This window comes from Leifsonia sp. SIMBA_070 (genome assembly GCF_046534635.1).
Lineage (GTDB): Bacteria > Actinomycetota > Actinomycetes > Actinomycetales > Microbacteriaceae > Leifsonia.
Window position 1 is genome coordinate 560,543 of the sequence record NZ_JAWRYK010000002.1, and the last position, 54,458, is coordinate 615,000.

Genomic DNA, 54,458 nt, shown 5'->3' on the forward strand with positions numbered 1-54,458 from the left:
GTCGGAGCGGAGCAGCCAGGCCTCGCTGGTGATGTTGGAGCCGGCCTCGATCACCAGGAACCGGCGGCTGCGAGTCAGGCCCACGCCGATCCAGAAGCGCTCGTCCGGCTCGTGGAAGACCTCGACGTCGTCGGTTCCCGGCGCATCCCCGACGCGGTGACGCCAGACGGTGTCCGGCCGCCACGACTCGTCCACGGTCGTGTAGAAGATGTACGCGCCTGTCTGGTCGAACAGCGCACCGCCCGCCGTGCCCGGGATCTCGTCCGGGAAGGAGGCGCCGTCGTCGACCAGCGAGCGGACCCGGATGGTGTAGCGCTCGTCGCCCTCGGTGTCGACCGCCCACAGCAGGCGGGTGCCGTCGGCGCTGACGTCGAAGCTGCCGAGCGCGTAGAAGTCGTGGCCCTCGGCCTCCGCGTTGTCGTCGAGCAGGATCTGCTCGCCCGGGAGGCCGCTGCGCTGGGCCTCCTCGTCGAGCGTCGGAGGGACCCAGTCGTCGGCGGAGGCGATCGGCGCACGGCAGTGGATGCCGTACTGCTTCCCCTCCACCGTGCGGGTGTAGTACCACCAGTCGCCCTCGCGCATCGGGACGCTCAGGTCGGTCTCGCGTGTGCGCGCCTTGATCTCGTCGAAGAGCTGCTCCCGCAGCACGGCCAGGTGCTCGGTGCGCGCGTTGGTGTAGGCGTTCTCCTCGTGGAGGTGGGCGACCACCGCCGGGTCGTCCTTCTCGCGCAGCCACTCGTAGTCGTCGACGTAGACGTCGCCGTGGTGGGTGCGTTCGACGGGCTTCTTCGCGGTGACCGGCGGGGTGAGCATGAGTTCAGGCTATCTGGCTCTGCTCACCCCGTCGTGGTCCGCACCAGGCGCTCAGGGGCGCAGCAGCACCTTGCCGACGCGGCCCGGCCGATCGCTCGCGGAGACGGCTGCCGCGATGTCGTCGAGCCCGTGGATGCCCGCGACCGGGAGTGTGAGGGTGCCCTCCTGGATGCGGGCGAACAGCTCCTGGAACAAGCGGTTGCGCTCGTCTGCGGGCATCTCGCGGCTGACCACGCTGCCCCAGAAGCCCTTCACCGTCGCCTGCTTGAAGATGATGTCGCCGGAGGCCAGCTCCAGCGTCGGCGACGCCATCGCGCCGAAGACGACGAGCGTCCCATTCACGGCCAGCGTCGAGAGGACGTCGCCGGCGGCGCTGCCACCGACGGAGTCGACGCCGACACGGATCGGCGCGCCGTCCGTGATGGCGGCCAGCTGCTCCCTCCAGTCGTCGCCGTCGGTGGCGATCACCCGCTCGATGCCCTGGGCGCGGAGCTCCTCGACGCCCGCGGCTCGACGGACCAGGCCGACGACGTTGACGCCGCGCGCCGCGCCGAGCTGGGCGACCATGCGGCCGACCGCGCCGTTGGCGGCGTTCTGGATGAGCCACTCGCCCTCGGCCAGATCGAGGGACTCGAGGAGGCTGATCGCGCTGAACGGCATCGCGACCAGCTGGGCGGCTGCCTCGTCGGGCAGCGCATCCGGGACCGGGATGAGACCGCCGGCGCGGGCGACGAAGTACTCGGCCCACACGCCGAACGTGCCGCCGGTGACGACCCGCTGACCGACCGTGAGCGTGTCGACGCCCTCGCCGAGGGCATCCACGACACCGAGCGCCTCGGTGCCGGCCTGCGCGGGCAGTTCCGGCTTGAAACCGTACGTGCCGCGTACGGTCCACAGGTCGTGGTTGTGGATGGGTGACAGCAGCAGCCGGAGGCGCACCTCGCCAGGCCCGGGCTCGGGGAGCGGACGCTCTTCGACGGCGAGGACCTCGGCCGGGTCGCCGAAGTCGCGATGGATCAGAGCTTTCATGGGTCAGTCCTCCGAGACCGTGATGGTGACGTCGATGTTCCCACGCGTCGCGTTGGAGTAGGGGCACACCTGGTGGGCGGCGTCGGCGAGGGCCTGCGCCTGCTCCGCCTCGACACCCGGAAGGACCACCTCCAGGAGCACCGCGAGCTGGTAGCCGCCGTCGCCGTTCGGACCGATCTCGACCCGGCCGCCCACCGACGAGCCGTCGAGCTTCACCTTCTGGCCGCGGGCGACCGCCTGCAGCGCCGAATGGAAGCACGCCGCGAATCCCGCGGCGAACAGCTGCTCCGGGTTCGTGCCGGCGCCCGACCCTCCCATCTCCTTCGGGATGGCGAGATCGAGGGCGAAGGAGCCGTCGCTGGTGGCGACGCGGCCGTCACGGCCCGCTCCGGTCGACAGGGCTTCAGCGGTGTAGAGCGTGTTCATCAGTGCCTTTCGGTGTTCAGTTCTTCGCGGGGACGGTCTGCTGCGCTGCGGTCTGCTGCGCTGCGGTCTGCTGCGCCGCGGCGCGCATGGTCTCCGTGATGTTGTGCAGTGTGTCGATGAGCGCCATGGCGGCCTGCTGGTCGGGCAGGCCGGTGCCCGCCGCGATCCGGGCCGGGATGTGCGCGAGCTGCGGACGCAGCTCCCGCCCGCGCTCGCCGATCGTGACGGTCACGACCCTCTCGTCGCTCTCGCGGCGCTCGCGCCGGACCAGCCCGGACTGCTCCATGCGGCGCAGGAGCGGGGACAGCGTCCCGGAGTCGAGCTGCAGGTGCTCGCCGAGCGAGCCGACGCTCTGGTCGCCCTCCACCCACAGGGTGATGAGCACCAAATACTGCGGATACGTCAACCCCCACGGCTCGAGCAGGGCGCGGTACGCCTGCGTCGTGGCGCGCGTGGCGGCGTAGAGCGAGAAGCACACCATCTCATCGGTCACGGGCATACTCCGATGGTTGCACACAACTAAATTGTGCGCAACCTACTGTCTGTATCCGATCTCGTCGAGGTGCACCTTGTTGCGCACTCCGACGGCGTGTCGACCGCAACGAGGTGCCCCTCGACGAGAGGGGGGACCGGGGAGGAGGTGGGGACCCGCGGCGGGGACGGGTCAGGAGGAGGAGGGGGAGGCGAGGGTGCGGGCGACCGTGTGGAGGGCGGCACCGATGCGGTCGAGGTCGACCGGCTCTGCGAGGCTTCCGCGAGCCCGGCGGATGGTGGTGCGGAGGTGGTCGTCATGGGGGCGGTTGTCGCCGGCGGCGGAGGTGGAGCAGGACTGGGCGAGGTGGGTGTCGAGGGCGGCGGGAAGGGCGCCGGCCGCCTCGATGCAGTCGATGGGGAGGGTCGCGCGGCCGGTGGGCACGGGACGTGCGCGATGCAGCAGGCGGGTCGCCCGGTGGGCCGGAGCCAGCTCCTCCAGGCGTACGGCGGAAGTGCGGAATGCCGCGAGGGCGGCGGTCCGTCGCTCAGCGTCGTCCGGCTCGGAATCGACGACCGCCGCGAGCGCGACGAGCAGCTCCGACAGTCTCCGCCGGAGCACGTCGATGCTCCGGACGGGCAGGATGAACCAGCTGGCCGCGATGCTGAGCGCGGCTCCCACGACGATCGCCAGCATCCGCTCGGCGAGCATCCCCACCTCCCCGGTCAGCGCCGCCGTCCCCGTGAGCTGCTGCAGCAGGGAGAGCACCAGCGTCACCGTGAGCGCCCAGAACGCGTAGCTGTAGGTGCGGAGCCAGGTCCCGGCGAAGAGGGCGACGAAGATCACCGCGACTCCGGCGAACCCGGAGGCGTGCGGAGCCGCCGCCGTCAGCGCGACCGCACCGAGCGTCCCGGCCAGGGCGCCCAGGATGCGCAGCGCGCTCCTGTGCAGAACGTCGGCGCGCCCCCGGTTCCCCGAACAGACGAGGAACGCCGTCAGCACCACCCACATGGCGTGCTCGGGAAAGACGATCCAGCCGACCACGAAGGCCGCTGCGAGGGCGGAGGCCATCTGCAGCGCCATCCGCGTGCTCGCGGGGAGCCGGCGGCGCGCCGCGGCCCCACCGGCGCCCGCAGGGCGCGTCGGAGGCGACCCGTCGGCGTTCGCCGGGAGCGGGCGGCGTGGGGCCGCAGCCGGTGCGATCGCGTCCGTCGTGGCCGGCGTCCGGTCCGGAAGGAGCAGCAGCACCTCGCGGCCGACGGCGACCCAGGCCGTCGCCACTACACCGGACAGCAGGACGAGCGCGGCCGTCACCCACGGCTGCACGCCGGATTGTGGCTGGATGGGCGCGATCAGCATCGCCGTGAACGGCAGCGCGACGAGGCGGCCCAGCCGCGACAGTCGCGGACCGAACCGCCGCAGCCAGATCGGGATGCTCATCCCGGCGACGAAGAGAGCCGCCCCGACCGGCGGCGCCGTGACCAGCAGCAAGCCGACCACCCCGGCGAGGAGGCCGACGACAGGAAGCGCGACGGCCGACCGCGCGAACTCCGCCCGCGAGGCGAACGTGCGCCGTCCGAGGCTGAGCGCCACGACCGTCGCCAGAACGGCGGCGCTGCTGGTTCCGCTTCCCGCGCCGCCCTCCAGGACCGACCCGAGCCACCACACCGTCGCGCAGGCCCCCGCCGCCGCGGCCGTGACCACGAGCGCCGTCGCGCCGTCCGCCAGGTACGCGCCGGCCCGCCGTGTGCTCACCGCCACATCCTCCCACCGCCGCCGGCCCGCCGCCGCCGGCTCGCCGCCGCCACGCGCCGGCCACCGGGCGCCGCCCCACGCACGAACGAGTGGTCCCGACACGCCGTTACCCGTGGTGCCGTAATGGCATGTCGCGACCACCAGTTGCCGATACGACGATCCATGGGATGCGTCAGGGCGCGGCAGTGCACGCAAGCGGGCACGCGCGGGTCAGCGCGCGGCGTCGAACGCGAGCAGGGCGGCGCCGGTGCGGCCCGCGTCGCCGCCGAGCGCGCTGCGCACGACGGCCGGCCGCTCGCGCCACGCGAGGCCGGCGGACATGCGGTCACCCAGCGGTCCGAACAGCGCATCGCCGGCGTGCGACACCCCGCCGCCGAGCACGATCAGCCCGGGGTCGAGCAGCAGGGTCAGGATGTTGAGGCCTTGGGCGAGGACGTCCAGCGCCTCCGACCAGATGCGGTCGGCGAGCGGGTCCGTCCCGAGCCGGTCGACGATGCGCCGGGTGCTGAGCGCCTCGCCGCCCGCCGCACGGTAGCGCCGGGCCACGCCGGCGCCCGACATGTACACCTCGAGGCACCCGCGCTGACCGCAGGTGCACGGCTCGCCTCCGGGGACGACCGGAATGTGCCCGAACTCGCCGGCGGCGCCGGTCGCGCCGGTCACAGCGCCGCCGGACGAGACCAGCGCGGCTGCGACGCCGGTTCCGATGGGCACCAGGGCGAAGTCGCCGAAGCCGCGAGCCGCGCCGCTGTTCCGCTCAGCGAGACCGGCGGCGCGCACATCGTGCCCGACGGCGACCGGGAGGCGGAGCTCCGAACGCAGGATGTCGAGCAGCGGCACATCCCGCCAGCCCAGGTTGGAGGCGTAGTGCACGATCCCGCGCTGCTCGTCGAGCATGCCCGGTGTCGCAACACCCGCACCGACCACGTCGTGGCCGTCGTCGGCCGCCGTGCGCCGCAGGTCGGCGAGCATCGCGACGAGAGCAGTGAGGATGCCGTCGGCCGGGGTCGCCAGCGTCGACTCGGACACCGTCGCGCCGTCCTCGGTGACGACGGCGCCTTTCATCGCGGTCCCGCCGAGGTCGACGGCGAGGACCACCGGGAGTGCGCTCATGCGCCGCGCTCCGTGTCGGCCGCATCGACGGCAACCTCACCGCCACCCGCAGCAGCAGCAGCAATCGCAGCAGCCCCAGCACCTGCCGCACCCGCAGCACCCGCACCGCCACCCGCAGCCTCCACCACCGCCCGCACGACCCGGCCCGACGTGACCTCCCGTTGGCCCCGGTCGTACGCCGTCGGCGCCGCGGCACCGACCGTCGCGACCGGTTCCTGCGCGCGCAGGTGCACCTCCCGAACGCCCGTCCGCGACACGACCTCGCCGACGTTCGCCGGGCGGACCCCGCCACCGGCGAGCACCGTGATCCGCCCGCCCGCCTGCTGCACCAATCGGGCCAGCTCGTCCGCGCCCTCCAGGGCCGTCGGCGCCCCCGCGGAGGTGAGCACCCGAGCAACTCCCAGGGCCACCAGCTGCTCGAGCCCCTCGGACCGGTCCGCGAGCTGGTCGAACGCCTTGTGGAACGTCACTGGAGCATCGCCGCAGGCCGCGACCAGTCGCCGGGTGGCATTCACGTTGATCCGTCCGTCCGCGCGCAGCGCCCCGATGACGAACCCGAGGACGACCCCCGACGGGTTCGGGAGGGAGCGCAGCGAGTGGATGTCGTCCACCATCACCTGCAGTTCCTCCTCGTCGTACACGAAGTCGCCCGGCCGCTGCCGGATGAGGACCTGGATGCCGATCCGCGTCGCCGCTCGCAGCGCCCCCGCGACTGTGCCGACCGACGGAGTGATCCCTCCTTCGCCGAGCGCAGCGCACAGCTCGACCCGATCCGCCCCGGCCTCCTCCGCGGTGCGAACGCCGGAGAGGTCATCCAGGCAGATCTCGACGACGGTCACGCGAGGCGCTCCAGCCCGAGGTTCAGGTCCGTGCCGAGCTCGATCGCCCCGACGGGCACGCCGCCGCCGAGCACCGGAAGGTCGATGAGGCTGCGGGCGTCCCCGATCGGCGTGCCGAGCGCTTCGAGGACCCGCAGCGCGATCAGGGTCGTCGCCCGCGGACTCCCGTCGACGATCTTCATGGCCACAGCCGTCCCATCCGCGGCGGCAACGCCGATCACGCCCTCGGCGCCGCCCTTCGCGAGCGCTCCGGGGACGGTCTCCATCAGGGTCGTGTTCTGGTGGCCCGAGCCGCCGACGTAGTAGGGATGCGAGCGCATCGCATCCGCCACCGCGCGCTCCGGCGTGCCCTGCGCAGCCTGCACCAGACGGCCGAAGGCGCGGGCGATCCCGCGCACGCTCGTGCCGAACAGCGGAGCGCCGCAGCCGTCGATCGCGTCGTGCCCGACCGGGACGCCGGTCAGCTCGGCCATGGTGGCGCGGATGTGCCGCTGCAGCGGGTGCGCCGGGTCGAGGTAACCCGCCGTCGGCCAGCCGTTCGTCGCGGCGGCGAGAAGCATCGCGGCGTGCTTGCCCGAGCAGTTCATGCGGACGCGCGAGCGCCCTTCGCCGTCGCGCAGCATCCGCTCGAACGTCGCCTCGTCCTCCGGCCGGTCGACCGGGCAGCCGAGTGCCTCGTCGTCGACTCCTGCGCGGGTCAGCAGCTCGCGGACCAGGCGCACGTGCTCGTCCTCTCCGGTGTGGCTTCCGGCGGCGATCGCCAGCGACGGGCCGGCCAGCGGCGCCCCGGCAGTGAGGCAGCCGAGAGCCTGCAACGGCTTGACGGTGCTGCGGGGCAGCACGATGGCATCCGGGTCGCCGAGCTCGATCAGCGGCTCGCCTGCGGGGTCGAGTGCGACCAGGCTCCCGAAGTGCCGACTCTCGATCAGGCCGGATCGGCGCACCGCCGCGAGCTCGGCGAGCGCGGGCGCGGCCGCGCGGCCGGTCGACGACGGGAGGGAGGCGGTGGGCGCGGCGCTAGACATGGTCGCCTTTCGGGGTGTGTGCGGTCGAGGAGTCTGCGCCCGTCCCGTCTTCGTGCTCGACGGCGGCGACCACCGGGAGGGAGGGCAGCACCGGCTGGAGAGTCGGCCGTCGGCGGGAGCCCCGCTGCAGCCGCGAGGCGAAGGCGGACAGGCTCCCGTTCACGATCAGGTAGATCACCGTGACGGCGACGTAGGTCGGGATGAGCAGGTGCAGGTACGAGGCCAGCACCTGTCCGCGGTAGAGCAGCTCGGTGAAGGCGACGATGTAGCCGAGGGACGTGTCCTTCAGGAGGCTGACGAACTGGGTGACCAGCGACGGCGTCACGTTCCGGAAGGCCTGCGGGAGGACGACGTACGTCATCGCCTGCACGGGCCGCATCCCGAGGCTGAGGGCAGCCTCCTTCTGGCCGCGCGGGAGGCTGAGGATGCCCGCGCGGATGATCTCGGCGAAGACGGCCGCGTTGGCGATGGTCAGCGGGACGACCAGCTTCCACAGGGTCGGCAGGTTGATCCCGATCTGCGGCAGGCCGAACAACATGAGGTAGATGACGAGCAGCACCGGGACGGTCCGGGCGATCTCGATGTAAAGCCCGCACAGGAACCGCACCCATTTCACCTGGCTCACCCGGCCGAGGGCGAGCAGCACGCCGAGCACGGCGCCCAGGACCGCGACGATGGCGGCGGCCTCCAGCGTGCCGAGCAGTCCGACGAGCAGGTACTGCCAGATCGGCCATTCGGTGAAGGGGGCCCAGCGCTCGGGCGCCAGCTGGCCGTGCGAGGCGAATTGCCAGAGACCGAGGCCGACGATCACGGCGAACACGAGCACGCTGGCGATCGAGCCGATCAGGATGTTCCTACGCCCGCGCGGGCCGGGCACGTCGTAGATGAAGGCGGCGTCATAGCCGCGGGAGGAACGCCGCGAGGAGCGTCGGCTGCGCACCGGAGCCGGCCGGTCGGGGATGAGCTGCGCGGTCATCGGGCGATCGCCACCTTCCGCTCGACCCAGCCCGCGGCGAGGCCGATGGCGAGGGCGATGGCCATGTAGAGGAGTCCGGCGCTGGAGAAGATCAGGATGGGCTGCGCCGCGACGAGGTTGACCTTGTTGACGGCCGCGGTGAGCTCGACCACTCCGACCGCGGCGGCGAGCGCGGTGTTCATCGCCAGCGCGATCATCACGTTGCCGATCGGTTGGACGACCGCCCGCAGCGCCTGCGGGATGACGACGTACCGCAGCGACTGCCACAGGGTGAGCCCGAGGGCGCGCGACGCCTCGACCTGTCCGACAGGGACGGTGTTGACGCCCGAGCGGACCGCCTCGGCGACGTAGGCCGCCTCGTAGACCGTGAGCACGATGATCGCGGTCGGCGTGAGGGGGAGCAGGATGCCCGCGTCCGGCAGCGCGAACACCGCGAGCAGGAGGAGCGCCAGCAGCGGCACATTGATGAAGAACTGGACGTAGAGGAAGGCCGCGGCCCGCAGCACCGGAATCGGGCTGACGCGGGCGATCGTCACCAGCACGCCGAGCACGATGGACCCGACGCCGGCCACGACGGCCATCAGCAGGGTCGTGCCGAGCGCCTGGACCAACGGTCCCAGGTTGTCGATCAGGGGGTTCATCGTTCTCTCGTCCGACAGTCCGGATGGTGGGGGTGGAAAGGCCGGATGCGCGCGGGCGTGGGGGCCGCCTCCACGCGCATCCGGCCGGTCTGGTTCAGGAGCCGGGGACGGACCCGATCTCCGGAGGCGTGGGAACGGACGAGTCGGTCACGGTGCCGAGCGTGGTCTTCCACGCCTTGCCCCACTGGCCGCCCTTCTGGATGGTCTTCAGCCAGTCGTTGACGAACTTCTTGAAGTCGTCGTCGCCGTGCTTGAGGCCGATGCCGTAGGGCTCCTTCGTGAAGGGCTGGCCGACGACCTTGATCTGCTTCTCGCTGGCGGCGTCGCTGGCGAGCAGGGTGTAGTCCTGCACGTAGGCGTCGCCGCGGCCCTGGATGAGCGCCTGCACGGCGGCCGGGTCCGTCCCGAACGCGGTGATGGTCGCCTTCGGGGCGATCTTCGGGACCTCGGTGACGGCCGGCGTGTTGGCGCCGACGATCACGGTCTTGCCGTCGAGGTCCTTGTAGCTCTTGATGTCCTTGTTGTCGCTCTTCACGGCGACGGACAGGCCGGACTCGAAGTAGGGACCGGCGAAGTCGACCTGCTTGGCGCGCTCCTCGGTGATCGTGTACGTGTTGAAGACCACGTCGACCGTGTCGTTCTGCAGCATGGCCTCGCGGGTCTCGGAGGCCGGCGGCACGATCTCCACGTTCGGCTTGCCGATGATGTAGGTGGCGAGCAGCTTGGCGAGCTCGGCGTCGAAGCCGTTCACCTGAGAGGGGTCGGTCGGGTCCTGCTGCGACAGCAGCGGGGCGTCGAGCGCCTCGGCGACGATGAGCTTGCCGCGCTTCTTGATCTTCTCCATGGTCGAGCCGGAGAGGATGAGGTCGGACTTCGCCACCGGGGCGCCGGCGAGGACGGAGTCTCCGGACGCGGTGGAGCTGGCGTCGCTGCCGGGCAGTGCCGTGTTTCCGGAGCAGGCGGTGACGGCGAGCGTCACGGCCGCGAGCAGGACGCCGGCGACGGCGCTCTTCCTGCGGAGGCTGCGGGTCATGGGATGCATCCTTTTCTGATCTGGACGGGGTGTGATGTGTGGAGCAGGTGGTGCGCGGCCTTGTGCGGTCGGGTTGTCAGTGCGACAGCACGGAGGCCAGGAACGACTGCGCTCGCGCGGTGGCGGGCGAGTCGAAGAACTGTGCGGGCGGGGCCTGCTCGACGATCTGGCCGCGGTCCATGAAGACGACGCGGTCGGCGGCCCGTCGGGCGAATCCCATCTCGTGGGTGACGACGATCATGGTCATGCCCTCCTTGGCGAGCGAGGTCATCACGTCGAGCACCTCTCCCACCATTTCGGGGTCGAGCGCGCTGGTGGGCTCGTCGAAGAGCATGACCTTGGGCTGCATCGCCAGGGCGCGGGCGATCGCGGCGCGCTGCTGCTGCCCGCCGGAGAGCTGGGCCGGGTGGCTGTCGGCCTTCTCGGCGATGCCGACGCGGTCGAGGAGCTGCATCGCCTGCTCGCGGGCCGCATCCTTGCTCAGCTTGCGGACCTTGAGCGGGGCGAGCGTGACGTTCTCGAGGATCGTCCGGTGCGCGAACAGGTTGAAGGACTGGAACACCATCCCGACCTCGGCGCGGAGCTTCGCGAGCGGGGCACCCTCCTCGGGGAGGAGCTCGCCGTCGACCCGGATCTCGCCGGAGTCGATGGTCTCCAGTCGATTGATGGAGCGGCAGAGCGTCGACTTGCCGGATCCGGACGGGCCGACCACCACGACGACCTCGCGCTCGGCGACGTCGAGGTCGATGTTCTGCAGCACGTGGAGGTCACCGAAGTGCTTGTCGACGGCGCGCAGACTCACCATCGGCCGTGCGTCCGTTGCTGTCATCGCTTTCCTTGCATCGTCGTCGGGCAGGTTTCGACGAGCGTACTAAGTACCGGGCGATAACCGCAATATCGAATTTAGTTAATGCGAAATCGAACGAAGTCGGTACAGTATTCTCAACGCAGTGCGGAGTCCACGGGGGCGCCGCCCGAGGGGACGCGACGATGACGAGCACGATCGAGGGCACACCGGTCCAGGCCGGACCCGGTACGCCGGGCGGCATCCTCGACCTCGTGCGGTCCGGCCGCTCGCGCTCGCGAGCGGAGCTCGCCCGCAGCACCGGCCTCTCGCCCTCGACGGTGTCGCAGCGCGTCGACGCGCTGATCTCCGCCGGGTACCTCCGCGAGGCGGGCGCGGGCATCTCTCACGGCGGGCGCCGGCCGCGCGCCCTCGAAGTGGATGCGTCGACCGGCGTCGTCTGCGCCGCCGATCTCGGCTCCCACCACGCCACCTTCGGGCTGATCGACCTCAGCGGACGGGTGCTCGTCTCACACACCGAGCGCATGGACATCTCCGCGGGGCCCGCGTCGGTCCTGGGCTGGATCGCCGAGGTCGGGCGCGAGCTGACCGCTGCGCACGCCGCCCCCGGTCAGGAGCTGCGCGGCTTCGGCATCGGGCTCCCCGGTCCGGTCGACTCCACCACGGGTCGCATGGTGTCGCCGTCCCGCATGCCGGGCTGGAACGGCATCGACGTCGCCGCCGAGCTGACCGCGATCAGCGGCCTCCCCGCCGCCGCCGACAACGACGCCAACCTGATGGCGCTCGGCGAGTACGACACGCTCGGCGGGGACGTCCGCGAGCTCGTCTTCGTCAAGGCGGGATCGAGCATCGGCTGCGGGATCGTCGCCTTCGGCGGCGTCTACCACGGCCACCACGGCATGGCGGGGGACATCAGCCACGTCACCGTCCCCGGCGCTCGTGATGTGCTCTGCTCCTGCGGCCGCATCGGCTGCCTGGATGCGGTGGCGGGGGGAGCGGCGATCGTGCAGGCCCTGCGCGCCTCCGGGGTCGACATCGGAGACACACGCGAGGTGCTCGCCCTGGCGCGCGACGCGCACCCCCGTGCCACGCAGGAGTTGCGGGAGGCGGGCCTCCGCACCGGAGGCGTCCTCGCCACGATCATGAACTTCTTCAACCCGCAGCGGCTGGTGCTGGGCGGCATCCTGGGGGAGGCGGAGGCGTTCGTGGCGGGGGTGCGGTCCGCCATCTACTCGGACTGCCTCCCGATGATCACGGACCAGCTCGACATCGCGGTCAGCGTCGCGAAAGAGAACGCCGGCATCCGCGGCGCCGGCCGGCTCATCCTGGACACCCTGTTCGACCCCGCGCGGGTCGACCTCGTCGTGCGATGACCGGCGCGAGTGGGCCGCCGGCGGCCGCGCCGCACACCGTCGGAACGCACTCGGTCGGGCCGCACGGCGCCGCGATCGTCGGCGCCGGCCGGATGGGCCGCGCCCACGCGGCCGCCTGGGCGCGCATCGGCGTTCCGGTCCGCTGGGCCGTCTCGCCGCGTCGCCGGCCGGAGCTGCCCGACGCGCCGGACGCCCGCTGGGCCACCAGCCTGGAGGAGGCGCTCGCCGACCCGGCGGTGACGATCGTGTCGATCTGCACGCCGACCCCCTCGCACGCCGACCTCGCCAGGCAGGCCCTCGCAGCCGGCCGCAACGTACTGCTCGAGAAGCCGATCGCGTTGACGATGGAGGACGCCGCCCGCGTGGCCGAGGCGGCCTCCCGTGCGCCCGGCGTGCTCATGGTCGCCCACGTCGTGCGGTTCTTCCCCGGCTACGCGGCGCTCGCCTCCCGCGTCGCGGCCGGTTCGGTCGGCCGCCCGCGCGTCGTCCGCGCGTCGCGCATCTCGGACGCACCGGTCGGTTACGACTGGCTCGCCGACGAGGAGCGGTCCGGCGGCATGCTCGTCGACTTCGCCATCCACGACATCGACCAGGCCGTCGCGTACCTCGGACGCCCGGTGGCCGTGACGAGCGTGCCCCTGCCGGGCGACGCGTTCGGCACGCCGGTCGCGACCACGATCGAGTTCGCCGATGGTGGCGTCGCCCAGCTGCTCAGCGCCTCCGACCTGCCGGCCGATCAGCCGTTCCGGACCGCCCTGGAGGTGCTCGGCGACACCGGCTTCGATGCGGCAGAGCCAGACGCGGGGGACGCATTCGCCGAGCAGGCGCGGTACTTCCTCCAGTGCGTCGAGGAGGGCGTGCCGCCGGACCGCGCACCCGTCGCCTCAGCGGTGGAGGCCCTGCGGGTCGCGCTCGCCGCCCGGCAGTCGGCGCGGACGGGACGCCGGGTCGAGCTGTCGGACTGACCGACCAGCCGGGCCCAGGTAGGGTGGGCGCGTGAGCGACAAGTGGTGGCAGTCGGCGGTCGTCTATCAGGTCTACCCGCGGAGCTTCGCGGACAGCGACGGCGACGGCATCGGCGACCTGCGGGGCGTCATCGAGCACCTCGACTACCTGAAGACGCTCGGCGTCGACGTGGTCTGGCTCTCGCCGATCTACGCGTCCCCGCACGACGACAACGGCTACGACATCAGCGACTACCGCGCCATCGACCCGCTGTTCGGCACCTTCGAGGACTTCGACGAGCTGCTGGAGGGACTGCACGCCCGCGGCATGAAGCTCGTGATGGACCTCGTCGTCAACCACACCTCCGACGAGCACCCGTGGTTCATCGAGTCGGCCTCCTCGACCGACAACCCGAAACGGGACTGGTACTGGTGGCGGCCCGCTCGCGACGGCAGGCAGCCGGGCGAGCAGGGAGCCGAGCCGAACAACTGGGGCTCGTTCTTCTCCGGCCCTGCCTGGCAGCTCGACCCGCAGACCGGCGAGTACTACCTGCACCTGTTCTCGCGGAAGCAGCCCGACCTCAACTGGGAGAACCCGGAGGTGCGGGAGGCCGTCTACGACATGATGAACTGGTGGCTGGACCGCGGGGTCGACGGCTTCCGGATGGACGTCATCAACTTCATCTCCAAGGTCACCGACCTGCCCGACGGCGAGGTTCCGCCGGGGGCCCTCTTCGGCGACGCGTACCCGTACTACGGGCAGGGGCCGCGCATCCACGAGTTCCTGCACGAGATGCACCAGCGGGTGTTCGCCGGTCGCGGCGACCGGTACCTCACTGTCGGCGAGATGCCCGGCGTCGACATCGAGCAGGCGCAGCGGTTCACCGACCCCCGGAGCCGCGAGCTCGACATGGTCTTCCAGTTCGAGCACGTCGACCTGGATCACGGACCGGGCGGGAAGTGGGACCACCGGCCCGCCACCGTTCTCGACCTCAAGCGGAACCTGAGCAGGTGGCAGGAGGGGCTGGCCGACGTCGGCTGGAACAGCCTGTACTGGAACAACCACGACCAGCCGCGCGTGGTCAGCCGCTTCGGCGACGACGGCGAGCACCGGGTCGCGTCCGCCAAAGCGCTGGGCACCGTCCTCCACCTGATGCGCGGCACGCCCTACGTCTACCAGGGCGAGGAGCTCGGGATGACGAACGTGCCGTTCGCCTCGATCGACGACTTCCGTGACATCGAGACGCTGAACCACTACGCCGAGGCGGTGGACATCCTGGGGGAGCCCTCCGACGAGGTCCTGGTCGCGCTGCGCCGGACCAGCCGCGATAACGCGCGGACGCCGATGCAGTGGACCGCAGGTCCCAATGCCGGCTTCACCGCCGGGACGCCGTGGATCACGGTCAACCCGAATGCCGCCGAGATCAATGCGGAGGCGGAGGTCGCCGACCCCGGCTCGGTGTTCGCCCACTACCGCGCGCTGATCGACCTGCGCCACCGGTCGCGGGTCGTGGCTACGGGGGACTACGAGCTCGTGCTGGCCGAGCATCCGCAGATCTTCGCGTACACGCGGTCGTTGGACGGGGAGGCTCTGCTGGTGCTGGCGAACCTGAGCGGGTCGGACGCGACGTACGATCCGGCCGACCTGCCGGCGTGGGCCGGTGGCGACGCCGACGTGGTGCTCACTAACCTCGGTGGCGGCAGCGCTGACCCCGTTTCCGGGGTGCTGCGGCCGTGGGAGGCCGTGGTGCTGGCGCGCCGCTGAGGTCCGTCTCTCCCGATCCCCGAGTGTTCCGTGGTTGCGCGAGCCGTCTCACGGGTGTGGGATGGGCGGCAGCGGACGGGAGGCCTCATGGGCGAGTATGTGGCGCGGGCGGAGATCGACGTGCGGGCTCCCCGGCGCGCCGTGTGGCGGGTGCTCACCTCCAACGGAGCGCGGCCGGAGATCATGTTCGGTGCCGAGGTCGTGTCCGACTGGCGGCTCGGCTCACAGATCGTCTGGCGCGGCGAATGGCAGGGCACGAGCTTCGAGGACCACGGCCGGGTGATCGAGCTGGAAGACCGCCAGGAGCCCTGGCGGATCGTCCTCACGCACTTCAGCCCGCTGAGTGGGCTCGCCGACGAGCCGGAGAACTACCACACGCTCCGGTTCGAGCTGGATGAGCTGCCCGACGGGACGCGCGTCACGCTCGACCAGGACAACAACCCGACGCGCGAGGCGGCGGAGCATTCCCGCGAGAACTGGCTGCGGATGCTCGAGGGCGTGAAGACCGTGGCCGAGCGGGAGGCCCGGTAGCTCAGTCCTGCGAGTCGGGGAACGCCTCGCGCAGGAACGCCCCGAGGAACAGGTCGAAGGCCTGCACGGTACCGGTCCGGTCGCCGCTGATGAGGAAACCGAAGTGGAGGCCGGCGGCCGAGTCGACGAGCCAGTGCGCGAGGACGCCTGCTCGGCGCGTCTCGATGCCCTGCTTCTTGAGCCAGGTCTTGACCGTGCCGCGCCACTCGGTGAACGAGGTGGTGACGCGTTTGCCGATGTCCGGGTCGATGGGCTCGAGGGCTCCGGCTTCGAACTGGAGGCGGAGAGCGGTCCGGTTGTTCTCGCGGAGGGAGTGGCGGAAGGCCTCCTTGTACCAGTCGCGGAACTGGTCTCGGTCGAAGGCGGTGACGTCGACGCCGGTCAGGGACTCGGACTGCTGGCGCACACCCTCTTCGAGGATGGCGTCGATCATCTCCTGCCGGGACCCGAAGTGGTAGACGAACGAGTACGTGCTGACGCCCAGAGCGCTCGCCAGACTGCGGAAGGTCATGCGTGAGAGCGGCTCGGTCGCAACGTGGTCCATGATGCGGCCGAGGAGCTCCGGCTTGCGATTCGGATCTGGAGTGCGTCCCACGCGATAACACTAGTCCGAATATCACACCGGATGGCTAGGCACCTCGGCCGCAAATGGCCCGAAATGTTGCCTCCCGATCGCGCTACGGCTTGCCGGGCGGGTTGGGCCCTGTTCCCTTGCCGTTGCCCGGGGCCGCGGGCGCTGCCGGCGCGGCGGGCGCAGCCGGTGCCGCGGGCGGCTTCGGCGCGACGGGCGCTGTCGTGTACTTGCCGTTCGGCGCGGGGAAGGCCGCGCCACCGTAGGCCCCGTTCAGAGCCGTGATGATGCGCTTCGCGATCGAGAACTTGACGTTGCCGCCGCCGACGCCCTGGAAATTGACGCTGCGGAGCGCGACGCCTCCCACGACATTGCCGACCCACGTCGCCTGGGCGACCTTGGTGGTGGAGGTCACCAGCCAGTTCTCGACGGAGTTGTCGGTGGTCCCCGTCTTGCCGAAGATCGGGATGCCGTCACCCGGGTTCGCGGACGCCGCGGTGCCGCCTCCGCGGAGCACGCCCTGCAGCGCGTAGATGGCTGCGGCGGCGACCTGCGGGTCGATCGGATGCGTCGAGCACTGCGACTTCGGAACCGCGTGCTCGGTGCCGTCGGCGTTCACGATCTTGTCGATCGCCACCGGGCTGCAGGCGACGCCGTTGTTGGCGAGGCCCGCGTAAGCGGTCGCCATCGTGATCGGCGCGATGTAGTTCGTGCCGAGAACGGAGGACGGGTTCGCCATGTACGGGTTCGCCTGCTCATCGGCGCCGTGTACGAGCAGGTCCTGGGCCCGCTCCTTGATGCCGCAGAGGTCGAGCTGGGTGGCCATCTTGGCGAAGATGGTGTTGATCGACTGGGCCGTTGCGTTCATCACCGTCGTGGCGGTCACCGACTCGCCTTCGTCGTTGGAGACCGGCCAGGGCGCGCCGCCGATGTCGTTGCAGGGATCGCTCTCGTGGAACGCGGTCTGCGGGAACAGGTGCTGGGTCCCGTTGACCGACTGGTACAGCGAGTGGCCCTCCTGCAGCCACTCGAGGAGGTCGAAGACCTTGTACGCCGAACCGGTCTGGAAGCCCTCAGAACCGCCGTAGTCGTAATCGGTGTTGTAGTTCACCGCCGTCGTCCCGGGAGCGGGTGACGCCGTATTGTCGTACGACTTGTTCTGCACCATGGTGACCACGCGTCCCGTTCCGACCTCGACGGAGACGTTCGACGACCCGACGTCGAGCCGCGGGTCGGTCGGCGGGATGTACGCGCTCACCGCTGCCTGCGCCTGGTTCTGGAGGTCGAGGTTGAGGGTCGTGTAGATCTTCAAGCCGCCGCGGGTGAGGAAGTTGGAGCGGTCGTCCTCGGTCTTGCCGAAGATCGGGTCCTGCTCGATCACCCGCTCGACGTAGTCGCAGAAGTAGGCGGCGTTGTACTGCTGCGCGGTCATGCAGCCGTTCTGCGTGGGGGTGATCTTCGGCTCCACCTTGGTGGCACGCGCGGCGTCGTGCTCCTCGGCGGTGATCTTGCCGTTGGCGAGCATCCGGTCGAGCACGTAGTTGCGCCGGTCGAGGGTCTCTTTGTACCCGTTCGCCGCGCCGTTCTCTTTGCTGTCCGGCTGATCGATCCGGAGGTTGTCCGGGTTGTTCAGGATGGCGATGAGCGTCGCCGCCTGCTGCACGTTGACATCCTTCGCCGAGACGCCGAAGTAGTACTCCGCCGCCGACTGCACGCCGTAGACGCGGCCGCCGAAGAGCGCGATGTTCAGGTAGCTCTGCAGGATGTCGTTCTTCGAGTACTCCTTCTCGAGGCCGATCGCGTAACGCATCTCCTTGAGCTTGCGCGACGGGTCGACCTTGGTGGCGTCGTCGTAGCAGGCCTCGTAGGCCGTCAGCTGCTTCTTCTGAACTGCGGCCGTGGCCGTCGGGTCGGGCTGCTTGTTCTCGCAGCGCTGCACGAGGATGTTCTTGACGTACTGCTGGGTGATCGACGAGCCGCCCTGCACCGACTTGTGCAGAGCCGTGAGCACCGCGCCGCGGAGCGTGCCGGTGACATCGACGCCGCCGTGCTCGTAGAAGCGGGGGTCCTCCGTGGCGATCGCCGCGTCCTTCAGGTTCTGCGAGATGCCGTCCCAGCCGACCTCGATGCGGTTCTGGGAGTAGAAGGTCGCGATCGGGACCTGCTGACCGTTGCTGAGGGCGTACATCGTCGACGCCTGCGCGAGCGGCTCGACCTTGATGTACTCGGGGAGGCCGTCGAAGACGCTGATCGTGGAGTCGGCCGCCGAGCCTGTGAGGGCCACCGCCGGTGTGACCGCCGCCGCAGCGAGCACGCCCGCCAGACCGCTCAGCGCGACGAAGCCGACCAGGGCAGGCGCCCATCCCCATCTCATGCGTCTTCTCCCTCGTAGAGACCGTTCGTCCGTGGCGGCAATCCTACGCGTCGCTTCTGGCAGCTACGGGACGCCGGCGCTCAGGTTGGGGAGAGAACGAACGTGGCTCCAGCTGGGAGCGGATTCGTCACGCCCCGCCGCGGAGCTTGTCGCAGAGCTGGGCGAGGGTTTCGAGCTCCTCAGCGCTCAACCGGCCCCCGACGCGTTCTGTGATGGTCCTCATGTGATCGACGGCGACCCGGCGGAACATGTCGAATCCGGTCTCGGTCAGGCGGATCACCGTGCCACGCGCATCCGACGGCTCCGGCTCTTTCGCGACGAACCCACGCGCGACCAGCCGGTCGACCAGGCGGCTCACACTGGGCTGGGTCAGCAGGACGTGCTTATTGAGGTCGCGCAGCCGCAGCTCGCGATTCGGCTGCCGGGAGAGGTTGAAAAGCACGTCGTACTCATTGAACGAGATGTCCCGCGTCGGGAACTCCGCCGCCAGTGTGCGCATGACGGCTACCTGTGCCCGGAACAGCGATTCCCACGCACCCACGGCGCTGACGCGGGCGCGGTTCGTCGAACCCTGCGTCGCGGTCTCGGCCATGACTCATCCTCCTGATCGACCTGCATGCATTCGCATCTTCTCATCATGAGCGATGGTCAGCATCCGTGCCACCACGGGCCGAAGGGGAGGGAGGGGGCGGCGGACAAAGATCGAGGGCCGACCGCAGAGGCTAGCGGCCGGCCCTCTCCCTTGCACCAAGAGTGTCCTGCAATCACATTCCGCGATGGCTGCCACAGCAAACAACCATTGCTCTAGAACTATATAACGAAGAGGTAACGGCATCTAGTTATCAAGTCGTTATTTTTTCTGCGAGTTCGCTATGCGCAGGTTTTCGGTTCACTGAGCCACACGCGTCGGCGTGGGCGCCCAGGGCTCAGTTCGCGTCGAAGGCCTTCTGCAGCAGCGCGTCGTAGTCGTTCTTCGCGGCCGCGTGGACTGCGGCGCCCTCATCCGTGATGCCGACGAAGAGCGCCCGCCGGTCGTAGTCGCAGGTGTTGCGCTTAACCAAGCCGGCCTTGACCAGCCGGTCGACGATGCGCGAGAGAGCGCTCTGGGTCATCGGGGTCACGTCGACCAGGTTGCGCATGGTGCAGCCCTCCGACACGTAGCCGGCCACCGAATCCAGGACCTCGAACTCGCTGAGACCCAACTGGTGCTTCTGCTGCAGAGTGCGCTCCAGCTCCGCGGCGGTGTTCAGGTACGTCACCTGCAGGTCCCGCCACCGAGCCGAGACATCGACCGTGGTGTTCACGCTGCTCATGCTACGCGCGTTTTCATGAGAGATAGATGAATGTGCATAGTTTGTCGACACAATTTATGCTGTGTCATATAGTTGGCGAGTGCTGAACTCCGACACCGCATCCCGTCCCGCCGTCACCGGCTCCACCGGACGTGTCCGCTGGTCGCGGGCCCGCTGGCTCCTCCTGCTCGCCACCTGCATCGTCATCGCCCTCGACGGGCTGGACGTCTCGATGGTGGGCGTCGCCCTCCCCTCCATCGGCAAGGAACTCGGTCTCGAGACCGGCTCCCTCCAGTGGATCGTCTCCGGCTACGTGCTCGGTTACGGCAGCCTCCTGCTGCTGGGCGGACGTCTGGCCGATCTGCTCGGTCGCCGCAACGTCCTCCTCGTCGCCCTCGTCGTCTTCACCATCGCGTCGCTCGCCGGCGGGCTCTCCGCCGATGCGGGGCTGCTCATCGCCAGCCGGTTCGTGAAGGGGGTCGCCGCAGCCTTCACCGCGCCCGCGGCGTTCTCGCTGATCACGACCAACTTCGAGGAGGGACCCGAGCGTAACCGGGCCATCTCCATCTTCACGACGTTCGCCGCCAGTGGGTTCTCGCTCGGCCTCATCATGAGCGGCCTGATGACGTCGCTGAGCTGGCGCTGGACGTTCCTCTTCTCCGTACCGCTCGCTGTGCTGGCGCTCGTGCTCGGCTTCTTCTTCATCCCGAAGGACGCGCGTGAGCGTGGCGCCGGCCACGACATCCCCGGTGCGATCACCCTGGCGCTCGGGATGCTGGCGCTCGTCTACACCGTCGTCTCGGCGCCCGGTGCGGGATGGGGGTCGGTGCAGACCATCGGGGGATTCGTGGCCGCCGCACTGCTGCTCGGGGCGTTCGTGGTCATCGAGCTGCGTGTGCACAGCCCGCTCATCCGGTTCGGCATCTTCCGTATCGCCTCCGTGCTGCGGGCGAACCTCGCGGCGATCACCCTGTTCGGGTCGTACGTCTCGTTCCAGTTCGTCCTCACGCTGTACCTCCAGGACGTGCTCGGCTGGAGCCCGCTCAGCATGGCGCTCGCGCTGCTCCCGACCGGGCTCGTGGTCGCCTTCAGCGCTCCGTTCACCGATCGGCTCATCGACCGGTTCGGGCCGACGCCGCTGATCATCCTGGGGCTCGGCTCCCTCTCGGCCGGCTACCTGCTGTTCCTGCGACTGGGGACGACCCCGGTGTACTGGACGGACATCCTGCCGTCGGTGATCCTGCTGGGCGTGGGCTTCGGGATCGGGTTCCCCTCCATCCAGGTGCAGGCGACGACCGGCGTCGCCGATGAGGAGCAGGGCCTCGCGGCCGGGCTCGTCCAGACCAGCTCGCAGGTGGGCGGCGCGCTGGCGCTCGCCGTGACGACGGCGCTGATCTCGGGAGGCTCCGCTGCGACGAGCGCGGCGGCGCAGCTCGACCACTTCCGCCCGGGGCTGTACCTGAGCGCGGCCCTCGCGGTCGTCGGCCTCATCGTCGCCGCCGCCCCGCGGCGCAGGCAGTCCGTCCCCGTCCCGGCCGCCTGACGCCCGGGCGCCTGGCCGCCGCCCGCCGCCCGCCGCCCGCCGCCCGCCGATCTACTGGTCCCGACATGCCGTTACGCCTCCGGTCCTAACGGCATGTCGGGACCACTCGTTGCACCGGGCGCGACGCGCGTCCTGAATTCAGGAGGCCGCGGTGCCGCTCGACCGGTCAGGCGGCGGCGAGGCCGCTGACGAAGGACTGCGCTTCGGCGCTCGACCCGAGGGAGATCGTGCGGCTGGGGAGGTCCGTCGCCAGCGACGCGGCGACGGAAGCCGCTCCGACCTCGTCCGTCGACACCCACTCCGGAGCGCCCTCCACGAAGCGGGTCCGCACCGGCCCCAGCATCATGGCGTGGATGCGCGCTGCGGGCTCCTCCGCGGCAAGGACGCGCTGCATCATGAGGACTGCGGCCTGCTCCATGCTGACGAGGCCGCTACCCGGCACGGGGAACTCGGCCGACTGACCGACGATGACGACGTAGGCGCCGGCCCCGCTCAGCCGGGGCACGATCGCCCGGGCGAGAGCCATGTGCGTCGTGGCCAGAGAGGCGAAGGCGGTCGACCAGTCGCCGTCGGTGATCCCGGTGAGCGGTCCCCCCTGCCACCAGCCTCCGACCGGAACCACCACGTCATCGATGCCGCCGAGACGCGTCGTCATCTCGCCGCCGAGCGCCTCCGCTCCGGCGAAGGAGGTGTAGTCGTGCGTCGGCAGGTGCAGGCGGCTGGAGACGCCGAGTGCGCCGAGCGCGGTGCGGAATTCGGCGCCGCGGTCATCGGAGCGCGTGGGCACGACGACGTCGGCGCCGGACTGCAGGTAGGCGCGGACGACGCCTTCTCCGACGCCACCGGTCCCTCCGGGGACGAGGACGCGGCGTCCGGCGAGGGGCTGGGCAGGGGTGGGGATGGACATAAAACTCCTTGGTCGAACCAATGTTGGTTTAACCAACGATATACCATTTCGTTGGTGAGGCCAACTGTTACGCTGGAGCCATGGTTGAAGACACGCGACCGCCCGCAGCGCTGCGCCGGCTGGTCAGTTGGCAGGCGGGACGGGTCGCGACGATCGGCGCGCGCCTGACGGCGCAGCACATGCCGCTCGAGGGGAGGTCGGACTTCGCCGTGCTCGCGAGCCTCGCGGAGAACGGGCCGCTCAGCCAGGCGGAGCTGGGCCGGCTGCTCGGGCTGGACCGCAACAACGTCAACGGAATCGTCGTCCGGCTGGATGCCGACGCTCTGGTCGCACGCGAACCGGACCCTGCTGATCGGCGGCGGAACGTGGTCACCATCACCCAACCGGGTCGCGCCAGGCTCGCTGCCCTCCAGCGGCACGCGGACGCGGTCCAGGGCGAACTCCTCGCGGGTCTCGGCCACGCCGAGCGTGAGGAGCTCGTCCGACTGCTCGACAAAGTCCTCGCGCACCACCCCGCGTTGCCCGCCTGACCCCGCACTGAACCGGCGCGCCAACCCGGCCTGGACATGGGCACTCTGAATAGAGTACTTTACTTAGAGTATTCGGTTCAGAGGAAGGAGTGGCCATGGCCAAGCGCGCGGTTTCCAACCCGCTGGCGCTCGCGGTGCTCGCCTGCCTCTGGGAGCGCCCGATGTACCCGTACGAGATGACGACGACGATGCGGGAGCGGGGCAAGGAGGACAGCATCCGCCTGAACTTCGGCTCCCTGTATGCGGTGATCAAGTCCCTCCAGAAGCACGGCTTCATCGAGGTCGCGCAGACTGAGCGCGAAGGCAATCGTCCGGAACGCGTCGTGTACACGATCACCGATGCCGGGCGGCAGGAGGCCGAGGAGTGGCTTCGTGAGCTGATCGAGATGCCGGTCAAGGAGTATCCGGCGATCGAGACGGGCCTCTCCCTGCTCCCCATGCTGCCGCCCGACGTCGCCGCAGAACTCCTCGAGAGCAGGCGCGAACGGATCGACGAAGACCTCGCTGGCCGCCGGCGCGAGTTGGCGCAGGTGACGGGACTGCCGGAGTTGTTCATGGTCGAGACCCACTACCGCATGGCCGTGCTGGAGGCGGAGCGAGCCTTCGTCGCCGACCTGGCCTCCCGCATCCGGGACCGCTCGATCGGCGGGTACGACTCGTGGGAGCAGCTGCATCGGCTGCTCGCCGACGGAATCGGTATGGAGGAGCTGAGCGCGCGCATCGCGGCCGGCGCCTTCGGGGAGGAGGCGGCCGACCCCGGACCGATCATGTGACACAGGCGATCATAACGATGGCCGGAGAGCGGCAACTCTCCGGCCATCCACACCTTCAGTCGTTCCTTACGGAACCTGCGTCAACAGTCACCGAGGGCTATCCACAAGGATATCCCGTGCCGGTGGCTGCCATCCAAGAATGAGAGGAAAGCCACCATGGCATCCGCAACCGGTTCGGCGCTCGTCGCCGACCATCTGGTGAAGACCTACAGCGGCGGGAGGGGCAAACCCCCCGTCCGCGCGCTCGACGACCTCGGTTTCGAGGCCCAGGCAGGGACCGTCTTCGGTCTGCTCGGGCCGAACGGCGCCGGCAAGTCGACAACCATGAAGATCCTGTCCACCCTCGCCCGAGCAGACTCCGGATCCGCATATGTCGCCGGGATCGACGTCGTCCGGAATCCCGCACGCGTCCGTCGGGCGATCGGATTCGTCGCCCAGAAGCCGGTCTCCGATCCGTCGGACACCGGCTCGGAGAACCTCGTACTGGCCGGTCGCCTGCAGGGAATGCCGGCGCGTGAGGCGAAAGCCCGGGCACGGGAGCTGCTCGATCGCTTCGGCCTCACCGAGCACGCCGGGCGGCAGGTGAAGACCTATTCCGGCGGTATGGCGCGCAAGCTCGACGTCGCCATCGGTCTGATGCACAGGCCGCAAGTGCTCTTCCTCGACGAGCCGACCACCGGCCTCGACCCGGAGGCACGCACGGAGCTCTGGCTGGAACTGGAGCGCATGGCGACGGCCGAGAACCTGACCGTCCTGCTCACCACGCACTACCTGGACGAGGCTGACCGCCTGGCCGACCGGCTCGCGATCGTGGACCACGGCCGCGTCGTCGCCGGCGGAACCCCGGAGGAGCTCAAGAACGGGCTCCGCGGAGACGCCGTCGTCGTCGAGCTCGCCGGGGATGCGGATCCGTTCGCCGGTCTCGCCGCCCTCCAGCGAGTGGATGCGCTCCGCGAGATCGCGGCGGACGGACGGACCCTGCGCGCCCGCGCGGACAGTGGGGCCGCCACCCTCCCGAATGCCCTCGCCGCTCTCGAGGCCGCCGGTATCCCGGTCGCGTCCGCCACCGTCGCCCGGCCCAGCCTCGACGACGTCTACCTGCGGCACACCGGCCGCACCTTCACGCGGGCGCAGGAGTCCGCCGAGTTCGTCCTGGAGAACGCATCATGAGCACCATCGCCCTCAGCCCCTCCCGCGCATCGCGTCGCGGCGGGCCGACTTTCGTCACGCACACGCTCCTCCTGACCGGGCGCCAGCTGCGCGCAGCCTGGCGGATGCCGGCCTTCCTGGTGATGAACCTGGTCCAGCCGATCATCTGGCTGCTGCTGTTCGGGCAGCTCTTCAAGTCCGTGATCGACATCCCGGGCTTCGGCGTCGCCGGGAGCTACCTGGAGTACCTGACGCCGGGCGTCGTGATGATGCTGGCACTGTTCGGCAGCGCCTGGTCGGGAACGGTGTACATCCAGGACATGGACCGCGGGGTGATGAACCGCTTCCTGACGTCGCCGACCAACCGCGCGGCGATGATCGTGTCGACGCTCGTCTACCAGTCGCTCCTCGCGATCGCGCAGTCGCTCGTCGTGCTCGGCATCGCCTTCTGGGCGGGCGCCCGGTTCGACGGGGGAGTCACGGGCATCCTGCTGCTTCTGCTCGGCGTGGTGCTGCTCACGGCGGTGTTCTGCTCGCTGTCGAATGCGGTCGCTCTGCTGGCGCGGGACCAGACGGCGCTGATCGGGATCTCGCAGCTCATCACGCTGCCGCTGATGTTCCTCAGCTCGGCGATCATGAACACGAAGCTGTCGCCCGAGTGGGCGCAGAACGTGGCGGCGTACAACCCGTTCGAGTGGGCAGTCATCGTCGGCCGGCAGGCATTGAGCGCGCACCCGGACTGGGCGACGCTGTGGGGCCACGCCGGGCTGCTGCTCGGGCTCGCGGTCGTCATGGCCGCCTGGGCGACCAGCGCCTTCCGCGTCTACCAGCGCTCCGCCTAGTCTCCCCGCCGCCTCCGTCCCTCCGTCGGTGTCTCCCCACCGCCTCCGTCCCTCCGTCGGTGTCTCCCCACCGTCGAGTACACGATTACTGCACGTTTTCGTCGCGAAAGTGTGCAGAAATCGTGTACTCGGTGGTGGGCGGAGGAGCGGGACGGGAGGCGGGAGCGGGAGGCGGAGGCGCGGGAGCGGGAGGCTCGGGAGCGGGAGGGCGCAGGCGCGGAGCGCTCAGAAGAGGTCGGGGGAGGGGGCGCTCGCGTAGCGGATGGAGACGTCGGCGTGACGGTCGAACCGGTAGCCGGCGCCGCGCACGGTCCGGACGATGTCCTCGTAGCGGCCCAGCTTCGAGCGGAGGCGGCGCACGTGCACGTCGATGGTGCGCTCGTTCGGGACCTCGTCCTCGTCGGCGTCGCTCCACAGCGAGCTGATCAGCTCGGAGCGCTCGATCGTGCGGCCCTCGCGCAGCACCAGGTACTGGAGCAGCTCGAACTCCTTGTAGGTGAGTGCGACCGTCTGGTTGTCGAGCACGAGGCGCTTGCGGGAGATGTCGACGACGACGCCGGAGGCGGCGCGGTCCTCGTCCTCGTCCACGACGGCGGCCTGGCGGTGCTTGGCGATCGCCGACGGGTCCTGCAGGGCGAGGCGGACGACGTCCACGTCCCGGCCGCCGGCCCCTGCAGGCGCGAGAGCGACGGCTGCGTACGTCTCGGCGGAGGGGGCGATGTCGGCGGTCAGGCGCTTCAGTGCCTCCACGATGCGGCCGAGGTCGGTGCCGTCGGCGAGGGCCTTCGCCTCGTCGATGCCGACGTAGAGGACGAAACCGCGGGCCTCGGTGCCCTCCGGCACGGCGCGGATGCGGGGCGACGGCTCGCCGGGAGCGGCGGCGGCAGCGGCGTCGGTCGCTGCGGAAGCGGGACGGACCGGGCTGATCGGGGAGACGGCGGCGGTGCGGGAGTAGGCGGTGTCGATGGTGGCCAGAGACATGGGAATCGAGTCCTTAGTGATGATGATGTTCCGCATCCCGGTGCGATGAGACTCCGCGGGTGGGCGGAGGTGCGGGGATTCGCGGGGTGTGTCGTGTTGTGGCCCTACAGAGAGGGGCCGATGCGCGGGAGCGTGAGTGTGGCGCTCCCGGGGAGCGTTCGCCCGATCACGACGGGGTGGCGTCGGAGGGCGGCTGCTCGGCGAAGGGTCGTCAGATCAGCGGCACATTCGGCAACACATGACGGAGTCGCGGCCGGCCATCATCATGCCGGCATTCCCAAGGGCCTCGAAGGAGGTCAGGGTACGCGCGTTGTCAGTCATGCTCGACAGTAAAACCGATCGTGACGCGCGGTGTCAAATGGTTACGCAATGTTGCGGGCGACTACACAGTCCCGTAGAGACGGTCTCCGGCGTCGCCGAGGCCCGGAACGATGTAGCCGTTCTCGTTCAGCCGCTCGTCGAGCGAGCCGAGGACGATGGTGACCTCGCGGCCCTCCGTCGCCTTCTCGAGGGCGGCCAGACCCTCCGGTGCGGCCAGCAGGCAGATGGCGGTCACATCCACCGCGTTCCGCTGGAACAGGAAGTCGATGGCCGCGCCGAGCGAGCCTCCGGTGGCCAGCATGGGGTCGAGGACGAAGCACTGGCGGTCGGACAGGTCCATCGGCAGCCGCTCGGCATACGTCGTCGGCTCGAGCGTCTCCTCGTTGCGGACCATCCCGAGGAACCCGACCTCTGCGGTCGGCATGAGGCGCACCATGCCCTCCAGCATCCCGAGCCCGGCGCGCAGGATGGGGACGACCAGCGGACGCGGCTCGCTCAGGGCGACCCCGGTGGTCGTGGTGACCGGCGTCTGGATCTCCACCGGCTCGACGCGCACTCCGCGCGTGGCCTCGTAGGCGAGCAGGGTGACCAGCTCTTCTGTGAGCTGGCGGAACACCGGCGACGGGGTGTTCTTGTCGCGGAGCACCGTGAGCTTGTGGGTGATGAGTGGATGGTCCGCAACGTGCACTCGCATAGGCTCAAGGCTATCCGAACTCGTCCGCATCCAGCCCCGGGAGGACCGCCGTGACCCTGACCGTCCCCGCCGCCTACGAGGAGTGGATGCGCCGGGCGCTGGCCGACGCCCGGCTGGCGTTCGAGACGGGTGACGTCCCGGTCGCCGCGCTGGTGCTCGACGGGGAAGGCCGCGTCATCGGGACGGGCCGCAACGAGCGCGAGCTGCGTCACGACCCGACGGCGCACGCCGAAGTGCTGGCGCTTCGGGAGGCCGCGGCCGCCCGCGACGACTGGCACCTGGAGGGGTGCACGCTCGTCGTCACGCTGGAACCGTGCGTCATGTGCGCCGGCGCAGTGCTCGCGGCGCGCGTCCCGACCGTCGTCTTCGGCGCGTGGGACGAGAAGGCGGGTGCAGCGGGGTCCGTATACGACGTGCTCCGCGACCGGAGGCTGAACCACCGCGTCGACGTGTTCGCGGGGGTGCTCGCCGAGGAGTGCGGCGAGGTGCTGCTCGACTTCTTCCGTGCGAAGAGGTGAGGCGCTGAGCCGTGAGCCGCTGAGCGGTGAAGCGCTGAGCCGAGAGCCGGGTCAGGCCGGGAGGCCGTCCAGCCACTCGGAGAACGCCGCGCGGGAGGCCTCCTGCATCCGCGCCGAGTAGGCCTCGCGAGCGCGCCGGAGCGCTTCGGGGTCGATCGCCAGCTCATCCAACTCGCCAGTCCCGAATGAATTTGTCCCGTCCGCGACCCACGTCTCGTGCATCTCGTCGGTGACCTCGGGGTGGAACTGCACCGCCAGCGCGTAGTCGCCGATGGCGAACGCCTCGTTGGAGTAGTCGCTCGACGACGCGAGCAGTGTCGCCTGCTCCGGAAGCTCGAACGTGTCGCCGTGCCACTGCACCACGGGCACGCCGTCGAAGTGGCGGATGGGGGAGCTCTCGCCGGCCTCCGTCGGCTCCACGCGCCGGTAACCGATCTGCATGGTGTCGCCGCGGTAGACCGGGCGGCCCAGCGCGCTGGCCATCAGCTGCGCCCCGAGGCAGACCCCGAGCGTGGGGCGTTCGGCGTCGAGCCGGGCGCGCAAGAGCTGCTTCTCGGCCTCCAAGAACGGGAACTCGTCTGTCTGGTACGCGCCCATCTCACCGCCGAGCACGACCACCAGGTCCGCCTCCGCCGGGTCGATCGCCGAGACGTCCTCGGTGCTCGCATCCACGATCCTGAGGCGGTAGCCGTGCTCCTCGAGCACCGGGCGGATGTTGCCGAGGTGGATGCTGGGGTCGTGCTGCAGGATGACGGCGGTGCGGGTCACTCGAGTCCTTTGATGACGATGGTGTCGGTGGCGGGCGCCTGATCGTTCGGGTCGATCCACACGTCCGGTTCGATGTAGATGACGCGGGCCGCCGGGACGGCCTCGCGGATGCGGCGCTCCACCGTGTCGATGGCCGCGGCGACGTCCGCCAGGCGGTGCTCGCCCGAGAACGCGAGCTTGGCGGCGACCATCAGCTCCTCCGGCCCCAGGTACAGCGTCTTCATGTGGATGATGCGCTCCACCTCGGCGCCACCGGTGATCGCGGTCTCGATCGCGGCGACGTCGGCGTCGCTCGCGCCCTCGCCGACCAGGAGGCTCTTCGTCTCGATGCCGAGCACGACGGCGACAGCGACCAGCAGGGCGCCGATCAGCAGCGTCCCGATGCCGTCCCAGACGCTGTTGCCGGTGATGATGGTCAGGCCGACGCCGAGCAGGGCGAAGACCAGTCCGGTCAGGGCGGCCACATCCTCCAGGAGGACGACGGGCAGCTCGGGGGCCTTCGCGCGGCGGATGAACTGCGCCCACGACATCCCCTTCTTCTGCGGGCGGGACTCGCGCATCGCCGTGCGGAGCGAGAACGCCTCCAGGCAGATCGCGATGACGAGCACGAGGATGGGCAGCCAGGCGTTCTCGAGCGGGTGCGGATGCGTGACCTTCTCGATGCCCTCGTAGATCGAGAAGACGCCGCCGACCGAGAACAGGATGATCGACACGACGAAGGCGTACACGTAGCGCTCGCGGCCGTAGCCGAACGGATGCTCGCGGTCGGCCTTGCGCCGGGATTGCCGGCCTCCCAGCAGGAGCAGCAGCTGGTTGCCGGAGTCGGCGAGCGAGTGCACACCCTCCGCCAGCATCGAGGAGGAGCCGGAGAACGCCCACGCGATGAACTTCGTCAGCGCGATCCCCAGGTTCGCCGCGAGGGCGGCGACGATGGCCTTGGTTCCACCTGATGCGCTCATGTCCCAATCCTAGGATGGAGCCATGGATGACGCGCAGAAGCTGAGCCTCCCGACCATCGCCATGCTGGGAGCGGGGTCGATGGGCCGTGCGATCCTCAGCGGCCTCCTCGCGCCGGGGGTGCAGGTCGCCGGGATCCGGGTGACGAACCGGTCGGAGGCGCGCGCCGCGGAGCTCGCCGGCACGCCGGGAGTTACGGTCTACGCGACCGAGACGCGGGCGGACGCCAACCGGCTCGCCGTCGATGGCGCGGGTGTCGTGGTGGTGGCGGTGAAGCCCGTGATGGTCCGTGACCTGCTCGCCGAGATCCGCGACTCGCTCGCGCCGGGGACCGTCGTCGTCAGCGTCGCGGCCGGTGTGACCGCGGAGACGATGGAGTCGCTGCTTCCGGACTCCGTGTCGGTCGTCCGCGCGATGCCGAACACGCCCGCGGTCGTGGGCAAGGCGGTGACCGGGGTCAGCGCTGGGACGCGCACGGACCCGGACGACCTCGCGCTCGTCCACGCGCTGTTCTCGACCGTCGGCGAGGTCGTGGAAGTGCCGGAGTCGCAGCTGGATGCGCTGAGCACGATCTCCGGGTCGGGTCCCGCGTACGTGTTCCTCCTCATCGAGGCGCTGACGGAGGCGGCCGTGCAGAAGGGGTTCACGCCCGAGCAGGCGGCAGCCCTGGTCAACGGGACGTTCCTCGGCGCCGCCGAGCTCCTCGTCTCCTCCGGCGAGGACCCTGCAGAGCTGCGCCGTCGCGTCACCAGCCCCAAGGGCACGACGGAGCGCGCGATCGCCGTCCTCGAGTCTGCCGACCTCCCGGCCCTCTTCGCCCGCGCGACCGACGCCGCCCTGGCTCGCGCCCGCGAGCTAGCCGCCGGCTGACCCGCACCTCCGCGCCCGCCCCGCTCCTCCGCGCCCCCCGCTTCTCCGCGCCCGCCCCCCACCGTCGAGTCCACAAAAATTGCACGTTTCGGAGCCGAAAACGTGCACTTATCGCGTACTCGACTGGCGGAGGGCCCGGCGGACGCGGAGGGCGACAGCCTCGAAGGGGTCGGCTGCGGTGACGAAGACGACATTCCAGCCGAGGTCCACCAGGCGTTCGCGGCGCCGGATGTCGTTGCGGTAGGCGGTTGGATCGGTGCGGTGGTGGTCACCGAGGTACTCGATCGCGACCCGGGCATCCGGGTAGGCCAGGTCGATCATCGCCTCGCGGCGATCCCCATCCGGAGCGAAGATGACATGGTTGAGCTCAGGCGCCGGAAGGCCCGCATCCTCGAGTGCGATCCTCAATCGTGACTCCTGCGGCGACAGCGATCCGTAGCGGACCCGTTCGAGCGCCTGCCTGAGGGCGGTGACACCGCGGCGTCGTCCGTGGCGGCGCATGGCAGCCTCCAGATCGTCCCGCGTCGATGGCGGCTTCACGCCTGAGTACGGCTCGTCTCCCGTGATGAGGTAGTCGCCGATCACGACGAGGTCCGTCATCGGAAGCAGCGAACTGAGTTGCGCCCAGGTGTCGTGGGGGCTGACCACGCGGAGGCCGTCGACGAGCACCCAGCGGTGCTCGTCCGCGGTGAGCTGGTGACCGATCACGCCGCGCAGCCGTGGCGGTCGGTTCGGTTCGAAGACGGCGACCTCCACTCGCTCAGGGCGCGCCCAATGAGGAAGGGGAAGGTCGTGGATCACCGCGGCGGATCGGTGACTGAACAGGGCCTCCGTCGGCAGCACGACAGTCGCCGCGCGGCAGAGCGCGAGGTGACCGTCCGGCGGAGTGTCCGTCCGCATGCCGTGGAAGGGACGGTGCAGCCCCGCCCCATAGACGGTTCGGTGCGGCACGCCGCTCGCTCGAAGGTGGCTGGCCCGCGCGCCTGTCTCGCCTGTCTCATCCATCCGTCCACTCAAGCGCCCCGAGATGCCCCCATCTCAGTTATCCACATCCCCCATCCGCAAGTACACAAAAACTGCACGCCCCGGCGGCGCGTCGCGTGCAGAAAGTGTGGACTCGACGGTGGGGGCGCGGCGCGCGGGAGGCGGCGGGGTCAGGCGTCGAGGGCGGCGAAGCGCTCGATGTCGGCGGAAGCGCCCGAGACGATGACGAGGTCGTGGTCGGAGACCATGGTGTCGGCGGTCGCGTAGGTGAAGGGGCGGCCGGGGCTCTTGACGCCGACGACGGTGATGTTGAACTGGGACCGGACCCCCGAGTCGCCCAGTCGCCGGCCGCGGATGGGCTTCGGCGGGTACATCTTGACCAGCGCGAAGTCGTCGTCGAACTCGATGAAGTCGAGCATCCGCCCCGACACGAGGTGCGCGGCGCGCTCACCGGCCTCGGCCTCCGGGTAGATGACGTGGTTCGCGCCGATCCGCTCCAGGATCTTGCCGTGCGACTTCGAGATCGCCTTGGCCCAGATTTGCGGCACCTTCAGGTCGACGAGGTTGGCCGTGATCAGCACACTCGCCTCGATGGACGAGCCCACTGCGACGACGCCGATGGAGAAATCCTCCGCGCCGATCTGCCGGAGCGTGTCCATCGAGCGGGCGTCCGCCTGCACGGCGTGCGTGACCCGGTCGGCCCACTTCTGCACGAGCCCGGCGTCGGTGTCGATCGCCAGGACCTCCCGGCCGAGGCGGTCCAGCTGGCCGGCGGTCGCGGCGCCGAACCGGCCCAGCCCGATGACGAGGACGGGCGCGTTGTGCTTGATCCGGTCAACCAACGAGCGGCCTCTCCTCCGGGTTCTGGTACAGCTGCCGCCGCTGGCTCTGGGCCAGGGCCGCAGCGAGAGTCACTGTACCAACGCGGCCACAGAACATGGTGGCCGCCATGATGTAGATCCCGGCGTCCGGGAGCCTCTCCGTGAGCCCGGTGGAGAGCCCGCAGGTCGCGAACGCCGAGATGACATCGAACAGCACGTGATCGAGCGGCGCCTTGGTGATCTGCGCGATCAGGATGGTCGAGACGGCGACGATCGTGGCGCCCCACAGAGCGATCGCGACGGACACGCGCAGGACGTCGATCGGGATGCGTCGGCGGAACGCATCCATCGGCTCCACCCCCCGCGCCTCCGCGAAAGCGGCCAGGAAGAGGACGGCGAGGGTGGTCACCTTGATGCCCCCGGCGGTCGACGCGGAGCCGCCGCCGATGAACATCAGCATGTCGGTCACGAGCAGGCTCGACCCGTGGAGGTCGTCGATCGGGATGGTCGAGAAGCCTCCCGACCGGGCCATCGTCGACAGGAACAGCGACTGGAAGATGGTGTGTCCCGCATCCAGCCGGCCGAAGGTCTTCGGGTTGTCGAACTCGAGGACGATGTAGAGCACCGCACCCGCGACGAGCAGGATCAGCGACGTCAGCAGCGTCAGCTTCACGTGGATGGACCACCGCCTGCGCTTCCTGCGGAGGTTGGAGGCGATGGCCAGGATGACGGGGAAGCCGATGGCGCCGAGGAAGACGCCGATCATCAGCGCCCCCAGGAACCAGTAGTCGGTCGCGAACGCCTGGATGCCCTCGGTGTTGGGCGTGAATCCGGTGTTCGTGAACGCCATGGCCGAGTAGTAGAGCGACTCCCAGGCGGCGGTCCCGACCTCCACGCCGGCGATCAGCATGCGCGGGAAGAGCAGAAGGGCGACGGCTCCCTCGATGACGACCATGCTGATCGCCACGGTGGTGAGAAGCTTTCCGACGTCGCCCAGCCGCACCGCCTGCCCTTCGGCCACCGGGCCGCCGTGCACGCGCAGCGGGTTGCTGTCGCTCGCCGCCATCAGCTTGGCGCGCAGTCCCAGCTTTCGGGAGACGACGAGGCCCAGGATGGACGCCATGGTCAGCACGCCGACCGCACCGATCTGAACGCCGATGTACACGAGGAAGTGGCCGAAGTAGGACCAGTGCGTCGCCATGTCGACGGTGGAAAGCCCGGTCACGCAGATGACGGACATCGCCGTGAAGAGGGAGTCCGCCAGTCCCGTCCAGCGCCCGGTGGAGGAGGAGATGGGCAGTGAGAACAGCAGGGTGAAGACGAGGATGAGCAGCGCGAAGACCATGATCGCGAACCGCGACGGGCTCCGGGCGGCGAAGCCGTTGAGCGCCTCGCGCACGCGCTGCACGGGCGTCGCGGGCCGGCCGTGAAGCATCCGGGGGGCGCTCATTTCGGGACCTTCCGGTCGACTTCGCTACGGGGTGCGGGCTCCCGACATGGTACTGCGACGGGGGAATGGCTAGCCTGGGGACATGGCCGACATCTTCGACGTGATCGCCGATCCGACGCGGCGCGAGATCCTGCGCGTGCTGCTCGACCGCAGCGGGGATGCGACGCATTCTGCGCGGGACATATCCGTATCGGAGATCGTGGCGACGCTCGAGCTGAGCCAGCCGACCGTCTCGAAGCACCTGAAAGTGCTGCGGGAGGCTGGGCTCGTCGCCGTGCGCGAGGTGGGGCAGCACCGCTACTACCGCCTCGACGCCGGCCCGCTGGAGGCAGTGGAGGACTGGGTCATTCCGTTCACGGCATCCGATGAGGACGTGGCGCTGAGCGTTCGCCTGGCGGAGGAGACGCGGGAGTTCGCGAGCACCGTCGGCAAGGTGCTGGCCGACACCCGGCACCGGGTGTCGTCGGCGACAGAGCGAGTGACGCCGAAGAAGTGGCGCAAGGACTGACCGTCGCGAGTAGCATGACGGGCAGAAGAGGGGCGGGACGATGGCACACGACCTGAGGGATGTGCGCTTCCTGACGGTCGCCGAGGTGGCCGACATGATGCGCGTCTCCCGCATGACCGTGTACCGGATGGTCCACGCCGGTGAACTGCCGGCGATCCGCTTCGGTCGCTCCTTCCGGGTCCCCGAGTCGGCCGTCGAGCAGCTCCTGCGCACGGTCACCTCCCGCGAGGGCGGCGTCGCGGACTCGGCGTGACGTCGGGTAGACTGTCACTTCGTGTCGCCGCGCGCCCCGCGGCTTACCCCTGATTCTTTGTGAGGTCCACGTGGGTTCCGTTATCAAGAAGCGTCGCAAGCGTATGGCGAAGAAGAAGCACCGCAAGCTTCTTCGCAAGACGCGCCACCAGCGTCGCAACAAGAAGTAGACCTCGAGTCTGCGGCTCAAGCGTCGGTCCGTCCGGTCCGGCGCTTTTTGCTGTCCCGTCTAGAGTGGAGAGGTGTCCACCGTCTCCCTCACCCTCATCGGCAAGCCGGGCTGCCACCTGTGCGATGACGCCAGGGAGGTCATCCGCTCGGTGATCGACGACCTGCCCGCCGACGGGCCCGAGGTCGCGGTCGACGAGCAGGACATCCTGCAGGATGCCGAGCTCCACGAGAAGTACGTGGAGGAGATCCCGGTCGTCCTGGTGGAGGGACGCGTCCACACCTACTGGCGGGTCGATCCGGTCCGCCTGCGCACCGCTCTGCTGGAGGCCCGATGACCATCCGCCACGTCGTCTCGTGGAAGCTCGCCACCTCCGATGACGCGGAGCGCGCCGAGCAGACCGCCCGCATCACGACCGGTCTGGAGTCGCTGCCCGCCGTGATCCCCGAGCTGCGTTCGCTCCAGGTGGGAGTGAACGTCATCCCCGGCGACAACTTCGATGTGGTCCTGATCAGCGACTTCGACAGCGTGGAGGACATCCGCACCTACCAGGAGCATCCCGCTCACCTGGAGGTGTCGGCCTACATCCGCTCGGTCGTCGCGACGCGGTCGGCCGTCGACTTCGAGGTCTGAGGACGCACGCACCTCAGAACGCGAAGCGGCGCAGCACCAGAACGCGCTATCTCAGAAGATCGGTGTCCGCGTGATGTCCGCTTCACTGCGGCGGTAGTCCTGCAGGAACTGCTTGAGGGTGCCCGCGTACAGCGCCTTCACCAGGTCGCCCGCGGCCGCTCCGTCGCGCTCCTTGGCAGCTGCCGCGATCCCGGCCACTGCCGCCGGGAGGTCGTCGACGCCGAACGGCGTCTCCCAGACCGAGATGTAGCGGAGCAGCTGCGGGCTGAGGCCCTCGCCGACCGCCACCAGGACGTCGTTGCCGCCTGCGCGCTCCAGCTCGAGGAAGAAGTCGTTGAACGCGTGCCCGAGCGCGGGCAGGTCGCGGGCCTTCGCGGCCTTGCGGACCTCCTTCTGGGCCTTCTCGAGACGGCCGACGGTTGCAGTGTCCAAGGTCGGGACGATGGTGCGCGCGGCGTGCTCGTGGAGCAGGCCGGTGACGTAGATGGCCTCGTCGATCGCCTTGAGGTCGATCGGCGCCACGCGGGTGTAGCGGTTCGGCGCCATCTCGACCAGACCGATGTCGGCGAGCTTCATCAGGGCCTCGCGGATGGGGGTGCGCGACACCCCGAGCCAGGCCGTCAGCTTCTCATCGAGCAGTGTCTCTCCTGGCTCGAGCGTGCCGTCGAGGATGCCGTCGTAGAGGCGCGTGTAGACGACGTCTCGCAGCAGCCGGCGTTCGACGGGGGCGGTGTCGTTCACGGGCAGCGGCATCAGCGGAGCTCCTTCTTCGGGAGGGCGGCGAAGGCGTCGGCGACCGCGACGAGCGCCGGATCGAACAGCTGGGTGGCGGCGCGGCCGGCCTTCTCGGCCTTGCCGGCGACCGCCGCATCGATCAGCGCCGTGACCGACGGTCGTGCCTTGTCGAAGGCGGCCGTGGGCGGGGACGCGTTCAGCGCGCGCTGCACCTCGGGGAGGTGGCGCTTGAGCAGGCGGGCGACCGTTCCGTTGTCGAGGCGGCGGACGAACACGCCGAGGAAGCCCTCTGCGGTGAGTCCGCTGCGAACGACCGAGGCCGCGTCCGTGTCGTCGCCGGCCGTGCGCAGCAGCTCCTTGTCGGAGTCGGTAAGCAAGGGGGTTGCGTCGCGCACCACGCCGGCGACGAGCACTCCGACGGTCGCGATGAGCTGGCGGAGCCGCTCGGGCTCGATCGGTGTCACCCGGGTGCGGCGCTGCGGGAGGATCTCGACGAGCCCCATCGCGGCGAGCTGGTTGAGCGCTTCGCGGACGGGCGTGCGGGAGACGCCGACCCAGCGTTCGATCTCGGCGTCGTACAGCTGCTCACCGGGAAGGAGGTCGCCGCCGACGATCGCGTCGAGCAACCGAAGGAAGACTTCGTCGCGGATGAGCCGGCGGGGACTGGCGGCTCCGGTCACGGGAACGGGCATAGACGTATGTTATATCTCGGTTGCTCGGGTGAAGGGTTAACGTACGGAGTGTGTCGAGCGCAACCAGCCCGGCGCACGGGCCCACATCGAGTCCCCATCCCGTGCCCAACCGGCGCCCAGTGTGGCGGGCGTAGGCTGATCCGGTGACCTCAGCCCCGACAACCCGGCGGGAGACTGGCGCGACGGTCCTCGAGGCCGAGACCACGCCGCTCGACGACGTCCGCCAGCTCATCCCCTTCCTCGACTCCCGCACGCCCCTGCTGTGGCTGCGCAAGGGAGAAGGGATCGCCGGGATCGGCCAGGTGCTGCGGTTGGACTTCACCGGACCGGACCGCATCGAGCAGGCCTCCGCGGCCTGGCGTGCGACTGCCTCCGCCGCCAGCGTCGAGGATTCCGTCCGCACTCCGGGCACCGGCCTCGTCGCGTTCGGGACGTTCGCCTTCGACGATGAGAGCACCGCGACCAGCACCCTCATCGTGCCGGAGATCGTGATCGGCCGCCGGGGGAGCCGGAGCTGGATCACGCGCATCCGCCGCGCGGGCGGGACGGGGCCGTCCGCCCTGCCGCGCCCGACCGCCTTCGGCGACGAGTACCGCCTCACCCTGCTTCCCGGCGAGCTCGGCACCGACGGCTACCGCTCGGCGGTGGCAGGAGCGGTGGAGCGGATCCGCGAGCAGGACCTCTCGAAGGTGGTGCTGGCCCGCGACCTGCGCGGTCATCTGCCCCTGGAGTCCGACATCCGGCGAGCCCTGGTGGAGCTGGCGCTCGGCTACCCGGACTGCTGGACCTTCGCTGTGGACGGGCTGGTGGGCTCCTCTCCGGAGACGCTGGTCCGCGTCCACCACGGCACGGTCACGGCCCGCGTGCTCGCCGGCACGAGCTCGCGCGGAGCGGACGCGGCGCAGGATGCCGCGGCAGCGGCGGCGCTCGTCGCGAGCGCCAAAGACCAGGGCGAGCACCGCTTCGCCGTCACCAGCGTGATGGATGCCCTCCGGCCGCACAGCGCGGATCTCGCCGCCAGCGACGAGCCCTTCACGCTCAAGCTGCCCAACCTGTGGCACCTCGCCACCGATATCGCCGGGATGCTGAGCGACGGGTCGAGTTCGCTCGACCTGGCGTCGGCGTTGCACCCCACCGCCGCGGTCGCGGGCACTCCGCGGAAGGAGGCTCTGGCGCTCATCCGCGAGCTCGAGCCGTTCGACCGCGGGCGCTACGCCGGACCGGTCGGCTGGGTGGGAGGCGACGGCGACGGGGAGTGGGCGATCGCGCTGCGGTGCGCCCAGCTCACGCCGGCCGGCGACCTGACCGCCTACGCGGGTGCGGGCATCGTCGCGGACTCCGACCCGGATCGCGAGCTCGCCGAGACCACGATGAAGTTCCGGCCGGTGGTCGAGGCGTTCGGCTGATCCCGCCCCCATTCAGGAGGCGGCCAGGCGCCGCTTCTGCTCCTCCACGTCGTAGTCGGGGAGGGGCCACTCCAGGCCGAGGGCCTCGAGCGCGCGGATGAGGAGCTGCTGCACCGCCACGCGGGCGTACCACTTGTGGTCGGCCGGGACGACGAACCACGGCGCGTAGGCGCTGGTGGTCCGGTCGAAGGCGAGCTGGTAGGCCTCCTGGTAGTCGTCCCAGTGCAGGCGCTCGTCGACGTCGGCGGGGTTGAACTTCCACAGCTTGTCGCGCCGGTTCAGCCGCGACTCGAGGCGCTTCCTCTGCTCGTCCTTACCGAGGTGGAGCATCACCTTCAGGATCGTCGTCCCGGACTGGGCGAGCTCCTTCTCGAAGGCGTTGATCGCTCCGTAGCGGCGTTCCAGCTCATCCGGGGGCGCCAGCTTCCTGACCCGGCCGATGAGCACGTCCTCGTAGTGGGAGCGGTCGAACACGCCGATCCGGCCTGCGGCGGGGACCTCCCGCCACACCCGCCAGAGGAAGTCGTGCGCCTGCTCCTCCGGCGTCGGAGCGCCGAATGCGGCGTACTGCACGCCGCCCGGGTTCATCGCGCCGATCACGTGCGAGACGATCCCGCCTTTGCCTGCCGTGTCCATCGCCTGGAGGACGAGGAGGACCGACCGCGGCTCGCCCTCGCGCCCGCAGGCGAACAGCTGCTCCTGGAGGTCGGCGAGCCGGCCGGCGCCGCGTGCGAGAGCCTTCTCGCCTTCCCTTTTGCCGCCGGCGAAACCCGGTGTGCCGTCGGTGGGCTGCTGCGACAGCCGGAACCCCGGCTGGACTCGCAGCAGCTCGGACGGGTCGTCGGTCCAGTAGGTGTCGTCACTCACTGCGGTGCTCCTCCCGCCGGGTCTCCTGGGCGCCCATGGTAGTCCGCGGGCCACGCGAAATACCGGCTAGCCACGGCCGATCACGGAGCACTAGCGTGTGCCGCGATGAGAGGGGACCGAAATGGGACCGTTCTGGAACGCATTTCTGTACATCTTCTGGATCTTCGCGTTCGTCGCCTACCTGATGATGCTGTTCGGCGTGCTCGTGGACCTCTTCCGCGATTCTGAGCTGAACGGATGGTGGAAGGCGCTGTGGGTGATCTTCCTGGTCTTCGTGCCGTTCCTCACCGTGCTGGTGTACCTGATCGCGCGCGGGCGCGGGATGGCCGCTCGGAACCTCGCACGCCACGCCACGGTCCGCGAGGACGACAGCTGGGGGCAGCATCCGACGCCGTCGGCGACGCCCGCCGCGGACATCCAGCAGGCACAGGCTCTGCTCGACACCGGAGCGATCACCGCGGGCGAGTTCGACGCGCTCAAGGCGAAGGCGCTGGGGCAGCGCTTCTGAACGGTCCGGTCGACTCACGTCGCACACTCGCTGACCGTTCGGCGTGCATTCAGGGGCCGGAATGCGTCGCGCGGACGCCGCAGCCTAAGCTGGTGGGGTGAGTAAGGCCGACCTCAGCAAGCAGCCCGCGCAGGTCGCCGCCATGTTCGACCAGGTGTCGACGCGCTACGACCGGACCAACGCCGTCCTGTCGGTGGGCAATGCGGCGCTGTGGCGCGTGGCGACGACCCGCGCCGTCGCACCCCGGGCCGGCGAGACCATCCTCGATGTGGCTGCGGGCACCGGCACGTCGAGCGCCTCTCTGGCGCGCAACGGCGCATCGGTCGTCGCGGCCGACTTCTCCGAGGGGATGATCGAGGTCGGGCGTCACCGCCAGGCCGACAACCCGTTCGTCCGTTTCGTGCAGGCGGACGCCATGGCGCTGCCCTTCGACGACGATTCCTTCGACGCGGTCACCATCTCCTTCGGGCTGCGGAACATCGTCGACCCGAAGAAGGCGCTCGCCGAGTTCTACCGCGTCGTGAAGCCGGGCGGCCGGGTCGTCGTGTGCGAGTTCTCCCAGCCCCCACTCTCTCCTGTCCGTGCCGGGTACTCCGCCTACCTCAAGTTTGGGATGCCCGTACTGGCCCGGCTCGCGAGCTCCAATCCCGCGGCGTACGAGTACCTGATGGAGTCGATCCAGGCCTGGCCGGACCAGCGCTCGCTCGCCGGCTGGCTGCGCGAGGCGGGGTTCGAGCGCGTCGCCTTCCGCAACCTGACCGCCGGCATCGTGGCGCTCCACCGCGGCTTCAAGCCGGAATCCACCGCGCCTGCCGATTCCGAACCACCAGCGTCCACCGTCCCGTCCGAGGGGGAGTAGTGCCACGAAGTGTTCCGGCCGTGCGGCGTGCGTCGCTGACCGGTCAACTGGGCTTCACCGAACGGATCTTCGTCCGCGGTGAGGACCGCGAGCTGGCCGACGCCGTCGACGACGGTCTCGCCCTGGTGGAGGAGGGCCTCCACCGCGAGATGCGCTTCGCGGACAACCTCGCCGACGTCACGGCGCGCTACCTGCTGGAGGCCGGCGGCAAGCGGGTGCGCCCGATGCTGACGCTCCTTGCCGCGCAGCTCGGCGGCGGCACCAACCCCGACGTCATCCAGGCCGCCGAGGCGGTCGAGATCACCCACCTCGCCTCGCTCTACCACGACGACGTCATGGACGACTCGCAGATGCGCAGGGGGGTCCCGAGCGCCCAGTTCGTCTGGGGCAATTCGGTCGCTGTGCTGACCGGCGACCTCCTGTTCGCTCGCGCGAGCAAGCTGGTCTCCGCCCTCGGGGTGCGGGCGATCCAGTTGCAGGCCGACACCTTCGAGCGGCTGTGCCTGGGCCAGCTGCACGAGACCATCGGCCCCCAGGGCGGCGAGGACCCGATCGAGCACTACCTGCGGGTGCTGGAGGACAAGACCGGCTCGCTCATCGCCGTCGCGGCCCAGATGGGCGTCGTCTTCTCGAACGCGCCGACGGAGTATGAAGAGCCCGTCGTCGTCTTCGGGGAGAAGATCGGCGTCGCCTTCCAGCTCATCGACGACGTCATCGACCTCTCGTCGAAGGGCGTGGCCGAGACCGGCAAGACCCCGGGCAACGACCTGCGGGCAGGCGTCGCCACCCTCCCCGTACTGCGACTGCGCGAGCGGGCGGCCACCGATCCCGGCGCCGCGGCCCTCCTCGAACGGCTGGAGCGCGACGTCATGGGCTCCGCCGAGGACGGCGAGGTCACTCCCGCCGCCATGGAGGCCATCGCGGCCCTTCGCGAGCACGACGTGACGCGCCAGACGCTGGAGGAGGCGCACCGCTGGGCCCGCGAGGCGGTGGAGGCGCTGGCGCCCCTGCCGAACGGCCCGGTGAAGAAGGCACTCGTCCGGTTCGCGGACACCATCGTCGAGCGCTCCAGCTGAGCCACGCGGAACACCAGAAGGAATCAACGAATGACCAAACTGCGACTGGCCATCGTCGGCGCCGGCCCGGCGGGCATCTACGCCGCCGACATCCTGCTGAAGGCGGAGCGCGGCTTCGACGTCTCCATCGATCTCTTCGAGCAGCTCCCCGCACCGTACGGACTGGTGCGGTACGGCGTCGCTCCGGACCACCCACGAATCAAGGGCATCATCACCGCCCTCCGCGAGGTGCTCGATCGCGGTGACATCCGGATCTTCGGCAACGTCCAGTACGGGCGCGACATCACCCTCGACGACCTGAAGCGGCACTACAACGCCGTCATCTTCGCCACCGGGGCCGTGCACGACGCCGACCTCGACATCCCGGGGATGGAGCTGCACGGCTCGTACGGCGCCGCGGACTTCGTCAGCTGGTTCGACGGGCATCCCGACGTTCCGCGCACGTGGCCGCTCGAGGCGAAGTCGGTCGCCGTCATCGGCAACGGCAACGTGGCGCTCGACATCTCGCGCATCCTCGCCAAGCACGCCGACGACCTGCTGCCGACGGAGATCCCGGACAACGTCTACGAGGGCCTGAAGGCCTCCCCGGTGACGGACGTGCACGTCTTCGGCCGCCGCGGCCCAGCCCAGGTCAAGTTCACGCCGCTGGAGCTGCGGGAGCTCGGCGAGCTGCGCGACGTCGACATGATCCTCTACGACGAGGACTTCGACTACGACGAGCAGTCGAAGGCCGCCATCGCCAGCAACAAGCAGGTCATGGTGATCGACCGGGTGCTGCAGCAGTGGCGGCAGCGCGAGGTCGGGAGCGCTTCCCGTCGGCTGCACCTCCACTTCTACGCGAAGCCGCTCGAGGTCGTCGGCGACGAGCACGGGAACGTCCGCGCCTTCCGGTACGAGCGCACCGAGCCCGACGGCGAGGGCGGCGTCCGCGGCACCGGCGAGATCCGGGAGCTGGAGATCGACGCGATCTATCGGGCCGTCGGCTATTTCGGCTCGCCGCTTCCGGGCATCCCGTTCGACCGCAAGCACGGGGTGATCCCGAATCATGAGGGCCAGGTGCTGCGCAAGGGCGACAACGAGCGCATGTACGGCGTGTATGCGACGGGGTGGATCAAGCGCGGTCCGGTCGGACTCATCGGTCACACGAAGTCGGATGCGATGGAGACGATCAAGCATGTGATCAACGATCAGGGAAACTGGTGGTCTCCCGCTGACCCCTCCGAGGAATCTGTGGAGAACCTCCTGCGCGATCGCGGTGTGGAGTACACGACCCTGGACGGCTGGCACAACCTCGACGAGCACGAGCAGGCCCTCGGTGCGGAGCGCGGACGCGTCCGCGTGAAGGTCGTGCCGCGGGACGAGATGGTCCGCGTCTCCAACGCATGACCGATGAGTGCGAGTGGCGACCCGACATCCTCGGGGAGCCGTTCGAGCAGCTCACCCTCCCGCTCGGTGAAGACTCCGAGGGCGACGTCGTCGCCACCCTGGTCCGCTATTCTCCGGCGCCGCACCTGCGGTTGCACCGCGGGCCGGCGGCCGACGCCGACGTGCTCTACGTGCACGGCTGGTCCGACTACTTCTTTCAGACCGAGCTGGCCCGGTTCTGGCACGATCAGGGCGCGCGGTTCCACGCCCTGGACCTGCGCAAGTACGGCCGGAGCCTCCGGACGGGCCAGACCCCCGGCTTCGTCGACGATCTCGCGGTCTACGACGAGGACATCGCCGCCGCGCTGGAGGCCATGGGCCACCGCGAGGGAGGCGGTCACGGCCGGTCGCGCCGGCTCATCCTGCTCGGCCACTCCACCGGGGGCCTGACGCTGAGCCTGTGGGCCGACCGCCATCCGGGCCGGGCGGACGCGCTCGTCCTCAACAGCCCGTGGCTGGAGTTCCAGGCCCACTCTGCGGGCCGCGCCGCGCTGACGCCGCTGGTCGACCTCCGTGCCCGCCTGGTCCCGAAGGCGCCCATGCCGAACGTGGACCTGGGTTTCTACACGCGGACCGTCTCTCGCACGATGGACGGCGAGTGGGACTACGACCTGGCCTGGCGGCCCGTGCGCGGCTTCCCGGTGCACCCGGTCTGGCTGACTGCGGTGCTGGCCGGGCATGCACGGGTCGCCGCCGGCCTCCACATCGACGCCCCGGTGCTGACGCTGCTGTCCGCCCGGTCGACGCTGCTGCCGTTCTGGACGCCCGACATGCTGAAGTCGGATGTGGTGCTCGTCGTCCGCGACATCGCCGAGCGGTCGCTCGGGCTCGCGCCGACGGTCACGGTCTCCTGGATTCAGGATGCGCTCCACGACGTCTTCCTGTCGGCAGCGCCGGTCCGTCAGGCGGCGTACACGGCGATGGAGCGGTGGATGCGGGGGGCGCTCAGCGGAAGTTGACGAACTGGACGGCCACGTCGAGGTCGGCGTTCTTCAGCAGCGCCATGGTTGCCTGCAGGTCGTCGCGGCTCTTGGAGCTGACCCGCAGCTCATCGCCCTGGATCTGCGACTTGACGCTCTTCGGCGCCTCGTCGCGGATCAGCTTGTTGATCTTCTTGGCGGCGTCCTGCTCGATGCCGTTCTTGAGCCCGACCTCGATCCGGAACTCCTTGCCGGAGGCGTAGGGCGCACCGGTGTCGAGGGACTTGAGCGTGATCCCGCGCTTGATGAACTTCGACTCGAGCACCTCGAGCACCGCCTTCACGCGCTCCTCGGTGTTGGCCTTGAGCAGCACCTTCTCGCCGCTCCATTCGACCGACGCCCCGACGTTCTTGAAGTCGTAGCGCTGCTCCACCTCCTTGCGGGCCTGGTTGACGGCGTTGTCCGCCTCCATCTTGTCGACCTTGCTGACGACATCGAACGAGGAATCTGCCACAGTTTCTCCTAGCCTCGGGAAGAACGTGTACCAGTCTACGAGGATCGTCAGGCGCTGCGCCGAGCGTCCTGCTCCTCCTGCAGCGGACGGAGCCCGAGGTTCTCGCGCAGTGTCTCTCCCTCGTAGGCGGTCGGGTAGATTCCGCGCTCCTGCAGCTCCGGGACGAGGCGGTCGACGATGTCGTCGAGTCCGGACGGGATGAGCCACGGCGTGATGTTGAAGCCGTCGACGGCTCCCGCATCGGCGTAGCGCTGGAGGGTCGCCGCCACGCTCGACGGGCTGCCGACGAAACCTCGGCCGGAGTTGAGGCGGATGACCAGCTCCCGGATGGACAGGTCCTCCGCGCGGGCGCGCTCGCGCCAGGCGTCGGCCGTGGTCTTGGCCTGCGCCGCCCGGAACCCCGCGCCCCGGGTCTCGCCAGTGACCTCCTGAACCGGGTCGATCTCGGGCAGCGGGCCGTCCGGGTCGTAGGCGCTCAGTTCGGTGCCCCAGATGTTCTCCAGGAACGCGATCGCCGTCTGCGGGGTGACCTGCTCTCGGCGCACCCAGCGCGCCTTCTCCTCGGCCTCAGCGTCCGTGTCGGCCAGGATGAACTCCTGGCCGGGGAAGATCTTGACGTCACCGGCGGGGCGTCCGGCCTTCAGGGTGCGCTGGTGGATGTCGTCGGCGAACGCGCGCGCGTCGTCGAAGGCGCTGTGCGCCGAGAAGATGACGTCGGCCTGCCGGGCGGCGAAGTCGCGGCCTTCCGGGGAGTCACCGGCCTGGAACAGCACCGGGCGGCCCTGCGGGCTCTGCGGGAGGCGGCTGCGGCCGGTCGCGCGGTAGTGGCCGGTGTCCACCTCCACAACCGTGGACGGGTCGTCGGCGGACCAGGACGCGGAGTCGGCGGAGTCGGCGGAGCCGGCGAGCGGCGCGTCCCATGCGTCCCACAGCGCCTTCGCCGCCACGACGACCGCTTCGGCGTGCCGGTAGCGGTCGGCGTGGTCGAGGTAGCCGCCGCGGCGGAAGTTCTCGCCGGTCCACGCGTTGTCGGTGGTCACGACGTTCCAGGCGGCGCGGCCTCCGGAGAGCAGGTCGAGGCTCGCGAAGCGGTGGGCGAGGTCGAGCGGGTCGTTGTAGGTCGTGTTCTGGGTGGCGACGAGGCCGATGCGCGACGTGACGGCGGCCAGGGCGGCGAGCTGCGTCTGCGCGTCGGGCCGGCCCGCGACGTCCAGCTGGTGCAGCGCGCCGAGGTGCTCCCGGAGTCGGAGGCCCTCCCCGAGGAAGAACGCGGAGAACAGTCCGCGCTCGGCGGTCTGCGCCAGCCGGCGGAAGCTCTCGAAGTCGGTCTGCGGGCCGCTGTCCGGCTGCGTCCAGACGGTGGAGAAGTTGACTCCCTGGAAGAAGACGCCGAAGCGGAGGACGGTCGGTGTGCTCATGCGGACTCCTGGTAGCGGTTGACGGCGACGGGGAGGCCCAGCGTCTGACGCAGGGTGTCTCCGGGTCGCGGGGTGGCGAGCGGGGTGCCCTCGCGGAGGCGCGGGAGGACGCCGTGGGCGAGCTCGGGGAGGTCGACGTCGAGCACCGCCGGGTGGAGGCGGACTCCGTCGACCACGGAGGCGAGCGCGGCGAGCAGCGCGGCCAGGTCCGCTCCGGTCCCGGTGAAGCGCGCGTGCTGGGCTGCCCACGGCGTGTGCGCGTCGAGGGCGGCCACGCGGTCGGCGGCGGGCACTCCTGCGGCATCCAGGGCGACCTCCAGCTCGAGGACGGCCAGCGCGCCATGGGAGCGCAGCCGGGTGGCCTGATCGGCGGCGAACGCGACGAGCGCGTCCGCAGGCGCGCCCGCTGCGAGGGCGACATCGAACAGAGCGACATCCACCTCCACCGACCCGACGAGGGAGGCGCCGCCGAAGACGGGGAGAGCGCCCTGCGGTGGCCGCGGCACGATCGACGGTCCGACGACCGAGTAGTCGTTTCCCGTGAAGCGGATGTGGTGGACGCGGTCGCGGTCCAGGTAGCGCCCGGTGGCGACATCCCGGATCACCGCGTCGTCCTCCCACGAATCCCAGAGCCGGCGGGCGACCTCGACGGCGTCGGCGGCCGTCCCCGGCGTGCCCTGCCGTCCGTAGAGGGAGGCCGTCGCCGGGTCGTCCTGCGCCGTCGCGACCCAGCCGGCCCGGCCGCGGGCGGCATGATCGAGGGAGGCCAGCTGCGTCGCGACGTGGAACGGCTCGGTGTAGACGGTGCCCGCCTCGGGGACCAGGCCGATGGCGCCCGTCAGTGGGGCGGCGAAGGCGGCACGCTGGACCGCGTCAAGGCGGGCTCGGATGCCCTCCGGGGCGGACGGCGGCACGGCGGCGTCGGCGAAGCTCGCGAACGCGAAGCCCGCCCGTTCGGCCGCCTGGGCGCGCTCGGCATGCAGGCGGCCGGTGAGCAGCCCGGCCGGAACGTGCGTCGCCGCCCGCCACGCGGCGGGATGCGCCCCGTCGCCGTCGAGCTCGATGCCGAGGACGAGGCCGCTCATCGGATGCTCCCGGCGTGCGGGAGCTGCTCCCCGGCCTCCACCGCGAAGGGCAGGCGGTTGCCGGCGGGCGGCAGCGGGCAGGTCGCGAACTGCGTGTAGGCGCACGGCAGGTTCACCGCGCGGGTGAAGTCGAGAACCACCCGTCCGTCCGGCCCGGGCGCGGCGACCGAGAGCGATCGGTTGGCCGGGTAGGTGGTGACCCCGCTGGTCGCGTCCGTGAAGAGCACCAGCAGCGAGCCCGGTGCGAAGCCGTTGAACGCGATGAGGCGGTGCAGCGAGCCGTCGTGGGCGAACTCTACTTCGCCGGGAGCAGCGTAGACGTGCTGCAGGCCCTCCGTGACCGAGCCGACCGTGACCTCCACCGGCTGGTCGTAGGGCACGAACCGTCCCTCGATCACCCAGCTCCGTTCCGGCTCGTAAGCGGGCGTGCCGTGGTAGCCGGTGCGGGCGGGGTGGCCGGGGTGCCGCGGCCGGAGCAGGTCGGAGCCACCGCGCTTGGCGATCTCGATGACGATGTCGCCGACCGCCGCCGTGCGGCCTCCCCGCTCGGGGATGGGGCCGAAGACGGCACGGCCGGTGACCGTCTCGCCGTCGACGAGCAGCGACTCGCCGTCGGCCAGGTCGGCGACCGGCCCTTCCTCGCCGGTCGACCAGAGCCCGGGCATACCGTCGTAGCGGGTGGGCTCCGCGGTCAGCCAGTGCTGCGCCGTGATCGCCAGGAACCCGTGGGCGGAGGCGCGGTCGGCCTCATGGATGTCGTGCCAGGCCCGCCAGGCGGCGGCGAAGTCGTCGCCCGCCTCGGGAGCGGCGGTGTCGCGCTCAGCGGCGGAGGCGATGGATGCAGTGGATGCGGTGGATCGAGTGGATGCAGTGGTCGCGGTGGTCATGGTCGGTTCCGTTCGTCGCGTGTGGTCGGTCACTGGTTGTCGAGCGGGAGGCCGGGAGGATTGATCTCGGACGTCGGCAGGCCCTCGTTCGAGAGGTTGTACGCCTTCAGCCACTTCGCGTACTGGCCGTTCTCGATCAGGGAGTTGATGGCGTCGGCGATCGGCTTGTCCAGGCCGCTGCCCTTCTTGACGGTCGCGGCGATCAGGCCCTGCAGTGAGTCGCCTGCTCCCGAGAACGTGCCGGCGGTGCGGGTCGGGTTGGCCGACGACGCGCTCTGCGTGTTCTGGTAGGCGGCGGTCGGGTTGGGGCCGAAGTTCGCGTCGATCTTGCCCGAGTTGAGCGCCAGGTACGTGGAGTTGGCGTCCGGGTAGTACTTGATGGTGAGCGTCTTGCCCGCGGCCTCCAGCTTCGCCTTCCACTCCAGGAGGATCTTCTCCTGGTTGGTGCCCGAGCTGACGGCGACGGTCAGGCCTGCGAGGTTCTTGTAGTCGCCGTCGAAGCTCCAGGTGTTCTTCTTCAGCACCGTGAACGCGAGCTCGTCCTTGCGATAGGAGGCGAAGTCGTACTTCTCCTTGCGCTGCTCGGTGTCGGTGATGTTCGAGAAGCCGACGTCCGTCGCTCCGGTGTCGATGCCGACGAACAGGTTGTCCCAGGTCGCGTTCTTCAGCTCCGGCTTGAGCCCGAGCACGGCGGCGACGAGGCGGCCGAGGTCCGGTTCCGAACCGGTCAGGGTCTTCTGGTCGTCGCCGGTGAAAGCGAGCGGCGGGAACCCGGCCGGCAGGGCGCCGACGCCGATGACCAGCTTGCCGCTGGACTTCACCGCGGCGGGCAGCTCGTCGGCGATCTTCTGGACCGTGTCGACCTTCACGGCGGTCTGCGTTCCCGCGCCGTTGGTGTGCGCGGCGATGGTGACGGATCCGGCGGACCCGGTGGACCCTGCGTCTTCCGCTGACGCCTGTCCGGAGCAGGCCGCGAGAGAGACGACGAGGGCGGCGGAGGCGAGCGCGGCGCCGGTGACGCCGAGGCGGCGTCTGCGAGTGGGACGTGACATGGGGATTCTCCTTGGTGGGATGGATGCGGGTGATGCGGTGATGCGGTCTCAGAGCACGCGGCTGAGGAATTCGCGCGTGCGGGGTTCGCGGGGTCGGTCGAGCACGTCGGCCGGCGCCCCCTGCTCGACGATGACGCCCTCGTCGAGGAAGACGACCTGGTCGGCCACCTCGCGGGCGAAGCCGATCTCGTGCGTGACGACGACGAGGGTGACGCCGTCGCCCGCCAGCGAGCGGATGACGGCGAGCACCTCGCCGACCAGCTCTGGGTCGAGGGCGGAGGTCGGCTCGTCGAAGAGCAGGATGTCCGGCCGCAGGGCGAGGGCGCGCGCGATGGCGACCCGCTGCTGCTGGCCGCCGGACAGCTGCCTCGGGTAGGCGGCGGCCTTGTCGGACAGGCCGACGCGGGCGAGCAGAGCGAGGGCCTGCTCCCGGGCTTCGGCGGGCGCCGTGCCGTGGGCGATGGGCGCCTCCGACACGTTCTCGACGATGGTCAGGTGCGGGAACAGGTTGAAGTTCTGGAACACGAACCCGATCCGCGAGCGCTGACGAAGGATCTCCCGCTCGCTGCGCTCCTTCAGCCGCCCGCGCTGCACACGGACGCCGATCAGCTCGCCCCCGACCACGACGTAGCCCTCGTCGAGCGGCTCCAGGTGGTTGATCGCGCGGAGGAGGGTCGACTTGCCGGACCCGGACGGGCCGAGGATGACGGTCACCGTGCCGGCCTCGATGGTCAGGTCGACACCGCGAAGAACCGGCCGGTCGCCGAACGCTTTGGTCGCGTTGGCGATCTCGATCCCGGCGGTCATCGACGTGCTCCCTGTGACGTGCGCAGGCTGCGGCGAAGACGCTGGAACGGAGTCGGCGGCAGCGAGCGCACGGCTCCGCGGGCGTAGAAGCGCTCGACGTAGTACTGGATGACCGACACGATGCTGGTCAGGATGAGGTACCAGATGGTCGCGACGACCAGCAGCGGGATGATGTCGGTCGGGTAGGTGCTTCCGAGGTTCTGCACGACGCCGAACAGGTCGAGCAGTGACACGTAGAAGAGGAGCGAGCTGGCCTTCAGCAGACCGATGATCTGGTTCACGTAGGCGGGGACGATGGAGCGCAGCGCCTGGGGGAGCACGATGCGGCGGAACTGCCGGCCGCGCGGGAGGCCGAGCGCCTTGGCGGCTTCGTGCTGGCCGTGGTCGACGGAGAGCACGCCGGCCCGCACGATCTCCGAGCTGTAGGCGATCTCGCTGAGACTGAGGCCGATCACACCGAGCGTGAGGTCCGAGAGGACGGAGACCGTCTTCACCTCGACCTGCGGGCCGAACGGGATGCCGATCCCGATGGTCGGGTACAGGTTGCCCAGGTTGTAGAGGAAGACCAGCACGAGGATCAGCGGGACCGAGCGGAACAGCCAGACGTAGAGCCAGCTGACCGTGCTCAGCACCCGATTCGTCGAGAGCCGCCCGAGCGCTACGAGGATGCCGCCCGCGAAGCTCACGACGGCCGAGATCGCCGTCGCCGCGAGGGTGAGCTGCAGACCGGTCAGGATGGCCGGGCTGAACAGCCACTTGCCGACCTTCGCCCACTCCCAGGCGGGGTTGGTGAACAGCGTCTGGCCGACGTTGAGCAGGAGCACGAGGACCAGCGCGGCGGCGATCCACCGCCCGGGGTGGCGCAGCGGCAGGATGGGGCGCTCGGCGAGGCGGCGCAGGTCGACGCCGTCGGGGAGGGCGGCCTCCGGAATCCGCGCGGTGGCCCGGGCGCCCGGTGCCTCCACCGTCGTCGTCGCGCTCATCGTGCGACCCCCAGCGTCTTCTCGAAGGGGTGGATGCCGACCTCTTCGGCCGGAAGGCCGGTGTCGTACAGCGGCCGATACCCTGTCGCCAGGTACAGCGCTTTGGCCTCCGGCTGGCGCGGCCCGGTGGTCAGGTAGACCCGCGTGTAGCCCTGGCGGACGGCCTCCGACTCGAGCTCGGCGACGACCCGGCGGGAGAGTCCCTGCCTGCGGTGCGCCGAGCTCGTCCAGATCCGCTTCAGCTCTGCGGTGTGCTCGTCGTAACGCTTGAAGGCGCCGCCGGCGATGGCCTCCCCGTCGCGCAGCAGCAGCACGAAGGCTCCGCCCTGCGCAGGCGAGAACAGCTCGGCGGGGTAGCGGCTCAGTTCGGTGGAGGCGCGCTCCCCGAAGAAGTCGCCGTAGCGCGTGTCGTACTCGTACTCGAGCTCGACCAGCAATGGCCGTGCGAGCTCATTCGTTGCCTCGACATAGCGGAACTCGTCGGCGTCGACGTTCGTGACGGTCACCGGATGCCTCCAATCGCAGGGTGGACGGGGATGTTTCGGATGACCGTAGGCGGGATGCGATGGCCCGCGACAACAACCGTTACGGTTTGCGTCGGCCGCGCAACACGGCGTCATCCGCGCTTGCCGCAGGGCGTCTTCCACGCCACGGTGACCCGATGCCCACCCCTCCCGCACGCCCGGCCCGCGCCTCCATCGCCGTCATCGGCGGCGGCCCTCGTGCCGTCGGCTGGCTGGAGCGGTTCGCCGCGGCGCGGAGCATCGCCGCCGAGCGTCCGCCGGTCGTCGTGCACCTGATCGACCCGTTCCCGGCCGGGCCTGGACGCATCTGGCGGCAGGACCAGTCGCCGTTGCTGAAGCTGAACTCGATGGCGGAGGACGTCACGATGTTCACCGACGACTCCTGCCGCATCGATGGCCCGGTGGTACCGGGGCCCTCGCTGCTGGAGTGGGTCGAGGGTGTCAGGGAGGGCCGCATCCCGGATGTGCCGCTCGAGGATGCCGGGGTGCGTGACGAGGTCTCCCGGCTTGGACGCGGGGACTTCCCGACACGTCGGCTGCAGAGCCACTACCTCGACTGGTTCCTCCGCCGCACCATCGCGGCAGTGGACGACGACGCGGTGGTCGTGCAGCGCGCCGGCGTGGTGGTCGGCGTCTCGAGCGGGTCCGACACGGAGTCGGTGCGGCTCGCGGACGGCACCGTCATCCACGCGGACGCCGTCGTGTACGCCCTGGGCCACGCGGGCAGCGAGCCGACGGGAGAGGCCGCCGCGCTCGTGGACTTCGCCGCGCGCCACGGGCTGCACTACCAGCCGCCGGCCTTCACCGCCGATGCGGATCTGACCGGCATCCCTGCGGGCGAGACGGTCGCCGTGCGCGGGATGGGGCTCGCCGCGGTCGACCTCGTCGTGCTTCTCACCGAGGGGCGCGGCGGACGGTTCGAGCCCGGTGAGGGCGGTGTGCGGTACCGGCCGAGTGGCCGGGAGCCGCACCTCCTGATCGGGTCACGCCGGGGCGTGCCCTACCGCTCGAAGATCTCGTCGGCGCTCGCCGGAGAACCGCCAGCGCTGCGCTATCTGACTCCGGAGGTCGTCGGGCGCTTGACCCGCGAGCCGGGCGTGCTGGACTTCCGCCGGGACGTCTGGCCGCTCGTCGAGCGGGAGCTGCTGCACGGGTACTACCAGGAGCTGTTCACCGGGCACCCGTCACGGGTCGCCGTGGGCTGGGAGACGTTTCGCTCAGCGCTCGATGCGGTGGATCTGCAGTCGGCGGCGTACTGCGCACTGCTGGAGGCCTCCATCCCCGACCCGGCCGACCATCTCCTACTGGATGCGTTCGACCGTCCGCTCGCCGGTGAACGTTTCGCGACGCGCGCCGACCTGCAGGAGCGCCTGCGCCGGTACCTGCGCGACGATCTGTATCGCCGAACCGTACCGGAGCACAGTGCGACGCTCGGGCTCTTCCTGGCCCTGCTGCATACGATGTTCGCCCTCGCCCCGGTCAGCGCGTCCCCCGCCTGCCCGGACGAGTCGCGCGTTCGCGACCTGCACGGCTGGTGGCCCGCCTACTTCGGTTACGTCGCCTCCGGTCCGCCCGGTCACCGCCTGGAGGAGCTGCTGGCCCTTTCGGAGGCGGGCGTCGTGGAGTTCGCCGGCGCCGACTTCATTGTCGTGGCCGACGAGGCCGGCGGGGTCTTCCGGGTGTCGAGCTCGTCGGTCGACGGTTCGAGGCCGGTGCGCACCCTGGTCGACGCGTGGCTGCCGGCCGCGCACGCAGGGCGCACCGACAACCCGGCGCTACGGGATCTCGCTGCCGGTGGTGGATCCTTCCGACACGGGATGCTGCGCGTCACCCCGGAGGACGCACGCGTGCTCGACGCCGACGGCCTCCCGCATCCCCGTCGCTGGGCGATCGGCCCGTTCACCGACGCGCCGTTCGCGGGGGCGTTCGCGCGGCCGGGAACCGACGCGCTGTCGTTCCGTGAGAACGACCGGGTCGCGCAGGCCGTCAGCGGGCTGCTGCTCAAGCAGTCGCAGCTCACCGTCGTCGGATCCCCGTCAGCCTGACCCTTTCGTCGAAGTGCACCGTGTTGCGCACCCGCACGGCGTGTCAGGCGCAACAACGTGCACCTGAAAGACCGCATCCCCTTCTCGGAGGCTGTGCCGGATCAGCGGACGAAGTCGCCGTCCACCCGTCCGCCGAGTCGCTCGAGCAGCTGGGAGGCGAGGGCCGCGGCGGCGCGCGGGTCGAGTTCTGATGCGAAGCGTTCGAGGGCGTCCGCCGCGGTCGGATCCGCGGCTCGCAGGCGGCGCGCGAGCCACTTGCCGCTGCCCAGCCAGGCGCCCGCGGCGAGGATGCTCAGCTCGGCCAGCCCGCGGAACAGCTCCGACCGGAGGGCCGCGATGATGAGCGGATCCGTCGCGTCGCCGAGGTCGTCGAGCAGGTCGGTGATGGCGTACCGGCGTAGCGCGCGGGCGTGGTCGTCGACCTGCGGGCCGCGCTCCAGCCGGTCCGCCGCCCAGCCGCGCAGCGTGTCGAATTCGTCGCCGGTTCTCAGCGGCGTGCCCTCGGTGAGGAGGATCGGGAGCACCGGGCGGAGCGAGGCGAAGTCGCGCTCCGACCAGTCGGTGAAGCCCTCCACCGTGTACGCGAACACGTCGATCCGTTCGCCGTCGAAGTGGGTTACCCGTGCGACCGAGGTCGCGTCACCTCCTTGTCCGTCGAACGCGGCGGGTGGCGCGATCAGGAGGAGGTCGATGTCACTCGTCGGCGTGCGTCGGCCCGTGGACGCGCTCCCGCCGAGGACGATCGTGGTCGCGGAGGGGAACTCCCGGTCGCAGAAGAGGAGCGCGACGTGCTGGAGCTCGATGATGGTCCTCGGCATGTGGGGCGTGCCGTGTCAGGTAGCCGTCAGGTCAGGTAGACGTGGGGCCAGGCGGCCACCGGGTCAGGCTGTCTGGGCCAGCTCGGCGTAGTAGGTGACGTGGCAGCCGTCGCCGCCGCACTCGATGCAGAGAGTGACCTCTTCGACGTGCTGCGCGGGGTCGGCTCCCGTGCCGTCGCACCGTTCGCAAATCTCCAACGTTCTCATGCCTCCGATTCTGCGCCGGACCACCGACATCGGCGTCCGCCACGCCGGTGTGCCGCGATCCGGCAGCGGATCGCGCGGGTTCTGCCCAGAGCAGAACGCCCGAAACAGAGTGGAGCGGATCGGCAGTATCCGACATAGGCTGGCGTCATGCTTCTGCGGCACGCGATCGGATCGGTGCTCCGC

At 70.2% G+C, this 54,458-nt stretch carries 61 protein-coding genes (2 of these 61 running past the window's edge); 24 read left to right on the plus strand and 37 right to left on the minus strand.

Features of this window, described 5'->3' with window-relative positions:
- The 12 genes from SB754_RS18515 to SB754_RS18570 all read right to left on the minus strand — a co-directional run.
- A protein-coding gene (locus SB754_RS18515) for a S9 family peptidase (protein ID WP_410783870.1) crosses the window boundary here: on the minus strand, positions 1 to 813 show its beginning. 1,326 nt of this gene lie to the left of the window's left edge; the window shows 813 of its 2,139 coding nt (coding positions 1-813); its start codon is at positions 811 to 813; the stop codon falls past the left edge of the window.
- A gap of 51 nt (positions 814 to 864) precedes the next feature.
- Positions 865 to 1,842, minus strand: a complete 978-nt coding sequence (locus tag SB754_RS18520) for a zinc-binding dehydrogenase (RefSeq protein WP_410783871.1) — start codon at positions 1,840 to 1,842, stop codon at positions 865 to 867.
- A gap of 3 nt (positions 1,843 to 1,845) precedes the next feature.
- The gene (locus tag SB754_RS18525; protein WP_410783872.1) at positions 1,846 to 2,268 is read right to left on the minus strand and encodes an organic hydroperoxide resistance protein; all 423 of its coding nucleotides are present in this window, start codon (positions 2,266 to 2,268) and stop codon (positions 1,846 to 1,848) included.
- 16 nt (positions 2,269 to 2,284) lie between these two features.
- Positions 2,285 to 2,767, minus strand: a complete 483-nt coding sequence (locus tag SB754_RS18530; protein WP_410783873.1) for a MarR family winged helix-turn-helix transcriptional regulator — start codon at positions 2,765 to 2,767, stop codon at positions 2,285 to 2,287.
- A gap of 165 nt (positions 2,768 to 2,932) precedes the next feature.
- Positions 2,933 to 4,495, minus strand: a complete 1,563-nt coding sequence (locus tag SB754_RS18535; RefSeq protein WP_410783874.1) for an FUSC family protein — start codon at positions 4,493 to 4,495, stop codon at positions 2,933 to 2,935.
- A gap of 210 nt (positions 4,496 to 4,705) precedes the next feature.
- A complete protein-coding gene (locus tag SB754_RS18540) occupies positions 4,706 to 5,608 on the minus strand; it encodes an ROK family protein (protein ID WP_410783875.1) in 903 nt (300 codons plus the stop codon).
- Complete coding sequence (locus SB754_RS18545) at positions 5,605 to 6,447, minus strand: copper homeostasis protein CutC (protein ID WP_410783876.1); 843 nt, start codon at positions 6,445 to 6,447, stop codon at positions 5,605 to 5,607. The genes SB754_RS18540 and SB754_RS18545 overlap by 4 nt, the downstream gene beginning before the upstream one ends.
- Positions 6,444 to 7,472 carry an asparaginase gene (locus tag SB754_RS18550; protein WP_410783877.1) on the minus strand — a complete coding sequence of 343 codons (1,029 nt, stop codon included), beginning with the start codon at positions 7,470 to 7,472 and terminating at the stop codon, positions 6,444 to 6,446. The genes SB754_RS18545 and SB754_RS18550 overlap by 4 nt, the downstream gene beginning before the upstream one ends.
- A complete protein-coding gene (locus tag SB754_RS18555) occupies positions 7,465 to 8,448 on the minus strand; it encodes an amino acid ABC transporter permease (RefSeq protein WP_410783878.1) in 984 nt (327 codons plus the stop codon). The genes SB754_RS18550 and SB754_RS18555 overlap by 8 nt, the downstream gene beginning before the upstream one ends.
- Positions 8,445 to 9,089 (minus strand): amino acid ABC transporter permease, encoded by a 645-nt coding sequence (locus tag SB754_RS18560; RefSeq protein ID WP_410783879.1) that lies wholly within the window; start codon positions 9,087 to 9,089, stop codon positions 8,445 to 8,447. The genes SB754_RS18555 and SB754_RS18560 overlap by 4 nt, the downstream gene beginning before the upstream one ends.
- A 94-nt stretch (positions 9,090 to 9,183) precedes the next feature.
- Complete coding sequence (locus SB754_RS18565; RefSeq protein WP_410783880.1) at positions 9,184 to 10,122, minus strand: glutamate ABC transporter substrate-binding protein; 939 nt, start codon at positions 10,120 to 10,122, stop codon at positions 9,184 to 9,186.
- Between the two features lie 76 nt (positions 10,123 to 10,198).
- Positions 10,199 to 10,951, minus strand: coding sequence for an amino acid ABC transporter ATP-binding protein (locus SB754_RS18570; RefSeq protein WP_410783881.1), 753 nt, complete (start codon positions 10,949 to 10,951; stop codon positions 10,199 to 10,201).
- A gap of 161 nt (positions 10,952 to 11,112) precedes the next feature.
- Here SB754_RS18570 and SB754_RS18575 point away from each other — a divergent pair, with 161 nt between their 5' ends.
- From SB754_RS18575 to SB754_RS18590, 4 genes are all read left to right on the plus strand, one after another.
- Complete coding sequence (locus SB754_RS18575) at positions 11,113 to 12,300, plus strand: ROK family protein (protein ID WP_410783882.1); 1,188 nt, start codon at positions 11,113 to 11,115, stop codon at positions 12,298 to 12,300.
- A complete protein-coding gene (locus tag SB754_RS18580; RefSeq protein ID WP_410783883.1) occupies positions 12,297 to 13,265 on the plus strand; it encodes a Gfo/Idh/MocA family protein in 969 nt (322 codons plus the stop codon). Before SB754_RS18575 ends, SB754_RS18580 begins: the two co-directional genes overlap by 4 nt.
- 31 nt (positions 13,266 to 13,296) lie before the next feature.
- Complete coding sequence (locus SB754_RS18585) at positions 13,297 to 15,009, plus strand: glycoside hydrolase family 13 protein (RefSeq protein ID WP_410783884.1); 1,713 nt, start codon at positions 13,297 to 13,299, stop codon at positions 15,007 to 15,009.
- A gap of 87 nt (positions 15,010 to 15,096) precedes the next feature.
- Entirely contained in the window at positions 15,097 to 15,540 is a 444-nt protein-coding gene (locus SB754_RS18590; RefSeq protein WP_410783885.1) for an SRPBCC family protein, read from the plus strand.
- 1 nt (position 15,541) lies between these two features.
- On the opposite strand, the gene SB754_RS18595 is transcribed toward SB754_RS18590, so the two are convergent.
- The 4 genes from SB754_RS18595 to SB754_RS18610 form a co-directional block, all read right to left on the minus strand.
- Positions 15,542 to 16,135, minus strand: a complete 594-nt coding sequence (locus SB754_RS18595) for a TetR/AcrR family transcriptional regulator (RefSeq protein WP_410783886.1) — start codon at positions 16,133 to 16,135, stop codon at positions 15,542 to 15,544.
- An 82-nt stretch (positions 16,136 to 16,217) separates the two neighbouring features.
- A complete protein-coding gene (locus tag SB754_RS18600) occupies positions 16,218 to 18,485 on the minus strand; it encodes a transglycosylase domain-containing protein (RefSeq protein WP_410783887.1) in 2,268 nt (755 codons plus the stop codon).
- Positions 18,486 to 18,612: 127 nt separating this feature from the next.
- Complete coding sequence (locus SB754_RS18605; protein ID WP_410783888.1) at positions 18,613 to 19,077, minus strand: MarR family winged helix-turn-helix transcriptional regulator; 465 nt, start codon at positions 19,075 to 19,077, stop codon at positions 18,613 to 18,615.
- Between the two features lie 334 nt (positions 19,078 to 19,411).
- Positions 19,412 to 19,798, minus strand: coding sequence for a MarR family winged helix-turn-helix transcriptional regulator (locus tag SB754_RS18610; protein ID WP_410783889.1), 387 nt, complete (start codon positions 19,796 to 19,798; stop codon positions 19,412 to 19,414).
- Between the two features lie 79 nt (positions 19,799 to 19,877).
- On the opposite strand from SB754_RS18610, the gene SB754_RS18615 reads away from it, so the two are divergent.
- The gene (locus SB754_RS18615; RefSeq protein ID WP_410783890.1) at positions 19,878 to 21,320 is read left to right on the plus strand and encodes an MFS transporter; all 1,443 of its coding nucleotides are present in this window, start codon (positions 19,878 to 19,880) and stop codon (positions 21,318 to 21,320) included.
- 166 nt (positions 21,321 to 21,486) lie between these two features.
- Here the strand turns inward: SB754_RS18615 and SB754_RS18620 are convergent, their stop codons facing one another.
- Complete coding sequence (locus SB754_RS18620; protein ID WP_410783891.1) at positions 21,487 to 22,227, minus strand: SDR family oxidoreductase; 741 nt, start codon at positions 22,225 to 22,227, stop codon at positions 21,487 to 21,489.
- Positions 22,228 to 22,307: 80 nt separating this feature from the next.
- On the opposite strand from SB754_RS18620, the gene SB754_RS18625 reads away from it, so the two are divergent.
- The 4 genes from SB754_RS18625 (at position 22,308) to SB754_RS18640 (ending at position 25,521) form a co-directional block, all read left to right on the plus strand.
- Positions 22,308 to 22,757 carry a MarR family winged helix-turn-helix transcriptional regulator gene (locus SB754_RS18625; protein WP_410783892.1) on the plus strand — a complete coding sequence of 150 codons (450 nt, stop codon included), beginning with the start codon at positions 22,308 to 22,310 and terminating at the stop codon, positions 22,755 to 22,757.
- A 95-nt stretch (positions 22,758 to 22,852) separates the two neighbouring features.
- Positions 22,853 to 23,530: a PadR family transcriptional regulator gene (locus SB754_RS18630; RefSeq protein WP_410783893.1), complete on the plus strand. Its 678-nt coding sequence runs from the start codon at positions 22,853 to 22,855 to the stop codon at positions 23,528 to 23,530.
- A 156-nt stretch (positions 23,531 to 23,686) separates the two neighbouring features.
- Positions 23,687 to 24,700: an ATP-binding cassette domain-containing protein gene (locus tag SB754_RS18635; protein ID WP_410783894.1), complete on the plus strand. Its 1,014-nt coding sequence runs from the start codon at positions 23,687 to 23,689 to the stop codon at positions 24,698 to 24,700.
- Positions 24,697 to 25,521, plus strand: coding sequence for an ABC transporter permease (locus SB754_RS18640; RefSeq protein WP_410783895.1), 825 nt, complete (start codon positions 24,697 to 24,699; stop codon positions 25,519 to 25,521). Before SB754_RS18635 ends, SB754_RS18640 begins: the two co-directional genes overlap by 4 nt.
- Positions 25,522 to 25,746: 225 nt before the next feature.
- On the opposite strand, the gene SB754_RS18645 is transcribed toward SB754_RS18640, so the two are convergent.
- Entirely contained in the window at positions 25,747 to 26,502 is a 756-nt protein-coding gene (locus tag SB754_RS18645) for a winged helix-turn-helix domain-containing protein (protein WP_410783896.1), read from the minus strand.
- 382 nt (positions 26,503 to 26,884) lie between these two features.
- Positions 26,885 to 27,517: a uracil phosphoribosyltransferase gene (upp, locus tag SB754_RS18650; RefSeq protein ID WP_410783897.1), complete on the minus strand. Its 633-nt coding sequence runs from the start codon at positions 27,515 to 27,517 to the stop codon at positions 26,885 to 26,887.
- Positions 27,518 to 27,567: 50 nt separating this feature from the next.
- Between upp and tadA the strand changes: the two genes are divergently transcribed.
- Positions 27,568 to 28,035, plus strand: a complete 468-nt coding sequence (gene tadA, locus SB754_RS18655) for a tRNA adenosine(34) deaminase TadA (protein WP_410783898.1) — start codon at positions 27,568 to 27,570, stop codon at positions 28,033 to 28,035.
- Positions 28,036 to 28,086: 51 nt separating this feature from the next.
- Here tadA and SB754_RS18660 read toward each other — a convergent pair whose 3' ends face one another.
- Positions 28,087 to 28,803: a glutamine amidotransferase-related protein gene (locus SB754_RS18660; RefSeq protein WP_410783899.1), complete on the minus strand. Its 717-nt coding sequence runs from the start codon at positions 28,801 to 28,803 to the stop codon at positions 28,087 to 28,089.
- Complete coding sequence (locus SB754_RS18665; protein WP_410783900.1) at positions 28,800 to 29,762, minus strand: cation diffusion facilitator family transporter; 963 nt, start codon at positions 29,760 to 29,762, stop codon at positions 28,800 to 28,802. The genes SB754_RS18660 and SB754_RS18665 overlap by 4 nt, the downstream gene beginning before the upstream one ends.
- A 22-nt stretch (positions 29,763 to 29,784) precedes the next feature.
- Here SB754_RS18665 and proC point away from each other — a divergent pair, with 22 nt between their 5' ends.
- Positions 29,785 to 30,630 (plus strand): pyrroline-5-carboxylate reductase, encoded by an 846-nt coding sequence (proC, locus tag SB754_RS18670; RefSeq protein WP_410783901.1) that lies wholly within the window; start codon positions 29,785 to 29,787, stop codon positions 30,628 to 30,630.
- A gap of 108 nt (positions 30,631 to 30,738) precedes the next feature.
- On the opposite strand, the gene SB754_RS18675 is transcribed toward proC, so the two are convergent.
- The 3 genes from SB754_RS18675 to SB754_RS18685 form a co-directional block, all read right to left on the minus strand.
- Positions 30,739 to 31,635, minus strand: a complete 897-nt coding sequence (locus tag SB754_RS18675; RefSeq protein ID WP_410783902.1) for a hypothetical protein — start codon at positions 31,633 to 31,635, stop codon at positions 30,739 to 30,741.
- 149 nt (positions 31,636 to 31,784) lie between these two features.
- Positions 31,785 to 32,456, minus strand: coding sequence for a potassium channel family protein (locus tag SB754_RS18680; RefSeq protein WP_410783903.1), 672 nt, complete (start codon positions 32,454 to 32,456; stop codon positions 31,785 to 31,787).
- Positions 32,449 to 33,885 (minus strand): TrkH family potassium uptake protein, encoded by a 1,437-nt coding sequence (locus tag SB754_RS18685; protein ID WP_410783904.1) that lies wholly within the window; start codon positions 33,883 to 33,885, stop codon positions 32,449 to 32,451. Before SB754_RS18685 ends, SB754_RS18680 begins: the two co-directional genes overlap by 8 nt.
- A gap of 82 nt (positions 33,886 to 33,967) precedes the next feature.
- Between SB754_RS18685 and SB754_RS18690 the strand changes: the two genes are divergently transcribed.
- The 5 genes from SB754_RS18690 (at position 33,968) to SB754_RS18710 (ending at position 35,447) form a co-directional block, all read left to right on the plus strand.
- Positions 33,968 to 34,393: an ArsR/SmtB family transcription factor gene (locus SB754_RS18690; RefSeq protein WP_410783905.1), complete on the plus strand. Its 426-nt coding sequence runs from the start codon at positions 33,968 to 33,970 to the stop codon at positions 34,391 to 34,393.
- Positions 34,394 to 34,433: 40 nt separating this feature from the next.
- On the plus strand, positions 34,434 to 34,646 hold the full coding sequence (locus SB754_RS18695; RefSeq protein WP_410783906.1) for a helix-turn-helix domain-containing protein: 213 nt from the start codon (positions 34,434 to 34,436) through the stop codon (positions 34,644 to 34,646).
- Between the two features lie 70 nt (positions 34,647 to 34,716).
- Positions 34,717 to 34,815, plus strand: coding sequence for a 30S ribosomal protein bS22 (locus SB754_RS18700; RefSeq protein ID WP_003792170.1), 99 nt, complete (start codon positions 34,717 to 34,719; stop codon positions 34,813 to 34,815).
- A 72-nt stretch (positions 34,816 to 34,887) separates the two neighbouring features.
- A complete protein-coding gene (locus SB754_RS18705) occupies positions 34,888 to 35,151 on the plus strand; it encodes a glutaredoxin family protein (protein ID WP_410783907.1) in 264 nt (87 codons plus the stop codon).
- A complete protein-coding gene (locus SB754_RS18710) occupies positions 35,148 to 35,447 on the plus strand; it encodes a Dabb family protein (protein ID WP_410783908.1) in 300 nt (99 codons plus the stop codon). Before SB754_RS18705 ends, SB754_RS18710 begins: the two co-directional genes overlap by 4 nt.
- A gap of 51 nt (positions 35,448 to 35,498) precedes the next feature.
- On the opposite strand, the gene SB754_RS18715 is transcribed toward SB754_RS18710, so the two are convergent.
- Positions 35,499 to 36,200: a GntR family transcriptional regulator gene (locus tag SB754_RS18715; protein WP_410783909.1), complete on the minus strand. Its 702-nt coding sequence runs from the start codon at positions 36,198 to 36,200 to the stop codon at positions 35,499 to 35,501.
- Entirely contained in the window at positions 36,200 to 36,874 is a 675-nt protein-coding gene (locus SB754_RS18720) for a GntR family transcriptional regulator (RefSeq protein ID WP_410783910.1), read from the minus strand. The genes SB754_RS18715 and SB754_RS18720 overlap by 1 nt, the downstream gene beginning before the upstream one ends.
- Before the next feature lie 143 nt (positions 36,875 to 37,017).
- On the opposite strand from SB754_RS18720, the gene SB754_RS18725 reads away from it, so the two are divergent.
- Entirely contained in the window at positions 37,018 to 38,280 is a 1,263-nt protein-coding gene (locus SB754_RS18725; RefSeq protein WP_410783911.1) for an isochorismate synthase MenF, read from the plus strand.
- A gap of 12 nt (positions 38,281 to 38,292) precedes the next feature.
- Here the strand turns inward: SB754_RS18725 and SB754_RS18730 are convergent, their stop codons facing one another.
- Positions 38,293 to 39,147 carry a PPK2 family polyphosphate kinase gene (locus SB754_RS18730; RefSeq protein WP_410783912.1) on the minus strand — a complete coding sequence of 285 codons (855 nt, stop codon included), beginning with the start codon at positions 39,145 to 39,147 and terminating at the stop codon, positions 38,293 to 38,295.
- 121 nt (positions 39,148 to 39,268) lie between these two features.
- On the opposite strand from SB754_RS18730, the gene SB754_RS18735 reads away from it, so the two are divergent.
- The 5 genes from SB754_RS18735 (at position 39,269) to SB754_RS18755 (ending at position 43,974) form a co-directional block, all read left to right on the plus strand.
- Positions 39,269 to 39,655 (plus strand): PLDc N-terminal domain-containing protein, encoded by a 387-nt coding sequence (locus SB754_RS18735; protein ID WP_410783913.1) that lies wholly within the window; start codon positions 39,269 to 39,271, stop codon positions 39,653 to 39,655.
- 97 nt (positions 39,656 to 39,752) lie between these two features.
- On the plus strand, positions 39,753 to 40,514 hold the full coding sequence (gene ubiE, locus SB754_RS18740; protein WP_410783914.1) for a bifunctional demethylmenaquinone methyltransferase/2-methoxy-6-polyprenyl-1,4-benzoquinol methylase UbiE: 762 nt from the start codon (positions 39,753 to 39,755) through the stop codon (positions 40,512 to 40,514).
- Positions 40,514 to 41,590, plus strand: a complete 1,077-nt coding sequence (locus tag SB754_RS18745) for a polyprenyl synthetase family protein (RefSeq protein ID WP_410783915.1) — start codon at positions 40,514 to 40,516, stop codon at positions 41,588 to 41,590. Before ubiE ends, SB754_RS18745 begins: the two co-directional genes overlap by 1 nt.
- Before the next feature lie 30 nt (positions 41,591 to 41,620).
- Positions 41,621 to 42,976 (plus strand): FAD-dependent oxidoreductase, encoded by a 1,356-nt coding sequence (locus SB754_RS18750; protein WP_410783916.1) that lies wholly within the window; start codon positions 41,621 to 41,623, stop codon positions 42,974 to 42,976.
- Positions 42,973 to 43,974, plus strand: coding sequence for an alpha/beta hydrolase (locus SB754_RS18755; RefSeq protein ID WP_410783917.1), 1,002 nt, complete (start codon positions 42,973 to 42,975; stop codon positions 43,972 to 43,974). The genes SB754_RS18750 and SB754_RS18755 overlap by 4 nt, the downstream gene beginning before the upstream one ends.
- Here the strand turns inward: SB754_RS18755 and SB754_RS18760 are convergent.
- From SB754_RS18760 to SB754_RS18795, 8 genes are all read right to left on the minus strand, one after another.
- Positions 43,961 to 44,407 (minus strand): YajQ family cyclic di-GMP-binding protein, encoded by a 447-nt coding sequence (locus SB754_RS18760; RefSeq protein ID WP_410783975.1) that lies wholly within the window; start codon positions 44,405 to 44,407, stop codon positions 43,961 to 43,963. The genes SB754_RS18755 and SB754_RS18760 overlap by 14 nt on opposite strands.
- 89 nt (positions 44,408 to 44,496) lie before the next feature.
- Positions 44,497 to 45,867: an NtaA/DmoA family FMN-dependent monooxygenase gene (locus SB754_RS18765; protein WP_410783918.1), complete on the minus strand. Its 1,371-nt coding sequence runs from the start codon at positions 45,865 to 45,867 to the stop codon at positions 44,497 to 44,499.
- Positions 45,864 to 46,952 (minus strand): LLM class flavin-dependent oxidoreductase, encoded by a 1,089-nt coding sequence (locus tag SB754_RS18770; RefSeq protein WP_410783919.1) that lies wholly within the window; start codon positions 46,950 to 46,952, stop codon positions 45,864 to 45,866. The genes SB754_RS18765 and SB754_RS18770 overlap by 4 nt, the downstream gene beginning before the upstream one ends.
- Positions 46,949 to 47,839: a DUF1684 domain-containing protein gene (locus tag SB754_RS18775; protein ID WP_410783920.1), complete on the minus strand. Its 891-nt coding sequence runs from the start codon at positions 47,837 to 47,839 to the stop codon at positions 46,949 to 46,951. Before SB754_RS18775 ends, SB754_RS18770 begins: the two co-directional genes overlap by 4 nt.
- A 29-nt stretch (positions 47,840 to 47,868) precedes the next feature.
- Entirely contained in the window at positions 47,869 to 48,891 is a 1,023-nt protein-coding gene (locus tag SB754_RS18780; protein WP_410783921.1) for a transporter substrate-binding domain-containing protein, read from the minus strand.
- 48 nt (positions 48,892 to 48,939) lie between these two features.
- Entirely contained in the window at positions 48,940 to 49,698 is a 759-nt protein-coding gene (locus SB754_RS18785) for an amino acid ABC transporter ATP-binding protein (RefSeq protein WP_410783922.1), read from the minus strand.
- A complete protein-coding gene (locus tag SB754_RS18790) occupies positions 49,695 to 50,681 on the minus strand; it encodes an amino acid ABC transporter permease (protein ID WP_410783923.1) in 987 nt (328 codons plus the stop codon). Before SB754_RS18790 ends, SB754_RS18785 begins: the two co-directional genes overlap by 4 nt.
- Positions 50,678 to 51,187 (minus strand): GNAT family N-acetyltransferase, encoded by a 510-nt coding sequence (locus SB754_RS18795; protein ID WP_410783924.1) that lies wholly within the window; start codon positions 51,185 to 51,187, stop codon positions 50,678 to 50,680. Before SB754_RS18795 ends, SB754_RS18790 begins: the two co-directional genes overlap by 4 nt.
- 155 nt (positions 51,188 to 51,342) lie before the next feature.
- On the opposite strand from SB754_RS18795, the gene SB754_RS18800 reads away from it, so the two are divergent.
- Positions 51,343 to 53,250, plus strand: coding sequence for an FAD/NAD(P)-binding protein (locus SB754_RS18800; RefSeq protein ID WP_410783925.1), 1,908 nt, complete (start codon positions 51,343 to 51,345; stop codon positions 53,248 to 53,250).
- A 101-nt stretch (positions 53,251 to 53,351) separates the two neighbouring features.
- Here the strand turns inward: SB754_RS18800 and SB754_RS18805 are convergent, their stop codons facing one another.
- Positions 53,352 to 54,068 carry a nucleotidyltransferase domain-containing protein gene (locus SB754_RS18805; RefSeq protein ID WP_410783926.1) on the minus strand — a complete coding sequence of 239 codons (717 nt, stop codon included), beginning with the start codon at positions 54,066 to 54,068 and terminating at the stop codon, positions 53,352 to 53,354.
- A gap of 63 nt (positions 54,069 to 54,131) precedes the next feature.
- Positions 54,132 to 54,275: a hypothetical protein gene (locus SB754_RS18810; protein WP_410783927.1), complete on the minus strand. Its 144-nt coding sequence runs from the start codon at positions 54,273 to 54,275 to the stop codon at positions 54,132 to 54,134.
- A 147-nt stretch (positions 54,276 to 54,422) separates the two neighbouring features.
- Between SB754_RS18810 and SB754_RS18815 the strand changes: the two genes are divergently transcribed.
- On the plus strand, positions 54,423 to 54,458 hold the 5' end (the start) of the coding sequence (locus SB754_RS18815) for a helix-turn-helix domain-containing protein (RefSeq protein ID WP_410783928.1). It continues 315 nt past the right edge of the window; the window shows 36 of its 351 coding nt (coding positions 1-36); the start codon lies at positions 54,423 to 54,425; its stop codon lies off the right edge, out of view.

Bases quoted from the DNA above. Each gene is read 5' to 3' on its own strand.
- SB754_RS18520 (WP_410783871.1), bottom strand. From the start codon at position 1,842: ATGAAAGCTCTGATCCATCGCGACTTCGGCGACCCGGCCGAGGTCCTC.
- SB754_RS18525 (WP_410783872.1), bottom strand. From the start codon at position 2,268: ATGAACACGCTCTACACCGCTGAAGCCCTGTCGACCGGAGCGGGCCGT.
- SB754_RS18530 (WP_410783873.1), bottom strand. From the start codon at position 2,767: ATGCCCGTGACCGATGAGATGGTGTGCTTCTCGCTCTACGCCGCCACG.
- SB754_RS18540 (WP_410783875.1), bottom strand. From the start codon at position 5,608: ATGAGCGCACTCCCGGTGGTCCTCGCCGTCGACCTCGGCGGGACCGCG.
- SB754_RS18550 (WP_410783877.1), bottom strand. From the start codon at position 7,472: ATGTCTAGCGCCGCGCCCACCGCCTCCCTCCCGTCGTCGACCGGCCGC.
- SB754_RS18555 (WP_410783878.1), bottom strand. From the start codon at position 8,448: ATGACCGCGCAGCTCATCCCCGACCGGCCGGCTCCGGTGCGCAGCCGA.
- SB754_RS18560 (WP_410783879.1), bottom strand. From the start codon at position 9,089: ATGAACCCCCTGATCGACAACCTGGGACCGTTGGTCCAGGCGCTCGGC.
- SB754_RS18565 (WP_410783880.1), bottom strand. From the start codon at position 10,122: ATGACCCGCAGCCTCCGCAGGAAGAGCGCCGTCGCCGGCGTCCTGCTC.
- SB754_RS18570 (WP_410783881.1), bottom strand. From the start codon at position 10,951: ATGACAGCAACGGACGCACGGCCGATGGTGAGTCTGCGCGCCGTCGAC.
- SB754_RS18575 (WP_410783882.1), top strand. From the start codon at position 11,113: ATGACGAGCACGATCGAGGGCACACCGGTCCAGGCCGGACCCGGTACG.
- SB754_RS18580 (WP_410783883.1), top strand. From the start codon at position 12,297: ATGACCGGCGCGAGTGGGCCGCCGGCGGCCGCGCCGCACACCGTCGGA.
- SB754_RS18590 (WP_410783885.1), top strand. From the start codon at position 15,097: ATGGGCGAGTATGTGGCGCGGGCGGAGATCGACGTGCGGGCTCCCCGG.
- SB754_RS18600 (WP_410783887.1), bottom strand. From the start codon at position 18,485: ATGAGATGGGGATGGGCGCCTGCCCTGGTCGGCTTCGTCGCGCTGAGC.
- SB754_RS18605 (WP_410783888.1), bottom strand. From the start codon at position 19,077: ATGGCCGAGACCGCGACGCAGGGTTCGACGAACCGCGCCCGCGTCAGC.
- SB754_RS18610 (WP_410783889.1), bottom strand. From the start codon at position 19,798: ATGAGCAGCGTGAACACCACGGTCGATGTCTCGGCTCGGTGGCGGGAC.
- SB754_RS18620 (WP_410783891.1), bottom strand. From the start codon at position 22,227: ATGTCCATCCCCACCCCTGCCCAGCCCCTCGCCGGACGCCGCGTCCTC.
- SB754_RS18625 (WP_410783892.1), top strand. From the start codon at position 22,308: ATGGTTGAAGACACGCGACCGCCCGCAGCGCTGCGCCGGCTGGTCAGT.
- SB754_RS18630 (WP_410783893.1), top strand. From the start codon at position 22,853: ATGGCCAAGCGCGCGGTTTCCAACCCGCTGGCGCTCGCGGTGCTCGCC.
- SB754_RS18635 (WP_410783894.1), top strand. From the start codon at position 23,687: ATGGCATCCGCAACCGGTTCGGCGCTCGTCGCCGACCATCTGGTGAAG.
- SB754_RS18640 (WP_410783895.1), top strand. From the start codon at position 24,697: ATGAGCACCATCGCCCTCAGCCCCTCCCGCGCATCGCGTCGCGGCGGG.
- SB754_RS18645 (WP_410783896.1), bottom strand. From the start codon at position 26,502: ATGTCTCTGGCCACCATCGACACCGCCTACTCCCGCACCGCCGCCGTC.
- upp (WP_410783897.1), bottom strand. From the start codon at position 27,517: ATGCGAGTGCACGTTGCGGACCATCCACTCATCACCCACAAGCTCACG.
- SB754_RS18665 (WP_410783900.1), bottom strand. From the start codon at position 29,762: ATGAGCGCATCAGGTGGAACCAAGGCCATCGTCGCCGCCCTCGCGGCG.
- proC (WP_410783901.1), top strand. From the start codon at position 29,785: ATGGATGACGCGCAGAAGCTGAGCCTCCCGACCATCGCCATGCTGGGA.
- SB754_RS18675 (WP_410783902.1), bottom strand. From the start codon at position 31,635: ATGGATGAGACAGGCGAGACAGGCGCGCGGGCCAGCCACCTTCGAGCG.
- SB754_RS18685 (WP_410783904.1), bottom strand. From the start codon at position 33,885: ATGAGCGCCCCCCGGATGCTTCACGGCCGGCCCGCGACGCCCGTGCAG.
- SB754_RS18690 (WP_410783905.1), top strand. From the start codon at position 33,968: ATGGCCGACATCTTCGACGTGATCGCCGATCCGACGCGGCGCGAGATC.
- SB754_RS18695 (WP_410783906.1), top strand. From the start codon at position 34,434: ATGGCACACGACCTGAGGGATGTGCGCTTCCTGACGGTCGCCGAGGTG.
- SB754_RS18710 (WP_410783908.1), top strand. From the start codon at position 35,148: ATGACCATCCGCCACGTCGTCTCGTGGAAGCTCGCCACCTCCGATGAC.
- SB754_RS18715 (WP_410783909.1), bottom strand. From the start codon at position 36,200: ATGCCGCTGCCCGTGAACGACACCGCCCCCGTCGAACGCCGGCTGCTG.
- SB754_RS18720 (WP_410783910.1), bottom strand. From the start codon at position 36,874: ATGCCCGTTCCCGTGACCGGAGCCGCCAGTCCCCGCCGGCTCATCCGC.
- SB754_RS18735 (WP_410783913.1), top strand. From the start codon at position 39,269: ATGGGACCGTTCTGGAACGCATTTCTGTACATCTTCTGGATCTTCGCG.
- SB754_RS18750 (WP_410783916.1), top strand. From the start codon at position 41,621: ATGACCAAACTGCGACTGGCCATCGTCGGCGCCGGCCCGGCGGGCATC.
- SB754_RS18755 (WP_410783917.1), top strand. From the start codon at position 42,973: ATGACCGATGAGTGCGAGTGGCGACCCGACATCCTCGGGGAGCCGTTC.
- SB754_RS18760 (WP_410783975.1), bottom strand. From the start codon at position 44,407: ATGGAGGCGGACAACGCCGTCAACCAGGCCCGCAAGGAGGTGGAGCAG.
- SB754_RS18765 (WP_410783918.1), bottom strand. From the start codon at position 45,867: ATGAGCACACCGACCGTCCTCCGCTTCGGCGTCTTCTTCCAGGGAGTC.
- SB754_RS18770 (WP_410783919.1), bottom strand. From the start codon at position 46,952: ATGAGCGGCCTCGTCCTCGGCATCGAGCTCGACGGCGACGGGGCGCAT.
- SB754_RS18775 (WP_410783920.1), bottom strand. From the start codon at position 47,839: ATGACCACCGCGACCACTGCATCCACTCGATCCACCGCATCCACTGCA.
- SB754_RS18780 (WP_410783921.1), bottom strand. From the start codon at position 48,891: ATGTCACGTCCCACTCGCAGACGCCGCCTCGGCGTCACCGGCGCCGCG.
- SB754_RS18785 (WP_410783922.1), bottom strand. From the start codon at position 49,698: ATGACCGCCGGGATCGAGATCGCCAACGCGACCAAAGCGTTCGGCGAC.
- SB754_RS18790 (WP_410783923.1), bottom strand. From the start codon at position 50,681: ATGAGCGCGACGACGACGGTGGAGGCACCGGGCGCCCGGGCCACCGCG.
- SB754_RS18800 (WP_410783925.1), top strand. From the start codon at position 51,343: ATGCCCACCCCTCCCGCACGCCCGGCCCGCGCCTCCATCGCCGTCATC.
- SB754_RS18805 (WP_410783926.1), bottom strand. From the start codon at position 54,068: ATGCCGAGGACCATCATCGAGCTCCAGCACGTCGCGCTCCTCTTCTGC.
- SB754_RS18810 (WP_410783927.1), bottom strand. From the start codon at position 54,275: ATGAGAACGTTGGAGATTTGCGAACGGTGCGACGGCACGGGAGCCGAC.